46 protein-coding genes and 3 pseudogenes are annotated in these 57,671 nt (G+C 59.3%); 26 read left to right on the top strand and 23 right to left on the bottom strand.

The window, feature by feature from the left end; translation table 11 throughout:
* Window positions 1-55 precede the first annotated feature (55 nt).
* Both ACMX25_RS23740 and ACMX25_RS23735 read right to left on the bottom strand, forming a co-directional pair.
* Window positions 56-1,537, bottom strand: a complete 1,482-nt coding sequence (locus ACMX25_RS23740; protein WP_414952496.1) for an aldehyde dehydrogenase — start codon at window positions 1,535-1,537, stop codon at window positions 56-58.
* A 263-nt stretch (window positions 1,538-1,800) separates the two neighbouring features.
* Window positions 1,801-2,007: a hypothetical protein gene (locus ACMX25_RS23735; protein ID WP_414952495.1), complete on the bottom strand. Its 207-nt coding sequence runs from the start codon at window positions 2,005-2,007 to the stop codon at window positions 1,801-1,803.
* A 153-nt stretch (window positions 2,008-2,160) separates the two neighbouring features.
* Here ACMX25_RS23735 and ACMX25_RS23730 point away from each other — a divergent pair, with 153 nt between their 5' ends.
* A complete protein-coding gene (locus tag ACMX25_RS23730) occupies window positions 2,161-3,261 on the top strand; it encodes an NAD(P)-dependent alcohol dehydrogenase (protein ID WP_414952494.1) in 1,101 nt (366 codons plus the stop codon).
* A 160-nt stretch (window positions 3,262-3,421) separates the two neighbouring features.
* On the opposite strand, the pseudogene ACMX25_RS23725 reads toward ACMX25_RS23730, so the two are convergent.
* From ACMX25_RS23725 to ACMX25_RS23705, 5 genes and pseudogenes are all read right to left on the bottom strand, one after another.
* A pseudogene (locus ACMX25_RS23725) lies at window positions 3,422-4,153 on the bottom strand (thiamine pyrophosphate-binding protein); the annotation flags it as partial.
* Window positions 4,154-4,637: 484 nt separating this feature from the next.
* Entirely contained in the window at window positions 4,638-4,841 is a 204-nt protein-coding gene (locus tag ACMX25_RS23720) for a hypothetical protein (protein WP_414952493.1), read from the bottom strand.
* Window positions 4,842-4,908: 67 nt separating this feature from the next.
* On the bottom strand, window positions 4,909-5,238 hold the full coding sequence (locus ACMX25_RS23715; RefSeq protein WP_414952492.1) for an HdeA/HdeB family chaperone: 330 nt from the start codon (window positions 5,236-5,238) through the stop codon (window positions 4,909-4,911).
* 203 nt (window positions 5,239-5,441) lie between these two features.
* A complete protein-coding gene (locus ACMX25_RS23710; RefSeq protein WP_414952560.1) occupies window positions 5,442-5,993 on the bottom strand; it encodes a glycine zipper family protein in 552 nt (183 codons plus the stop codon).
* Between the two features lie 137 nt (window positions 5,994-6,130).
* The gene (locus ACMX25_RS23705) at window positions 6,131-7,528 is read right to left on the bottom strand and encodes an ANL family adenylate-forming protein (protein WP_414952491.1); all 1,398 of its coding nucleotides are present in this window, start codon (window positions 7,526-7,528) and stop codon (window positions 6,131-6,133) included.
* 453 nt (window positions 7,529-7,981) lie between these two features.
* Between ACMX25_RS23705 and ACMX25_RS23700 the strand changes: the two genes are divergently transcribed.
* Window positions 7,982-8,188: a hypothetical protein gene (locus tag ACMX25_RS23700; RefSeq protein ID WP_414952490.1), complete on the top strand. Its 207-nt coding sequence runs from the start codon at window positions 7,982-7,984 to the stop codon at window positions 8,186-8,188.
* A gap of 109 nt (window positions 8,189-8,297) precedes the next feature.
* On the opposite strand, the gene ACMX25_RS23695 is transcribed toward ACMX25_RS23700, so the two are convergent.
* Window positions 8,298-9,092: an FRG domain-containing protein gene (locus ACMX25_RS23695; RefSeq protein WP_414952489.1), complete on the bottom strand. Its 795-nt coding sequence runs from the start codon at window positions 9,090-9,092 to the stop codon at window positions 8,298-8,300.
* Window positions 9,093-9,361: 269 nt separating this feature from the next.
* Here ACMX25_RS23695 and ACMX25_RS23690 point away from each other — a divergent pair, with 269 nt between their 5' ends.
* The 3 genes from ACMX25_RS23690 (at window position 9,362) to ACMX25_RS23680 (ending at window position 13,234) form a co-directional block, all read left to right on the top strand.
* Window positions 9,362-11,416 (top strand): M3 family metallopeptidase, encoded by a 2,055-nt coding sequence (locus ACMX25_RS23690; protein ID WP_414952488.1) that lies wholly within the window; start codon window positions 9,362-9,364, stop codon window positions 11,414-11,416.
* Window positions 11,417-11,565: 149 nt separating this feature from the next.
* The gene (locus ACMX25_RS23685; protein ID WP_414952487.1) at window positions 11,566-12,198 is read left to right on the top strand and encodes an ankyrin repeat domain-containing protein; all 633 of its coding nucleotides are present in this window, start codon (window positions 11,566-11,568) and stop codon (window positions 12,196-12,198) included.
* 121 nt (window positions 12,199-12,319) lie between these two features.
* Window positions 12,320-13,234 (top strand): PhzF family phenazine biosynthesis protein, encoded by a 915-nt coding sequence (locus ACMX25_RS23680; RefSeq protein ID WP_414952486.1) that lies wholly within the window; start codon window positions 12,320-12,322, stop codon window positions 13,232-13,234.
* 153 nt (window positions 13,235-13,387) lie between these two features.
* Here ACMX25_RS23680 and ACMX25_RS23675 read toward each other — a convergent pair whose 3' ends face one another.
* A complete protein-coding gene (locus ACMX25_RS23675; protein WP_414952485.1) occupies window positions 13,388-13,606 on the bottom strand; it encodes a hypothetical protein in 219 nt (72 codons plus the stop codon).
* Window positions 13,607-13,732: 126 nt separating this feature from the next.
* Window positions 13,733-15,255, bottom strand: a pseudogene (locus tag ACMX25_RS23670) (MFS transporter).
* 284 nt (window positions 15,256-15,539) lie between these two features.
* Between ACMX25_RS23670 and ACMX25_RS23665 the strand changes: the two are divergent.
* Window positions 15,540-16,460, top strand: coding sequence for a LysR family transcriptional regulator (locus ACMX25_RS23665; protein ID WP_414952484.1), 921 nt, complete (start codon window positions 15,540-15,542; stop codon window positions 16,458-16,460).
* Between the two features lie 16 nt (window positions 16,461-16,476).
* Here the strand turns inward: ACMX25_RS23665 and ACMX25_RS23660 are convergent, their stop codons facing one another.
* Together ACMX25_RS23660 and ACMX25_RS23655 are read right to left on the bottom strand one after the other, a co-directional pair.
* Window positions 16,477-17,100, bottom strand: a complete 624-nt coding sequence (locus tag ACMX25_RS23660; protein ID WP_414952483.1) for a trimeric intracellular cation channel family protein — start codon at window positions 17,098-17,100, stop codon at window positions 16,477-16,479.
* 53 nt (window positions 17,101-17,153) lie between these two features.
* Window positions 17,154-18,047: a LysR substrate-binding domain-containing protein gene (locus ACMX25_RS23655; RefSeq protein ID WP_414952482.1), complete on the bottom strand. Its 894-nt coding sequence runs from the start codon at window positions 18,045-18,047 to the stop codon at window positions 17,154-17,156.
* 155 nt (window positions 18,048-18,202) lie between these two features.
* Here ACMX25_RS23655 and ACMX25_RS23650 point away from each other — a divergent pair, with 155 nt between their 5' ends.
* Together ACMX25_RS23650 and ACMX25_RS23645 are read left to right on the top strand one after the other, a co-directional pair.
* The gene (locus ACMX25_RS23650; RefSeq protein ID WP_414952481.1) at window positions 18,203-18,817 is read left to right on the top strand and encodes a glutathione S-transferase; all 615 of its coding nucleotides are present in this window, start codon (window positions 18,203-18,205) and stop codon (window positions 18,815-18,817) included.
* 158 nt (window positions 18,818-18,975) lie between these two features.
* Window positions 18,976-20,535 carry a methyl-accepting chemotaxis protein gene (locus tag ACMX25_RS23645; RefSeq protein WP_414952480.1) on the top strand — a complete coding sequence of 520 codons (1,560 nt, stop codon included), beginning with the start codon at window positions 18,976-18,978 and terminating at the stop codon, window positions 20,533-20,535.
* Between the two features lie 46 nt (window positions 20,536-20,581).
* On the opposite strand, the gene ACMX25_RS23640 is transcribed toward ACMX25_RS23645, so the two are convergent.
* Genes ACMX25_RS23640 through ACMX25_RS23630 form a run of 3 tightly spaced genes read right to left on the bottom strand, consistent with a single transcriptional unit; the run spans window position 20,582 to window position 27,555 of the window.
* Entirely contained in the window at window positions 20,582-21,499 is a 918-nt protein-coding gene (locus tag ACMX25_RS23640) for a transglutaminase family protein (RefSeq protein ID WP_414952479.1), read from the bottom strand.
* Window positions 21,496-24,069 (bottom strand): circularly permuted type 2 ATP-grasp protein, encoded by a 2,574-nt coding sequence (locus ACMX25_RS23635; protein WP_414952478.1) that lies wholly within the window; start codon window positions 24,067-24,069, stop codon window positions 21,496-21,498. Before ACMX25_RS23635 ends, ACMX25_RS23640 begins: the two co-directional genes overlap by 4 nt.
* Window positions 24,070-24,099: 30 nt before the next feature.
* Complete coding sequence (locus ACMX25_RS23630) at window positions 24,100-27,555, bottom strand: transglutaminase family protein (RefSeq protein WP_414952477.1); 3,456 nt, start codon at window positions 27,553-27,555, stop codon at window positions 24,100-24,102.
* Window positions 27,556-27,816: 261 nt separating this feature from the next.
* Between ACMX25_RS23630 and ACMX25_RS23625 the strand changes: the two genes are divergently transcribed.
* Window positions 27,817-28,962, top strand: coding sequence for a zinc-binding metallopeptidase family protein (locus ACMX25_RS23625; protein WP_414952476.1), 1,146 nt, complete (start codon window positions 27,817-27,819; stop codon window positions 28,960-28,962).
* Window positions 28,963-29,063: 101 nt separating this feature from the next.
* Window positions 29,064-29,867 carry a transglutaminase-like domain-containing protein gene (locus ACMX25_RS23620; protein ID WP_414952475.1) on the top strand — a complete coding sequence of 268 codons (804 nt, stop codon included), beginning with the start codon at window positions 29,064-29,066 and terminating at the stop codon, window positions 29,865-29,867.
* Window positions 29,868-29,952: 85 nt separating this feature from the next.
* Here ACMX25_RS23620 and ACMX25_RS23615 read toward each other — a convergent pair whose 3' ends face one another.
* Window positions 29,953-30,387, bottom strand: coding sequence for a VOC family protein (locus tag ACMX25_RS23615; RefSeq protein ID WP_414952474.1), 435 nt, complete (start codon window positions 30,385-30,387; stop codon window positions 29,953-29,955).
* A 191-nt stretch (window positions 30,388-30,578) separates the two neighbouring features.
* Between ACMX25_RS23615 and ACMX25_RS23610 the strand changes: the two genes are divergently transcribed.
* The 3 genes from ACMX25_RS23610 to ACMX25_RS23600 all read left to right on the top strand — a co-directional run bounded on the left by ACMX25_RS23610 (window position 30,579) and on the right by ACMX25_RS23600 (window position 33,189).
* Window positions 30,579-31,445, top strand: coding sequence for a LysR family transcriptional regulator (locus ACMX25_RS23610; RefSeq protein WP_414952473.1), 867 nt, complete (start codon window positions 30,579-30,581; stop codon window positions 31,443-31,445).
* A 66-nt stretch (window positions 31,446-31,511) separates the two neighbouring features.
* Window positions 31,512-32,141, top strand: a complete 630-nt coding sequence (locus ACMX25_RS23605; protein WP_414952472.1) for a TetR/AcrR family transcriptional regulator — start codon at window positions 31,512-31,514, stop codon at window positions 32,139-32,141.
* A gap of 31 nt (window positions 32,142-32,172) precedes the next feature.
* A complete protein-coding gene (locus ACMX25_RS23600; RefSeq protein WP_414952471.1) occupies window positions 32,173-33,189 on the top strand; it encodes a DMT family transporter in 1,017 nt (338 codons plus the stop codon).
* A 43-nt stretch (window positions 33,190-33,232) separates the two neighbouring features.
* On the opposite strand, the gene ACMX25_RS23595 is transcribed toward ACMX25_RS23600, so the two are convergent.
* The 3 genes from ACMX25_RS23595 to ACMX25_RS23585 form a co-directional block, all read right to left on the bottom strand.
* Window positions 33,233-33,463: a hypothetical protein gene (locus tag ACMX25_RS23595; RefSeq protein ID WP_414952470.1), complete on the bottom strand. Its 231-nt coding sequence runs from the start codon at window positions 33,461-33,463 to the stop codon at window positions 33,233-33,235.
* Window positions 33,464-33,677: 214 nt separating this feature from the next.
* Entirely contained in the window at window positions 33,678-33,911 is a 234-nt protein-coding gene (locus tag ACMX25_RS23590; RefSeq protein ID WP_414952469.1) for a hypothetical protein, read from the bottom strand.
* Window positions 33,912-34,250: 339 nt separating this feature from the next.
* Window positions 34,251-35,018 (bottom strand): response regulator transcription factor, encoded by a 768-nt coding sequence (locus tag ACMX25_RS23585; protein WP_414952468.1) that lies wholly within the window; start codon window positions 35,016-35,018, stop codon window positions 34,251-34,253.
* Between the two features lie 320 nt (window positions 35,019-35,338).
* Between ACMX25_RS23585 and ACMX25_RS23580 the strand changes: the two genes are divergently transcribed.
* On the top strand, window positions 35,339-37,111 hold the full coding sequence (locus ACMX25_RS23580; protein ID WP_414952467.1) for an NAD(P)/FAD-dependent oxidoreductase: 1,773 nt from the start codon (window positions 35,339-35,341) through the stop codon (window positions 37,109-37,111).
* Between the two features lie 283 nt (window positions 37,112-37,394).
* Here ACMX25_RS23580 and ACMX25_RS23575 read toward each other — a convergent pair whose 3' ends face one another.
* Window positions 37,395-38,456, bottom strand: a complete 1,062-nt coding sequence (locus ACMX25_RS23575) for an NAD(P)-dependent alcohol dehydrogenase (RefSeq protein WP_414952466.1) — start codon at window positions 38,454-38,456, stop codon at window positions 37,395-37,397.
* Between the two features lie 909 nt (window positions 38,457-39,365).
* On the opposite strand from ACMX25_RS23575, the gene ACMX25_RS23570 reads away from it, so the two are divergent.
* The 5 genes from ACMX25_RS23570 (at window position 39,366) to ACMX25_RS23550 (ending at window position 44,989) form a co-directional block, all read left to right on the top strand.
* Window positions 39,366-39,497 carry a hypothetical protein gene (locus ACMX25_RS23570; RefSeq protein ID WP_414952465.1) on the top strand — a complete coding sequence of 44 codons (132 nt, stop codon included), beginning with the start codon at window positions 39,366-39,368 and terminating at the stop codon, window positions 39,495-39,497.
* A 308-nt stretch (window positions 39,498-39,805) separates the two neighbouring features.
* A complete protein-coding gene (locus ACMX25_RS23565) occupies window positions 39,806-40,930 on the top strand; it encodes a PLP-dependent cysteine synthase family protein (protein WP_414952464.1) in 1,125 nt (374 codons plus the stop codon).
* Window positions 40,931-41,134: 204 nt separating this feature from the next.
* Window positions 41,135-41,956: an isocitrate lyase/PEP mutase family protein gene (locus ACMX25_RS23560; protein WP_414952463.1), complete on the top strand. Its 822-nt coding sequence runs from the start codon at window positions 41,135-41,137 to the stop codon at window positions 41,954-41,956.
* Window positions 41,957-42,418: 462 nt separating this feature from the next.
* Window positions 42,419-44,269: an ABC transporter ATP-binding protein gene (locus ACMX25_RS23555; protein WP_414952462.1), complete on the top strand. Its 1,851-nt coding sequence runs from the start codon at window positions 42,419-42,421 to the stop codon at window positions 44,267-44,269.
* Between the two features lie 345 nt (window positions 44,270-44,614).
* The gene (locus ACMX25_RS23550; protein ID WP_414952461.1) at window positions 44,615-44,989 is read left to right on the top strand and encodes a hypothetical protein; all 375 of its coding nucleotides are present in this window, start codon (window positions 44,615-44,617) and stop codon (window positions 44,987-44,989) included.
* Window positions 44,990-45,169: 180 nt separating this feature from the next.
* Here ACMX25_RS23550 and ACMX25_RS23545 read toward each other — a convergent pair whose 3' ends face one another.
* Window positions 45,170-46,336: a porin gene (locus tag ACMX25_RS23545; protein ID WP_414952460.1), complete on the bottom strand. Its 1,167-nt coding sequence runs from the start codon at window positions 46,334-46,336 to the stop codon at window positions 45,170-45,172.
* Between the two features lie 480 nt (window positions 46,337-46,816).
* On the opposite strand from ACMX25_RS23545, the gene ACMX25_RS23540 reads away from it, so the two are divergent.
* The 5 genes from ACMX25_RS23540 (at window position 46,817) to ACMX25_RS23520 (ending at window position 54,542) form a co-directional block, all read left to right on the top strand.
* On the top strand, window positions 46,817-47,740 hold the full coding sequence (locus ACMX25_RS23540) for a LysR family transcriptional regulator (RefSeq protein WP_414952459.1): 924 nt from the start codon (window positions 46,817-46,819) through the stop codon (window positions 47,738-47,740).
* Between the two features lie 48 nt (window positions 47,741-47,788).
* On the top strand, window positions 47,789-48,463 hold the full coding sequence (locus tag ACMX25_RS23535) for a response regulator transcription factor (protein ID WP_414952458.1): 675 nt from the start codon (window positions 47,789-47,791) through the stop codon (window positions 48,461-48,463).
* Between the two features lie 251 nt (window positions 48,464-48,714).
* Entirely contained in the window at window positions 48,715-51,945 is a 3,231-nt protein-coding gene (locus tag ACMX25_RS23530) for an efflux RND transporter permease subunit (protein ID WP_414952457.1), read from the top strand.
* The gene (locus tag ACMX25_RS23525) at window positions 51,935-53,134 is read left to right on the top strand and encodes an efflux RND transporter periplasmic adaptor subunit (RefSeq protein ID WP_414952456.1); all 1,200 of its coding nucleotides are present in this window, start codon (window positions 51,935-51,937) and stop codon (window positions 53,132-53,134) included. Before ACMX25_RS23530 ends, ACMX25_RS23525 begins: the two co-directional genes overlap by 11 nt.
* Window positions 53,127-54,542, top strand: a complete 1,416-nt coding sequence (locus ACMX25_RS23520) for an efflux transporter outer membrane subunit (RefSeq protein WP_414952455.1) — start codon at window positions 53,127-53,129, stop codon at window positions 54,540-54,542. Before ACMX25_RS23525 ends, ACMX25_RS23520 begins: the two co-directional genes overlap by 8 nt.
* 107 nt (window positions 54,543-54,649) lie before the next feature.
* Here ACMX25_RS23520 and ACMX25_RS23515 read toward each other — a convergent pair whose 3' ends face one another.
* Window positions 54,650-55,828 carry a porin gene (locus ACMX25_RS23515; RefSeq protein WP_414952454.1) on the bottom strand — a complete coding sequence of 393 codons (1,179 nt, stop codon included), beginning with the start codon at window positions 55,826-55,828 and terminating at the stop codon, window positions 54,650-54,652.
* Window positions 55,829-56,193: 365 nt separating this feature from the next.
* On the opposite strand from ACMX25_RS23515, the gene ACMX25_RS23510 reads away from it, so the two are divergent.
* On the top strand, window positions 56,194-56,469 hold the full coding sequence (locus ACMX25_RS23510) for a DUF4148 domain-containing protein (RefSeq protein WP_414952453.1): 276 nt from the start codon (window positions 56,194-56,196) through the stop codon (window positions 56,467-56,469).
* Window positions 56,470-57,036: 567 nt separating this feature from the next.
* On the opposite strand, the gene ACMX25_RS23505 is transcribed toward ACMX25_RS23510, so the two are convergent.
* On the bottom strand, window positions 57,037-57,483 hold the full coding sequence (locus ACMX25_RS23505; RefSeq protein WP_243830349.1) for a hypothetical protein: 447 nt from the start codon (window positions 57,481-57,483) through the stop codon (window positions 57,037-57,039).
* Here ACMX25_RS23505 and ACMX25_RS23500 point away from each other — a divergent pair.
* Window positions 57,482-57,671 (top strand): annotated as a pseudogene (locus ACMX25_RS23500) (ISL3 family transposase); the annotation flags it as partial. The gene ACMX25_RS23505 and the pseudogene ACMX25_RS23500 overlap by 2 nt on opposite strands.

Below are 57,671 nucleotides of genomic sequence, written 5' to 3'. Positions count from 1 at the left end.
TTGGCGCGAGGTTTCACGTCTCTTCATATCATCCCGCGCCGCGTTCTGCGCAGCCTTAATACTTGCGGATGAACGGATCCGGCATGTCGAGATCGGTTGAAATCCACACGCTCTTGGTCTCGAGATATTCCTTGACCGCTTCGATGCCGCCTTCGCGGCCGATGCCACTATGCTTGTAGCCGCCAAACGGCGTCGTGAAACTCGTCGAGCGGTAGTTGTTCACCCAGACGGTGCCGGCCTTCAGGCGCTCAGACATGAACATGGCGCGATGCAAGCTGCGGGTCCACACGCCCGACGCGAGGCCGAAGCGGATGTCATTGGCGATGCGGATCGCGTCCTCTTCATCCTTGAACTTGATCACCGAGAGCACCGGGCCGAACACTTCTTCCTGCGCAATGCGCATGTCGTTGGTCACATCGACAAAAATGGTCGGCTCCACGAACTGGCCCGCGCCGAATCCTTCTCCGGAGCGCGAGTTGCCACCGAACACGCAGCGCGCGCCCTCTGCCTTCGCAATACCGATGTACTCCATGACCTTGTCGAATTGCGGTCGGGTCGCGACCGGTCCCACCTGGACGTCAGGCAGAGAGGGGTCGCCGAGTTTCGCCTTGCTGCTGATCGCGATCAGGCGTTCGACAAACTCGTCGTGAATGCTTTCCTGCAGCAACAGGCGCGAACCCGCCATGCAGGTCTGGCCGCCGGCAGAGAAGATGCCGGTGATCACGCCGTTGGCCGCGCGGGTCAGGTCGGCATCGTCGAAGATGATGTTGGGCGACTTGCCGCCCAGCTCCAGCGACACGCGCTTGAAGTGCTGTGCACCAAGCACGTTGACGGCCTTCCCGCCGGCGTCGCCGCCCGTGAATGCGATCCGCGCGACCTTCGGATGGATTACAAGTGGTTCGCCCACTTCCTTGCCGAAACCGGTCAGCACGTTGAAGACGCCCGGCGGGAAGCCGGCTTCAACGAACAGCTTCGCGAGTTCGAACAGCGATGCCGATGTGTACTCGGACGGCTTCGCGATCACCGTATTGCCGGCGCATAACGCAGGCGCGAGTTTCCACGCGGTCAACAACAGCGACGAGTTCCAGGGCGTAATGGTCGCGACTACACCTAGCGGCTCGTAGCGGGTGTAGTTGAATACCTTGGGCTTGTCCATCGGGATCACGGCGCCCTGGATCTTGTCCGCCAGGCCGCCGTAATAATAGAAATACTTCGCCATGTAGCGGACTTGTCCCCCAACTTCACTGCGCAGCTTGCCGTTGTCGCGGCTTTCAACTTCGGTCAGCACGTCAGCATGTTTCTCGATCAGCGCGCCGAGCTTGTGCAGCAGCAAGCCGCGGTCCGTGGCGGAAATGCGGCCCCAGGGTCCTTCGAGTGCGGCCGAAGCGGCCTCGACCGCGCGGCTTACATCGGCTTCGTCTGCCCGCGGGATCTCGGCCCAAGGCTCGCCCGAGAACGGGTCAAGCGAGTCGAACCATGTGCCCGATACCGGGTCGACCCACTCGTTGTTGATGAACAGCTGATACCGTTGAACCATGCTTCGACTCCTGTGAACGTCATTTGATATGCCGCGGCCCAAGCGGACCATGACAAAAATTATGGCGATTCACAGGCGTTCACTACAAGCGATGAAAAGTACGGAGGTAATGCCAAATTGGAATCTTATGTTTGTTCGGAACGCTCGCGCGACGTTTCGTTCGATTCCCCGAGGTCGCTGGAAAGCCGTCCGTAGGGCGGGGATCACTGACCGCTGCCAACGGATCGCTTTCATTCGGCTCAGTTGATCATATGGAATCCTTCTTAATTGGTGAGCGGGATATGCGTTGTTCGCTGCAAAGAATCGACCATGCTGGCCATCTCCCGGCTCGCTGTTTCAGCGCTTTGAGACAAGAACGCCACCATCATCAACTGGTGATTACCGGTTACCGAAAGCGTTCCAATTTGGAACAGATGATGCGGCGGCACCTGGATGATGTGACCGATTTTGCGACAGGTGAAAGCGTCCATCAGTGAGACGATCTGCGGTCAATGGGTGACCTGACCTTGCGCTTCATACCGTGGCAGCAAGAAGCACAAAAATGCCCCAGCAACTGGCGCATAAGTTGCTTGGTTGTATCGCCTGTTTGCGTACGACTCCCTTATAAATAAATGGAAAACGCCATGCCCTCCATGATGAAAGCAGCTGTGTTCGTCCAACCCGGCCGTATCGAAGTCACTGAAAAGCGGATTCCCGATGTTGGCCCTAACGACGCGTTGATGCGCATCACGACTACGACCATCTGCGGCACCGACGTCCACATCCTCAAAGGCGAATATCCCGTTGCCAAGGGGCTCACGATTGGTCACGAACCAGTGGGCATTATCGAAAAGCTCGGCAGCGCAGTGGTCGGCTACCAGGAGGGCCAGCGCGTGATCGCCGGCGCGATCTGCCCCAACTTCAACTCGTACGCGGCGATGGACGGCTACCCCTCACAAGACGGCAGCTACCTCGTCGCCAGCGGGCTGTGCGGATGCCACGGCTACAAGGCGACGGCAGGCTGGCGTTTCGGCAACCTTATCGATGGTACGCAGGCCGAGTATGTGTTGGTGCCCGACGCCCAGGCCAACCTCGCTCCAATTCCGGACGGCCTGACGGACGAGCAGGTGTTGATGTGCCCGGACATCATGTCGACCGGCTTCAAGGGGGCGGAGAACGCCAACATCAGGATAGGCGACACCGTCGCCGTGTTCGCGCAGGGCCCGATTGGCTTGTGCGCCACCGCAGGCGCGCGGTTGCTCGGCGCCAGCACGATCATCGTGGTGGACGGCAACGAGCAGCGGCTCGCGGTCTCCAAGAAAATGGGCGCCGACGTCACGCTGAATTTCAAGAGCTGCGATGTCGTCGATGAAATCATGAAACTGACCAACGGTCGCGGCGTCGACTCGTCGATCGAAGCGCTAGGCACGCAGGGAACATTCGAATCGGCCCTGCGCATTCTGAAGCCGGGCGGCACGCTCTCCAGCCTTGGCGTGTACTCGTCTGATCTGAAAATCCCGTTGTCGGCATTTGCAGCGGGTCTCGGCGATCATAAGATCAACACGGCGCTATGTCCGGGCGGCAAGGAGCGCATGCGCCGCTTGTTGAACGTCGTTGCGTCTGGCCGTGTCGACTTGGGAGAGTTAGTGACCCACCACTACAAACTCGACGACATCGCCGCCGCTTACGACCTCTTTGCAAATCAGCGTGACGGTGTGCTCAAGGTGGCAATCAAACCGCATTGATCGGGAAGCCGGGCAAATTTTCAGATGCAGTCGCGTGGACGCATCACCCCGGCAACGTCTCTTCCCACGGAAACTCCGCCTCAACAGTTGAATTGGCCGGCGGTTCCCAGTTCAACTCGATCCCGTTCCCATTGATATGTGCCTCAGCCTCGATCCGGTAACCGACATGGAGCAGTGGCCGCTTTCTCTGCCGTAACAGAGCAAAGAGGCCGCGATTTTTTCCCCGCCCAGACGCGCGTCTTTCGCCACCATCCGGAGTTGATCGGAGTAGCCGCGAAAATGCAGCGTCCCTCGCCCATGATAGGGTCCCGTCCAGTTCTGAACGTCTTTCGGCACATCCACGACAACCGGTCCCGGCCGGTGCGGGCCAGTTCGAACGCGGTTCGCAGTGTCTGCTCGAGCTTGGTTGGGTCGGTGACGAGAAACACGTGCTTAGCGCACGCCGACATGATGTTGAAGACGGGCGCTTCCCGGAATGCATCGCTGCCAATCGCAGCACGCGGCACCTGTCCGCAAATGAGGACGACAGGTATTGAATCGCCGTAACAGTCGCGATCGGCGTCAATGCGTTGGTCGCACCGGGACCTGACGTGACCATGAAGACGCGGACTTTTCCGCTGGCCCGCGCATAACCGGCGGCCATGAAACCCGCGGCCTGTTCATTGGCGGGGACGACAAACTTGATTTGGCGCTCGGCATGTGCCGCGTTCTTTTCGTTATGACGGAACACCGCGTCATAGGTCTGCAATATCGCGCCGCCGCTGTATCCAAACAGCGTGTCGACGCCCTGCTCGGCGAGTACGCGCAGGATAATGTCGGCGCCCGACAGCGTCTCACTCGCATTCGTTGTGCCGAGGCCGGGTGGTGAAGTGATGACTGGATTTCGGGTCATGGTTGGCTCATTGTTGGGCCATGTCCATCCAGCACACTCATGGGGGCGCTTTCGCTTCTGGAAAAACTGTGAGAAAGGACAGAACTATTCTGCCAACGATTGGACCTGAGCGGTCCCGTCCCGATGGTGGTGCATGGTCCAAAATTAGCCACATCTGGGCCATAGACCGCATTCGTGCGCAAACGGCCTTGTTCGATTGTGAAGGCTAAATACATTTACGGACACCCGCGTCGAACCATTCAGGCAATTAGGCTGAAGATTATGTGACCGGCGGCGCAACAGACTAAGCCTGATGGCGCCCGATCAGGCGTGTTTGACAGGCGTTGAACCTGATGGTCCAAAAGACACTTCAGGCGTGGGAATGTGGAAAAGCGAAGCCGCCCAGCATGTGGGCGGTGCCAAGCGTAGATACGGTGATTGGCCGCAAGCGCGCGTTAATGCTCCCGCGCGTCCGGGTACCAAGCAGCTACCCGTCACGACCCACTTACGAATCCAGATCGGCGACAAAACCGACACAAGGCGTGTCCGATGCCGGTCTATGATGGAATCTGCGCTTTCCCAGCGTGCTGTCCGTATGGAACGCATCGGGACATTCCGCCTTCAATTTTTCGATTGCCATATCAACATGTTCAATGCCGATTTTCGATGCATTAATCAATTCAACTTTATGAGGATAGCTTATCTTCATGGTCTATCGTCCTGATGGGAATGACACAACAAACATAAAGCGGTGAAAAATTAAGTGCAGCCGTTGCTTAGCTGTGTTTGAACAGCGCGATTCGGCCGCTCTTGTACAGGTCTTTCACTTTGCTCGCCAACGATGCCTTCGGCGTCTGCGTGCACTCGCCGACGATCGCGGCTACCGGGGTGGCGACATCGACAACCGATGTGACGGTTTCGCTTACGCCCAGCTTGTCGACGCCTGAGACCCAGTAGACAAGCGCCGGCTTGTAGGCGTCATCTACAGCGAGGAAATCTCCGCAGCTCATTTGTGCGGGCGTGATGGGCTTTGCGGTTTGGGCAAGAGCAAAGGGGGATACACAAAGACTGGCCAAAACTGCAGTCGCAATAACAAGGCGCTTCATAACATTCTCCAGATGGTGTCGCGGCTCTTGCCACCTTCGTGGCAGTAGAGTCCCGCTTGTTGATAAATCAATATCCCGGGTTCAAGGATGATTGCCCGGAGCTGATACCACGTTGACTGGATACATCGTATAGGCGGTAAGTTAGGGGGAAATTATGTCGCCGCCATCGATCGCATACAGTGGACTTCGCATTGGTGTCGCTATTACCAGTACCCGAAAGGTTGCGGATAGCCATAGACGGGCTGCGCGGGCACAAGGACAGGCGGCGGTGCATACATGGGTGCAGTCGCATAGGCGGCCGGGTGCGTGATCTGATTTCCCTTGGACGCCATGCATTGCGAATAGGCGGCGTCGTAGCGGGCTTGCAGACTGGCCGATGTGGCTTGAGCACCGTTAGCACCCACAGCGCCGCCAAGCAGCAGACCAGCGCCCGCGCCAATGGCGGCACCTATACCGGCATCGCCTGCTGCCGCGCCGAAAAGTGCGCCTGCTGCCGCGCCGCCTACTGTGCCTATTGCTCCGGTGCGTACACCGTCGTTGGCCGCCGCTGCCGATGACTGAGGGGCATTGTCAGAGCGGAATGCATAATCCCTGCACGCGTAATCTTGTTGCTGGAACGTGCTCAGCGACTCCCCTTTCGGCGGCAATGCGACCACGGTCGGGCCGGAGGGCGGAATGACAGCGCATCCGGTCAAAGCCAGGGCAACCAGGCACAAGGGAGTTGCCGCGCACACAAGTTGTAAACGTTTCATGATGGTGGTATCCGGTGAGTACATGGATGCAATAGTGACGTCGAAGAATTAGCGCTGAATTACTTCACTGGGAGTGAGGATCCTTTAGCGCCGGAAACCGCGTGGTCCATCGCTGACCGGTTCCCGCTCATCGCGGCAATTCACAGAGAAGCGTCCGCTACGTTTTCGTGTCGACGCGATTCCCTATCGGATTCCATAGGGCTCGTTCCATGGCGAGGGCCATCCTGGAGCACGGCTTCGACTGCCGCCCGGTTCACCTTGCCCTGTTCGGTTTGCGGCACGCGATGTACTACGACAATGCGCACCCGGTTCGAAATGGACCTGCCAAACACGGTTTGCAGAATGCTTGCGCACCGCGTGACGTCCACTCGCCTTCCTGCCCGTGGCTCAACTAACGCGTTCCATGTGGGTCCCGCTGACCCGTTTCCTGGCGCATACGCGGCGGCATAGCGCACATCAGGCAACCAGCAGAGAATTTCTTCGATCTTGGTCGGGCTGACACAAATACCATCGACCACAGCGACATCGGACGCACGACCAAGGACATGCAAATTGCCTTGCTCGTCGATGCAGCCGATGTCGCCCATCAGGCACCAGCCGTTGCAAAACTTGAGCGGCTCCGCTTCCGGTTGCCCGTAATAGCCTTGCGCCACGGAACGCGATTTAACCTCGATGCTGCCGATTTCTCCAACATCCGCATGCAGTCCATTCGCGCGGCGAATACGCACCTCGACGCCATTGATAATGCGTCCCGCGCTGAACGGCAGATTGCCGGTCTGCTCATACATGTGCGAAGCAAGAACACTCACCAGACCCGCCTCGCTTGCGCCGTACATATGCTTGAGCACTGGGCCGAAACGCTTCATTGCGCGATGTCGCAGAACCGCAGGCGCCGAGCCCCCGACGTGCGCAATCGAGCGCAACGACGACAGGTCGCGCCAGCACGCGTCCGGATGATCCATCGTTTCGAAGAGTTGTGGCTCGACGAGCAGCAAGTCGGTGATGCGTTCCAACTCGATCATCTCGAGCGTCGCTGCAGGGTCGTAGTGGTGGTCGAGCACGACCGTACCTCCGCCTATCAAGGTCGAGTCCACGAGCACTTGTGAAATGTAGGCGAGCGCTCCATTGATGAGTTGCCGCTTGTCTTCCGCCCGCTCCGCCGTGACCATTGCCGAGTACGTGGCGAATGACCGCCGGCTGCATTTAGGCACGCCGGTCGTGCCGCCTGACGATACGAGTACCGCGAGCTCGTCGGGCATGGCGAGGCTGTGCATTGGAAAATCCGACTGTGCTGTTGCGAGCCAATCGAGCCGCAAGGTATCGGCGCCGAAATCCACTGGCACGATGCGCGCAGTCACGCCTTCAGGGACGAAGTGAACAGTTTGGTCGAACACGACCAGGATCGTAGGCTGGATTCTGGCAATAAGCGCCCTCTGCTGTTCGCTATTTGCGAGCGCGGGCATGAACAGTGTCGTGGCACCAAGAAGATTCGCGGCGTAGCGGATAGCGAGTGCATCGGGACAATTCGTCGCGAGCAATGCGACAACGAGCCCCGGCCAATACCGAGCCCCCTGAGTGCTCGTGCATAGCGAAAGATAGAGCGACGCAACGCGCCGCCAGTCACGTCGGTACGGAGATAACGCAACACGGGTTTATCAGAGCGCATATGCAGCTCGTCGAGTAATGCATCGAGATAAAGCCGCCTTTTTGTTTCGCTGGTACTTGTCATGACTGGTCCATTTTTCGGTTCATCGCCCTGATTCGGTGGCGGCCTCGCTGCGCGTTCGGCTGTCAGCCTGCGTGCTTTTGCGACCCAATCCGCCCTTCTGTTGAACGAATCATGCGAGCGAAAAATGAGCGCAGAATTAGATGACCAACATGGTCCCGAGATGTTGTTATCGAGAGCCGCTCATTCGTGCCTAATATTTCGACACTACTGTTCTTTTCATCGAATCATCGACGTGCATGAAATGAAAATGAGGGAGAGAAAAATGACTGCTCTGATTGACGAACGTCTTATCAGCCTGAACGAGATCGCGACGAATTGTTTCCACATCGAGCCCTTCGCACTTGACGCGAAATGGCCCGACGTCCGCATTGCTTTGAAGCCGGCCGATATTGTCCGTGCGCTTGAAAGTGCTTACGACCTTGGACTCATCGCCGGGTATCAATTGACGCTCGCGGGAATGTCCCGCTGAAGTCGACCGGCTCGCTTGTGAACCTCTCCGTTGCGTAATTTATTTACTGTGTCAAAAATGCCAGGATACAAGGTGAAACAGACATTTCCGCTCCCCGATGGAGTCGAAATCAATCACGCGCCTTCACCACTTGCGCCGGCCACACGATCTCCAGTTCCAGCGCAATGGACCGTGCCAGTCCTTCAAGATCCGGGAAAAGCGATGCGTTCGTGATGTTCATCCTGTACAACGAACGCATGGCTTCGTCGCGTAATTTCGACGGCAACACGATCTTGCGCAGCAATTCGTCGCTGCAGGTGTATTGATCGAGGATCACGTCGAGTGTCTGATGCAGCAGGCCGGGCAATACGAACGTGCCGGCTTGCGCGATCAGCCGTTGATCCATCTCGGCGGGTTCGCCAAACCACATCACCGGGTTTTCATCGCTGAGATAAAACTTTTCGAAATTTCCGGGCAAGCGCGGGTCGATCATCTCTCGTACAAGATGCGGCGCTGAAACAGGCACGGCACGATCCGTCCATAACGCCGGAGTGTTGACTGCGAAAACAGCCGCGTCAGTCACGGCGCGCTCAAGCGCAAAGAACGCGGCAACGAACGGCGACTTGGTGAAATCGAGCAGTCTGGTCGGCGCGCCGTGGTGCTGCATCAGCCCGAGGCAACGCAAGTCATCGGACAGCGCGCGGACATCGGAGAGATAGTTATGCGCCTTACGCCTGAAGATGCGAATGGCGCGTTGCTCCTGAATCCGCCACGCTGAGCGATCAGGCACGAATGCGGACAGGTAGCGCGATAACGAACTTTGCAACGGCCATCGCGCATCCTGCTGACCGCGAAACGCCCAGCCCTCGAGCTCGATGGTGAGACTCATGAACTCCTGCCAGCTCGACACAATAATGGTTTGCATTGTCAATTATCCAAAGTAGCACTCGCTGCTTTCTGCCTTATTTTCCCGCCTGATCGTCCTGCGCGGACACGAGCCCGCGCGCGGCGGAAGCGGTCGAGGCGGTGTCCCATACGACGAGATACGCCGCAGGATGCATGATCCAACTTTTAAGCCGTGCGCGCTGCCCGGATTTTCAAACACCCGGCGCTGATACCTTGAGGTGCGATGTCTTATCATGACCACTTCGGATGTTCACTTCGTGACCATCAATACTTGAAAGGCGGACCGACATGACCGACAACGGCAACCCGCTGCTACAAGACTGGCAAATGCCTTACGCATTGCCGCCCTTTCAGCAGATCCAGCCTGAGCACTTCGCACCCGCATTCGCCGTGCTCTTCGAGCAGCATCTCGCGGAAATAGATGCGCTTGCTGACAATCAGGCTACGCCCACATTCGACAACACCGTCGCCGCGTTCGATGCAGCCGGCGCGACGCTTGATCGTGTGCGCCTCGCTTTCGAAAACCTGTGCGCCTCCGAATCGCCGTCCGCGTTGCAGGCCGTGCAACGCGAGATGGCCCCGTTGCTGGCCGCGCACGACAGCAAGGTCGCCATGCACGCCGGCTTCTTCGCGAGACTGGACGCAGTCCATCAGCAAGCCGCCGTGCTGGATCTTGGTGAAGAGCCGCAGCGGTTGTTGCAACGCACGCACACCGATTTTGTCCGCACGGGCGCCACGCTGCAAGGGTCCGGCCGCGAGCGTTTCGCCGCCATCGCCACGCGCCTCGCGAATCTGCAAACACAGTTCGCGCAAAACATACTCGCGGACGAATCCAGTTATCAGTTGCCGCTGACATCGGAAGCGGACCTGGCTGGATTGCCCGATTTCCTGCGCCAATCGGCACGCAGCGCAGCGAAGGAACGCGGTGCGGAGGGTCACGTAATCACGCTCTCGCGTTCGCTGGTGCAGCCCTTTCTTACATGGTCCACCCGTCGTGATCTGCGCGAGACGGCGTGGCGCGCGTGGACCAGTCGCGGAGAAAACCCTGCACGCGATAACCGGCCGATCGCTCGCGAGATACTCTTGCTGCGGCAAGAGCAAGCACGTCTGCTGGGCTACGCCAATTTCGCCGACTACGCGCTTGCCGATCGCATGGCGGGTAACGCGTCTGCGGTCCACGCGCTGCTTAGTCAAGTATGGGAACCCGCGAAGATCAGCGTTGAACAGGAGCGTCAGGCTTTGGCCGCGCAGGCTGCTTCGCTGGGCGAGCCCACCGACATCGAACCGTGGGACTGGTATTACCTTGCCGAGAAGGTGCGCGTCACCCGCTATGCACTCGACGACGCGCAAGTGAAACCGTACTTCAGTCTGGACGCGATGCTAGCCGCCATGTTCGATTGCGCGGACCGCTTGTTCGGGCTGCAGTTTGTCGAGCAAACCCAAGAACAAATGAGCTCGCCGCTTTATCACCCGGACGTGCGCCTGTGGGAAGTGCGCCGCGCGGGCGAACTGGTGGGAATCTTCCTTGGCGACAACTATGCCCGGCCCAATAAACAGGGCGGTGCGTGGATGCATGTTTATCGCAAGCAGAGGCGTAATGGCGGCACGGTTACACCTATCGTGGTGAACAACAACAACTTCGCCCGCACCGACAATGGTCCAACGTTGCTGAGTTTCGACGATGTCCGCACGCTGTTTCATGAGTTCGGCCACGGCTTGCATGGCTTGCTGTCGGATGTGAACTATGGTCGCCTGTCGGGTACCAATGTGCCGCAAGACTATGTGGAACTGCCTTCCCAGTTGATGGAAAACTGGGCCACGGTGCCGGAAGTGCTCGCGAAGCATGCGCTTCATGTGACCACTGGCGAGCCTATCCCGGCTGCGCTGATCGAACGTATCCGGGCTTCGCAGAATTTCAACCAGGGGTTTCAGACAGTGGCCTACGCATCGTCGGCTTTGATCGATATGGCGTTGCATCTGCGGAACGATCCTGAAGGCATCGATATAGCCGAGTTCGAGCTCGCCGAGCGGGAACGTCTCGGCGTACCGCATGAGGTGGGCATGCGCCACCGGTTGCCTCACTTTGGCCATATCTTCAGCGGCGAATACTACGCCGCCGGGTATTACGTTTATATGTGGGCGGAGGTTCTGGAAGCCGATGCGTTCGACGCATTCGAAGAAGCCGGCAATGCATTCGATCCGGCGTTAGCGGACAAGCTGCATCGATACGTGTATAGCGCGGGAGACAGCCGCGAACAGGGTTCGGCGTTCCGCGCTTTTCGTGGCCACGACCCACGCGCCGAGCCCATGTTGCGCAAACGGGGATTGCTGCGGAATGAATGAAGGGGGTTTTTACGAGGCGTAGACTTCGCTTGCGGATTGCCACGCTCCGGCACGAGTTCGCGGGGCTAAAGTTACTTCGCCGGCATGGCGGTGCGCCGTGCAGACAGTAGTCAAAGTTAGTGAAAGACAGTCAACGACAGGATTCGGCAATGGCCAAGCCTTCCAGGACATCACTTTTCGCTGCGGCTACGATGTGGGATGCCGCCACCGTCGCAGCGATCCTTGGCCTCGCGCCGGAGCTTGTTGAGGCAAGCGATCCCCAAGGACGTACGGCCCTCCATCGCGCTTGCGCAATCAAGCCCGACAGCGTCCCTGAACTCGCCGAGTCTGACGGCATCGAAACCGTCACAACGCTTCTCGACGCCGGCGCAAAGCTTGAACGGGAAGTACCCATGAACGAGGATGAAGGTGATTTCCGGGCAACGCCGCTTTGGTACGCCGTCGCCCGTGGCGAAAACCTGCCGTTGGTCAAATTCCTCTTGCAGCGAGGGGCGAACGCAAGCTATTCGCTTTGGGCGGCAGTATGGCGCGACGATGGTCTTGTCTGTCGCGCCCTGCTTAAATCAAAACCGGAACTCAATCTCAGGGCGCATGGTGAGACGCCGATCTTCTACGCCGCCCGGCTCAAGCGGCTGAAGACGCTGGATCTCCTGATTAAAGCCGGCGCAGATCCGTCGATAGTGGATTCCGCAGGCCGCGATGCCGTGGACATTGCGCGAGCGAGACGCTTGCCCAAGGAAATCGTGGATCGGCTGGAGCATCTGAAGAGCGGTCAAAAGTGAATGCATCTGTCCACGCCACTGGCCGGTCCATCGTCGTCTACGTGTACAGGGCGCACGGACAGTCCCTCGCGCAATAATAGTGATTCACCATTGGTCAGCGCCATCAAAGAGGGAGGCATTCATGAACCGTCGCTACGTCACGGCAGATGTATTCACGGACCAGAAATTCGCGGGTAATCCGGTCGCTGTCGTACTGGACGCCGAGGGTTTATCGAAGGAGCAGATGCAGGCGATCACGGTCGAATTCGGGTATAGCGAAACCACATTTGTCTTGCCGCCCCGCGATCCCGCCAACACGGCATGGGTAAGAATTTTTACGCCGAACCGCGAGATTCCTTTCGCCGGACATCCGAACATTGGTACGGCGTTTGTATTGGCTGCAAGGGCGGCGTCGAGTCAGGCACCCCTGCCGGATCAACTCGTGTTTGAGGAAGCCGCGGGCTTGGTTCCGGTCACTCAACTGAAAGAAAACGGAAAGCTGATTGGCGCCGAACTCGTTACGCCGGAGCCGCTAAGCCTGCTGTCGCAAGTGCCGCCGGATCGCGTAGCGCAATGTCTTTCCCTCGATTCCGCCGATATCCTCACGAACGCTCACCCACCCCAAGTCGCCTCGGTCGGCCTTCCGTTTGTCGTGGTCGAACTTGCGTCCCGGGATGCACTCCGTCGATGTGCACCTAACCCGATCGCTTACAAAGGCTTTCTGCCCATCGACGGCGCGACATCGATCTACGCCTATACGCGCGATGCCGGCCCGGACGAGACAGGCACCGGCTGCGATTTGCAAGCCCGCATGTTCACGCCCCGCATGACGGAAGACCCGGCGACCGGCAGCGCAACTGCGGCCATGGCGGCACTCGTGGCCAAGGTCAGGGGTCAGTCGAATCTCGTGTTACGAGTGGGTCAGGGTGTGGATATGGGGCGGCCGAGCGTCTTGATCGCCACTGTGGAGGCTGACGACGGCAAGACAAGGATCCGCATTGGCGGCAAATGCGTCAGCGTGATGGAAGGATCGTTCTGGCTTGCTTCTGCTGACTGACTAGACGCATAAGAGCCGGCGCGCGGCATGCATCGCCCCTCGACAAGGCGTTTGCGCCGCGCGCGTTTTTTCAACAACAGTAGGCATCCTGAGTATCATTTCAGGCGGCTTACTTGGCGAATCCAACGCTTCCTCGACCGGCGCAAGGTCTGCTCAATGCCGATGATGCATCCACCAATGCCGGACATGACCGCCTGTGCTCTCGCGCTTTTCTCCGGGCCGCTTCGACTCGTTAATTAACAGGATAATTGCCACCAACGCCAGGCCGCCGAGGCCGATCAGGACGTTGATCAAATCGATGGCAGAACCGTGCAGGGTTAGTCGAGACGCGGTTCCAATAATGTCCATTACCGTATTCACAAACTGGTCCATGATGCCCTCCCACGTCCTCTGCACCCACATCTACATGATAGGTAAACAGAGACTTAAGAGTTAGTGGCCGGGCTTAAAATTCTTGGTGCTATCTTCGCCTGTCAGCAAAGAAACACCGACCTTTCATCAAACCACTGGACTGGTTTCCCGCGCCTGTCTCCTCGGGCCGAACATCACGAAACTGGCCATGGCCAGTACCCATGCGCCGATCCAGCCATACAGCATGACCAGTCCGAACCCATGCACAAGCGCCGCATGAACAACCGTTCCTGACGAATCCAGCGATGCTTGCGACACAGCATCGCCTGCGGCTATTCGTTCGGCCAGCGATCTCAACTGCCGTCCATCGAGCGACCCGGAAAACGTGCTCCTCAAGTCCGACAAGATGCCTTCAATCAGGATGTACCCCATCAACGCGATATTGACGGCCAGCGAGATGAGCCTTGCACTCATGTCGATGCCCGACGCCATGCCTGCGCGCGTGCTCGGCACCGCGCTGGTCGTCGTGTTGGTCACGGGCGTATTAGTGAGCCCCAATCCAATGCCGGCCAGCAGGCAGCCGGGCAGCATGGTCAGCCAACTGGCATGCACGGCGCCGCTACCGGCCCGCATCAGGATAAAGCCGGTACCGATCGTAAACAGGCCAAGTGGAATGACGACACCCGGGTGATATCGAAGCGAAAGACGTTCGGCCAATGGCGGTATGACAAGCCTGGGAAGCGTATAAGCCAGCAATGCTGAACCGGCAGTCACGCTGTTATATCCGAGGGCGCTCTGGAAATAAATCGGCAGATAAATCATGAATGGCCAGAAACTGAAATTCATGCCCATCGATCCAAATAGCGCGCCCGAAAAATTGCGTATCCGGAACACGGAAAAATCGAACATCGGATGAGCGTTGTTCTTTTCCGCGATTATGAAAAGGATAAGGCTAACGGCAGATGCGGCAATGATCCCGATGCCCTTGATACTCGTAAAACCAAGGTCGGACCCTTGCGTGATGAAATACGCCAGACCGAAAACCGATAGCGAAAGCGTGATCATTCCCAACAGGTCCAGCTTTTTCGCCTGCGGGTCGCTGGATTCCTGAACCCCCTTGAACACAAGAATCACCGTCACTATCGCGATCAGAACGTGAATGAGAAACACCCATTTCCAATCGATACCGCGACAATGATTCCGCCCACAATCGGCCCAAAACCGAGGCCGATGCCAAATATGATGCCCCACGCGCCAAAGGCCCGGGTACGGGCCTGTCCCGCCCGGAACTGATGCGATAACACGGCCACTTGGCAAATCAGCATTGCCCCGCCGGCCATGCCTTGAAGAAAGCGGCTCACGATCAATACGGAAACACTCTGCGCGAGCCCGCAAATCAGCGAGGTGATCGCAAACAGCACAATGGCGATCATGAAAATGCGCTTCCTGCCAAACCGGTCTGCAAGCGTCCCGGTCGCCATCAGGACTGTCGTGCACGCGATGGTGTACGCATTCATGATCCATTGCATTTCCTTGAAACTGCCCCGCAATACTGTTTCAAGGGTGGGCAATATCACCGGCACGCTGGATATTTCGAGGCCGAACATAAGCGAAGCCAGGCAAATACCAGCCAGTGCGATGGAATTTTTGTTGGGATGAGTGAGTGTCATGAATATCAAGGGGTAGCCAGAAGCACCGGCTACCCGCGCCTCCCGCATATCGACGTGAAACGTGGGTGTGCCGACTTGCAATACACACGGGATAAACCACTGAGATCGATTCGATAACTCGGCATGTTGATTCCGACAGGAAGATTGAATGGACCCGCGCTAAAAGCAATGCAGGCAACGCATGGCGCTAGCAGGTGAAAAGGTAATATAGAGGGAATTGAAGTCGTCATTGATTCATTGCTTTCCTCTTAATGAATCCTTCGTGGAACCAATAAAGGTCAAGTATGAGTGACAAGCTCCACGGCGTGAGCACGTTCGTGCAGGTGGTTGAATCCGGCAGTTTTGCGCTGGCTGCCGAACGGTTGAACCTGACGCGCTCAGCCGTCGGCAAGGTGATCTCACGGCTCGAATCGCGTCTCGGTGTGCGCCTGCTTCATCGCACCACGCGCAGCCAGAGCCTGACCGAAGATGGGCAGACGTACTACGATCGGTGCGTGCGGGCGCTGGCCGAACTCGATGCAGCCGAGGCCGACCTGGAAAGCGGGAGGCGCGAACCGCGCGGCCGTTTGCGCGTCAGCGTGCCCATCGCTTTCGGTCATCTCTGCGTGGCGCCGGTGCTGCTGCGCCTCGCGTCGAGGCATCCACAATTGCAGATCGACATTTCGTTCACTGACCGCGCGGTGGATCTGGTGGAAGAAGGGTTCGATCTCGCCATTCGCATCGGCGAGTTACGCGACAGCGTGAGCCTCGCCGCGCGCCGCCTGGGCGTGCAGTACTCGAGCATCGGCGCGGCGCCGTCGTATGTTGCGAGGCATGGGTTGCCTGCAAGCCTTGAAGAAATGGACGGGCATGCCGGCATTGCTTACTCGCGCGCGGGCGCCACGTCGCCGTGGCAGCTACGGGATATTGACGGCCAGGTGCGGCAGGTCAACATTCGGCGGCAAGTAAGTCTGGACGATGTGCAGGCGATCGCTGCGGCGGCTATCGAAGGCTTTGGGTTGGCTTGGTTGCCAAGCTGGCTGCTGTCGCGTTACGAGAAGACAGGTGAACTGGTGACGGTGATGAATAACTGTGGAACGCAGCCGCAGGATATTCACGCCGTGTGGCCGCAAACACGCTACCTGTCGTCGAAGACACGCCGCGCTATTGACGCACTGGTCGCCGAGATTCCCGCAATGATCGCGGGTAAAGATCAAGACAGCTAAGACGTGTCTTGCACCTTCACCAAGGTGCGACTTTCGGCAACTGCCACCCATACGTGACAGACGCCACGCGCAAGATGCAACACGCGGCGCCGCTCAGGAGCGCGGCGGTTATCGGCGAAAGTCCGAAGCGGCGGCCGACGACCAGGACGACCCCTCCCGCGAACGCGGCGCTCGCGTAGATATCGGCGACTAGAACCATGGGCACGCGCGCCAGCAAGATGTCGCGTATGACGCCACCGCCCACGCCGGTGATCGTACCCATCAGCGTCGATATGAAAGGCCCGATGTCGTAGCTCAGCGCCTTCTGCGCGCCCGCGACGGCGAACAACGACAGCCCGGCGGCGTCCAGCACCATGAGCAAGTTCGGCGAGAGCGTGCGGGCCTTGCCATGAAAGATGAACGTCAGCAAGCCCGTCAGGAACGCAAGCGCCGGATAGCGCCAGTCGCGAACTGCATTAGGCGGCGTCGCGCCGATCAGCAGGTCACGAATCACGCCGCCGCCCAGCGCCACGACAAACGACAGCACCATCACGCCGAGCAGGTCGAGTCCACTCTGCATGGCGCTGATTGCGCCTTCGGCGGCGAACACGGCTGTGCCCGCAAGATCGGCTGCCAGGACTATCGTTTCGATTTTCTTCATCGTTCAGGTCTGCGATGGAGGTTGTCGGAGTATCGGGAACGCGCGGTTCGACATCAAGCGGCAAGCTTTAGATAGCGCTTCACTTCGGCATCAATCCATTCCATGAAATGCGACTGCTTCACGCTCAACGCTTCACGCTGCTGCCAGACGAGCCAATACGGATAGGGGTACGGCACGTGTATGCCGGTGATCTGAACGAGCTCGCCGCGAGCAAGCGCATCTGCAACAAGCGTGCGACGTTCAAGCGCAATGCCCTGCCCCAGCATCACCGCCCCCAATACGATGTTCGAATCGTTCGCGAACAGTCCGCTCACGTTGCTGGGTTCACGCACATTGGCTGCCCGGCACCAGTCGGTCCAGGGTGCATCGGTGCTTCGTATCAATGGACACGCCACAGCCTCTTCAGCCGAGCGAGGAAGCTGGCCGCCGTTGAAATGCGGCGCAGCCACGACCAGCAGTTCATCGCTGAACAACTCTTTCTGGGCGAGACCGGGCCAGTGGCCTTGTCCCATTCGAATGCTGACATCGGCGAGACCGTGCCGCATGTCCTGTATCTCAAGACTCGTCTGCAAGCGCACTCGGTAATACGGATGGCGCTCGCGGAAACTCGTCAAGCGCGGCAGCAGCCAGTGCAACGCAAACGACGGCAGCGTGGCGATGACCAGTTCGCTCTCTTGAGGCCGGGCCTGCGCCAAAAGCGTTGCGTTGGCAATGTCGCGCAGCGCCGAGCGTATCTCAAGCGCATAGAGACGCCCCTCTTCCGTCAGCCGCAATCCTCTCGCTTCACGTACGAAGAGCGCAACGCCCATGGTGTCTTCGAGAATCCTGATCTGCTGACTGACTGCCGAGTGTGTCACGTGAAGTTCACGCGCAGCGAGCGTGACGCCGCCGAGCCTGGCAGCCGCTTCGAAACATCGGAGCGCGGTCAAAGGCGGGATATTGTTCATGTAAGTTTTGCTTACCGAAGACGTTTGTTTATGTCGCTTTTCATGCATTGGTTAACTGGATAATCTGATGCAAACGGTTGTCTTAACGCTTGTACCGGCGCTATTAGCAGCATGCGTGAAGACACCCACGTGATAGATATTCTAACGGGAAGCCAATGAAACTGATCGGAATGCTGGACTCGCCATACGTGCGTCGAGTGGCTATTTGCCTCAAGCTGCTTGAGCTCGATTTCGAACATCGCCCGGTTTCCGTGTTCCGTGATTTCGAGGAATTTCGCAACCTCAACCCGGTCGTCAAGGCGCCCACCCTGATCCTCGATGATGGTCAAAACCTGATGGATTCCACGCTGATCCTCGACTATGTATCAAGCATTGCCAACCCATCGATCATGCCGGCGCCGGACCGCGCGGAGGATCGTTTGCGGGCAGCCAGACTCACGGGCCTTGCGTTAGCGGCGTGTGAGAAAACGGTTCAGATTGTCTATGAACGCAACCTGCGTCCCCCTGAAAAACAGCATGAGCCGTGGATCGATCGTGTCACGACTCAGTTGTTCGCGGCATACGCGGAGCTCGAAGCGGAGATGGCTTTGGCAACCCTCCCTATCGACGCAAGGCGGCTTGGACAGGCCGGCGTGACGGTCGCTGTCGCCTGGAGATTTACGCAGATGATGGTGCCGAAGATAGTTGTCGAGGCGGACTATCCCAGGCTACGGGCGTTCTCGGTTTTCGCCGAGCAAACGCCAGCGTTCGAGGGCACGCCGCCTGAATAGGCGATAACAATGCGTTTATCCCCGCGAATGAATACCCTTACTCACTTTTAAGTGTAAAAACCCTAAAGTAAAAGTGGTTAACCGCCGTTATGTCCTTGTAACGCGAGAAGCGACACCGTTCTCGCGTCACGTTCCAGATCGGAGAAAGGACACAATCAATGCGAAATAATCAGCCCGTCTCGCAGCAGGAGTACGACTTTCCGGCTTCGGACATGCTCGTTTCGGCCACGGATCTTTCAGGCAACATCAAGTACTGCAATCCTGCGTTTATCGAAGTCTCCGGCTATTCGAGAGAAGAACTCATCGGCCAGCCGCACAATCTGATCCGCCATCCTGATATGCCGCGCGAAGCGTTCGGCGACATGTGGGCGACGATCCAGCAAGGCCGCCCTTGGACCGCCCTCGTCAAGAACCGCCGCAAGAATGGCGACTTCTACTGGGTTCGCGCGAACGTGACTCCGGTTATCGAGCATGGCAAGGCGGTCGGTTTTCTCAGCGTGCGCGTGAAGCCGGGCCGCGACGAAGTGGCGGAGTCATCTGCCTTGTATGCGCGGATGCGCACCGGTGCAATGGGTTCACTGCGTCTCAAACAAGGCGCGCTTGTACGCACCGGGCTGGCCGGCAAGCTCGCGGAACTGGCGCGCATGCCGGTCGCGTCGCGCATTGCGATCGGCTACGCCGCGGGACCCATGGCGGTGCTCGCGACTGGATCGATCGCGTACCGGGGACTTCCACCACTGCCCTTGTGGATCGCCTTCGGCGTAAGCGCATTGGTGAGCGCGATCGGCTGGGCGACCGTTTCACATCACGTCGGCGCACCCGTGCGCACCATGTCCCGATTCGCGACGCGCATGGCGGCCGGCGATCTGACGGCAGCGATGGAAACCGGCGCCCGCGACGACCTCGGCGACGTCCAGCGCGCACTGAACCAGCTCAAGGCGAACCTGTCGGCCATGGTCCTCGATGTACGCGGGCAGATCGGCGGGATGATGGATGCCACGCGCGAAATTTCGAGCGGCAACATGGATCTGTCGCGCCGGACCGAGTTGCAGGCGGCATCGCTGCAGCAAACCGCCTCGACCATGGATCAACTGACCACCACGGTAAAAGGCAACGCGGACGCGAGTGTACGCGCGCTGGATCTGGTGAAGGACGCCCAGGACGCAGCCAGCGACGGCGGCAAGATTGCTATCCAGGTCGAGCAGACCATGGCCGGCATCAACACGGCTTCGCAGCGCATTGCAGACATCATCGGCGTGATCGACGGCATCGCGTTCCAGACGAATATCCTCGCGCTGAACGCGGCGGTGGAAGCAGCACGTGCAGGCGAAGCGGGCCGCTCGTTCGCAGTGGTCGCCACCGAAGTGCGCAACCTGGCGCAACGCTGCGCGGCGTCGGCGAAGGAGATCAAGGCGGTGGTGGAAACGAGCGTGGCGCAGATCGCGGAAGGGACCGACCTGGTGTCGCGTACGACCAGCCAGATGCGCGCAATCGATGCCGCCGTGCTGCGGGTCGCGACGATCATCGGCGAGGTGGCGAATGCGAGCAGTGAGCAGGCCGAGGGCATTCGTCAAGTGAACCAGGCGGTCGCGCATCTGGACGGCTCGACACAGCAGAATGCCGCACTGGTCGAGCAGGCTGCGGCCACTGCGCAGCGGCTGGCCGAACGAGCGGACGTGCTCGACGACGCCGTGCGCTTATTTACGGTTGGGCATTGATGAGAGGAGCGCTCGCAGTACGTTTAATGCGAGCGCGCAAGGTCGCTTAATCAGCGTCCGAATCGGACTCGGCGTCCAGCGCCAGCACGGTCACGCCCACATCTATCCGATGTGACCCGCCGCCGAGAATCATCCCGCGCAACAGCGACACGTCGCTATAGTCCCGGCCCGTGGCAAGCGTCACGTGTTCCAGATCGGCGAGCACGTCGTTGGTCGGATCAAGATCGATCCAGCCGCTGCCGGGGCAAAACACCGACACCCACGCATGCGACGCATCCGCGCCGATCAGCTTCTCCTGCCCCGGCGCGGGATCGTTACGCAGATACCCGCTGACATACCGCGCCGGCAATCCGAGAGAACGCATGCATCCGATCATCACCTGCGCAAAATCCTGACAGACGCCATGGCGCATTTCAAACGCCCGATGAGCAGGCGTGTCATAAGACGTAGCCAAAGGCTTGTACTTGAAGTCCGCATGAATCCGGTGCATCAGGTCGATCGCCCCTTCTGCCAGCGGCTTGCCCGCAGGAAAACTTTTTAGTGCGTAATCCCGAAGATCCTGACCGAGACTGACGTTCGGCGACGCAAAGCAAAACTCGGTCTCGGGGCGAAACGGCGAATGAGCGCTGAAACGCATACCGTCTGCGACTTCGTCCCATGCGGGCGTGGTCGCCGGATCGAGCGACGCCCATCGCGGCGTCAGTTCAACGGTCGTTTCACTGACCATCTGCAACGACCGGTGCGGCGACTCGAGCGAAAAATACAGCACGTCGTTACCGAAGGTATCCACGCGATGATTGATGTACGGCGGCTTCGGCTCAATGCTTTCGGTGTGCGATATCACCCGCTGCCATGCGCAGTTCTGCGGCCGGATAGTCGCGAGATGCTGAGCCGTCTCCACGTACGTTGAATAGCGGTAGGTCGTCCGGTGCGACACCCACAGCACGGTTTTCGGAATCTTCACGACGACACCTGCAATGCCTGCGTATTCGCGTGGCTGAAGTAACGCGCGCTGATTTCATGCGCAGCGGCGCTCACGTGATCGCCGAGCGCCTCGCAAGCCTGGATGAGTTCGCCGTAGTTGCCGTCTTCGTCGGTGGTACAGAGCTGCTCGAGCCCTCGCAGCGACTTCAGCAACAGCGTTGCGTCGCTGAATGCGCCGTGGTTTGTGTTGCCGGCCGCCACCGAGATCTCGTTGAGCTTCGTGCATAGGCGCGAGTACACGCCATACAAACCGCGCGGGTTGCTCGGCTCGACCACCAGCAAGTCGATCAGTGCGGGGACCTCGAAACGTCCGGGGTAAAGCGATCGATACGTCAGCGTGCTGTCGAACAATTGCAGCAGCAGGTCGAACCCGGCGGGCGTTGTCATCTGACCGTGTTCGGCGGCCACGCGCAGGAAGGTGGTCATGGTCCATACGCGTTCGATATGCCGTCCCGCGAACACCAGCTTCCACGCTTCGTCGCGCGTCATGCGGTCGCCCTGCGCGCCGCTGATGGCAAGCAATTGCGTCGATAGTGTTTCAAGCGTTCGTGTGAGCTTCACGCGGTCATAGCGCTCCACGCCCGGCCCCGGTTTGAACTGCTGGATGGCATCGCGGAAATCGTTGCGCGCGGCCAGGATCGTGCGCCAGTGGTCGGTTGAAAGACGTCCGCGAATCTCGCTGCTCGCGCGCACCTGGCTTGCGAGGTTCTGGCCGATACTCGCCGCGGCGCCGTTCTCTCCAATGTTCGCGACCAGCAAACGTTCGAGCCCACGCGCCGTGTGCCCTTGCAGCGGCGTGCCGGGGGGTAGCAGGCCGCATTGCCACGCCAGGTCCACCAAGGTCTCCAGCATACCCTCGGAGTCGTTGCTGTCGATCGACGAAAGGATCACGCGCAGCAAGCGCACGTTGTTCTCGGCGCGCTCTCCGTATCGGCCGGCCCAGAAGAGGTTTTCTGCCGCGCGGCTCGATACCGTCCGATGCTTGCGCGCAAGGTCCGCTGGTTTCATCGGCGTGGGGAGCAGCGAGAAGGTCGAACCCGGCTTGCTCGACAGCACCCAGGTGTCGACGCTGCTGCTGCCGAATTGCATCGATACCGACGGCTGCCGCTCCGCCCCAAGCCGCGTGAATCCGCCCGGCATCACGGACCAGCCGCCATCGATATTCGCAATCGCATAAACGCGCAACACCGATGGCCGTCCCGTCAGCGTGTTGTCTTCATAACGCGGCGCGTGCGAACTCGGGAACAGATTCTGGATGGTGAACGCGTCCGGCATGGCGTCGATCCGCGTGCGCCAGCCGGCCAGCGGTTGCAGGCCGTCACCGAACCCGCGCGGGCCGCCGCCGTTGAGCGGCAAACCCGGCCAGGTGGGAATGACGAAGGCCTTGTCCAGACGTGCCAGCACCGCTTCACGCGCAGCCTCTTCACCGCACCACCACGTGGGTACGCTGGCGAGTTCCAGCGGCTCGTTGAGCAGCGCCCGCGAGATGGCCGGCAGGAAACCGTGCAGCGCCGGCGATTCGACAAAACCCGAGCCCGGCACGTTGGATACCATCACGTTGCCGGCCCGCATGACCTGCAACAGACCCGGCACGCCGATAGTCGAATCAGCGCGCAATTCGACCGGGTCGCAGAATGCATCGTCGAGACGGCGCATCAAGACATGAACCCGTTCCAGTCCGGCGAATGTCTTGAGGAACAACATGTCGTCGCGTACGGTCAGGTCCTTGCCCTCGACCAGCGTGACGCCAAGATAACGCGCGAGGAACGCATGCTCGAAGAAGGTTTCGCTGAACGGCCCGGGGGTCAGCAGCGCGATGTGCGGCGACCCTTCACCCGACATCATCGCCCGGCCGCCCTGGACGAGTGCCGCGATCAGTTGCGAATAGAACGGGGCGAGCCTTTGGACCTTCATCGAACGGAACGCCTCGGCGAATACGTCGGAGACGATCAGCCGGTTTTCCAGCGCATAGCCGAGTCCGGAAGGCGCTTCCGTCCGGTGCGCCATCACGGTCCATGCGCCGTTAGGGGCACGCGTCAGGTCCACCGCAACAAGCTGCAGATACTGCGCGCCGGGCGGCACGAACCCCTTCACCGAGCGTAGATATCCTGGATGTCCATACACAAGCGCGGGCGGCAGCAGGCCATCGTGAAGCAGCGTCTGGGGCCCGTAAATATCGGCGACGATGGCGTTGAGCAACTTCGCGCGCTGGGTCACCGCGCGCTCGATCACCGACCACTCGCCCTCTTCGATAAGAAACGGCAGCAGGTCCAGCGCCCACGGCCGGGGCTCGCCGCCGTCGGCGTAGACGTTGTAGCTGATGTCGTTATCGCGGACTTGCTGCGCAATGGACGCGGTGGCACGGTCGAGGCCGGCTATGCCGTCGTCGCCGAGCAGCTCGAAGAATTGCCGCCACGGCGCGCGCAACTGGCCCGCCGCGTCGCGCAGTTCGTCCCAATGGCCCTCCCGGACCGGTACCGCGCGAAGGTGTGACGACACACTCGCGCGGTTCGCGATTGCTTCAAACGGAAGCGTTGATTGGAAGGCCAAATTGAGCAGCTACCGTTGAAGTTGATGAGGTTACCGTCGGCGCAGATCGAGTGTGAAAGGAAACTCCAGGCTGCGTTTCGGTTCTTCCACGACCATGCGCCCAGGCGTATGGCCGATTCTGAAAAAGCGCGCGCGCCGCCGGCTTTCCGCCTCATATGCGTTGACCGGATAGGTCACGTAATTGCGGCCACCCGGATGGGCTACATGATACCGGCATCCGCCTATGGACCGGTTGCTCCAGGTGTCAACAATGTCAAAGGTAAGCGGTGCATCCACGCCAATTGACGGATGCAGCGCCGTCGGCTGCGACCATGCCCGAAAACGTACGCCGGCGACATGCTCGCTGACCCGCCCGGTAGGTTGCAACGGCAACGGCACGCCGTTGACCGTCACCACATGGCGGTTATCGTTGAGACCGAGCACCCGCACTTCCATGCGCTCCACCGACGAATCCACGTAGCGCACCGTCCCGCCCGGCGACCCCTGCTCGCCCATCACGTGCCACGGCTCCAGCGCGCTGCGCACCGTCAGTTCGATACCGTTCGTCTGGACCGCGCCCACCAGCGGGAAACGGAACTCGAAATGCGGCGCGAACCATTCAGTTTCGAACGCATAACCGGCTTCATTCAGGTCCGCGATCACATCGTGGAAATCCATTTCGATAAACGTGCCGAGCAGGAAACGGTCATGCAGTTCCGTGCCCCAGCGCGTGAGGCGGGTGGTGTAGGGTTTGTCCCAGAAGCGCGCGACCAGCGCTCGCAGGAGCAATTGCTGGACGAGGCTCATGCGCGCGTGCGGCGGCATTTCGAAGCCGCGAAGTTCGAGCAGGCCGAGGCGGCCGGTGGGGCCATCGGGGGAATACAGCTTGTCGATGCAAAATTCCGCGCGATGCGTGTTGCCGGTTACATCGATCAGCAGGTTGCGCAACGTCCGGTCGATCAGCCACGGCGGCAGTAACGCGCTGTCGCGTCCGCCCAGACGTTCGAGCTGGTGTTCGATCTCCTTGAACGCAATCTCCAACTCATACAACTGGTCGTTGCGCGCCTCGTCAACACGCGGCGCCTGACTCGTCGGTCCAAGGAACAATCCCGAGAACAGATACGACATCGACGGATGGTTGATGAAGTACGCAATCAGGCTGGCGAGCAAGTCGGGGCGACGCAGGAACGGGCTGTCGGCAGGTGTCGCGCCGCCCAGCACGAAGTGATTGCCGCCGCCCGTGCCGGTGTGCCGGCCGTCGGTCATGAACTTCTCGGTGCTGAGATAACTTTCGTGCGCCGATTGATACAGAAACTCGGTGTGATCGACGAGTTGATCCCAGCTCGACGCCGGATGAATGTTCACCTCGATCACGCCCGGGTCCGGCGTCACTTGCAGCATCTTGAGACGGGCATCGCGTGGCGGCGGATACCCTTCGATCACCACCTTCATACGCAGATCGGCGGCTGTTGCTTCGATAGCCGCGAGCAGGTCGAGGTAGTCATCGAGTTCAGTCAGCGGCGGCATGAACACATGCAGCAGGCTCTTGCCGCTGCCAAACGATTTCGCTTCGACGTCAGGTCCTGCCGCACGCGCCGGATCACGTGCTTCGACGCATAACGCGGTACGGCGGATCCACGACGCGGACTCGCCGCGCGATGGCTCGCGGGTTGAGGTTATGGGCCCGCTTGTGGGCGCGCGTCCGGTGCCTGAAACCGCACTGGTACCCGTGCCCGTACCCGCTCCTGCTTCTACGCTCTCCCCCGCCACCGGCTCACCGCGATACTGCATGCGCAGTTCCATCGCCTGGCGCAACGGCGCTGGCGGCCCGAACGGATCGTGCGGATGCTGATACGGATAGTCCCCCGCGCTCACCCAAGGCAGCGATTCAAGCGGCAGCCGATACCCCATCGGCGAGTCGCCGGGAATCAGGTACATCCGGCCATCGCGGAAAAACCAGGGGCCGCTAACCCACGTTGGCGCTTGCATGGGGACATCGCGTTCGCGTGCAATAGGCAGCACGTAGCCCGTTACCTCGGACAAACCCGCATCGAACACACGACGCAAGCGCATGCGTTCCATCTCGTCGTCGAGTTCGGATTCGAACGGGTCGACGTTCACCGGCAAGCGGCGTTCACGCCACAGGTAATAGAACGTGTCTTCGAAACCGGGCTGGATATACGAAGGATCAAGCGAGACCTTGTTCGCCAGATGTTCGATAAACCGCCGTGCATCTTCGGCCGTGTACCGGCCCGGATCGCGTTCGTCTGCGAAGAGCTTGGGGTCTTCCCAGATCGGCTCGCCATCCGCGCGCCAGAACAGCGACATGGCCCAGCGCGGCAACTGCTCGCCCGGATACCACTTGCCCTGCCCGAGATGCAGGAAGCCGCCCACGCCATAACGCGCACGCAACTTGTCCATCAGCGAGAGGGCATAACCGCGCTTCGTCGGGCCCAGTGCGTCGGTGTTCCATTCCGCGGCATCGCGGTCGGTCACGGCGACGAACGTGGGCTCGCCGCCCATCGTCAGGCGCACGTCCATGTCGATGAGTTCCTGGTCGACTTGCGCGCCCATCTTCTGCACGGCGGCCCACACTTCTTCCGTGTACGGCTTCGTCACGCGCGGCGTTTCGAGCACGCGCTGCACCTGCATGATGTGCTCGAACTCGACTTCGCTTTCATCGACCGCGCCGGAGATAGGCGCGGCGCTCCCCGGCTCAGGCGTACAGGCAACGGGGATATGGCCTTCGCCGGCCAGCAGCCCGGAGGTCGGATCGAGTCCGATCCATCCCGCGCCGGGCAGGAAGACCTCGCACCACGCGTGCAGGTCGGTGAAGTCGACTTCGGTGCCGCTCGGGCCATCGAGGGACTTCTGGTCGGGGGCGAGCTGGATCAGGTAACCCGACACGAAACGCGCCGCCAGCCCGAGTTGACGCAAGGTTTCGACGAGCAGCCAGCCTGTGTCGCGACACGATCCCAGCGCCTTGTCGAGCGTCTCCTCCGGCGTCTGAACGCCGGGTTCCATGCGAATCACGTAGCCAATGTCCTGCTGCAACCGCTGGTTCAACCCGACCAGGAAATCGGCGGTGGCTTGAGGCGTTTTGTCGATGCTCTCGACCAGCTTGGCCAGCAGCGGCGTTGCTTCGCGCTTGATCAGATACGGCGCAAGTTCTGCCGCGAGTTCGGGTTCGTATGCAAAGGGGAATTTCTCGGCATAGGGCTCGAGGAAGAAGTCGAAGGGGTTGTACACCGCCATCTCGGCGACCAGGTCGACCGTGATCTTGAACTCCCGCGTTTTCTCGGGGAAGACAAGCCGTGCCTGATAGTTGGCGAACGCGTCCTGCTGCCAGTTGATGAAGTGTTCGGCTGGCTCGACCCGCATCGAATAGGAAACGATCGGGGTACGGCAATGCGGCGCGGGCCGCAGGCGCACGACCTGCGGTGAAAGGCCGACTAGGCGGTCATAACGGTAGTGCGTGACATGGTTCAACGCGACACGGATTGACACACCTGACTCCTGGACGAATTTTGGCAATCTTCAAAAGCAAGGTCCATGCCGTTTGGCTGCGCGCGCCATCGGGCAAGGCTGCTGGGAACTTCCATGCACGCATTACTGCGTTTTAAGCCATTTCAAGTGTCCGTCGATGCACCAAACTAGCGCGCAAAACGCCCTTTCCGTCTGGGCCGGACCGTTCCTGCGGCGGCACGTGGCTTGCTTGATACGGTCCATCCAGCCACCACGCCCTGTGTTTCAGCCTATCTCTTCAATATGAAAACTTTCCATTGCGGCCGTTGCCAGCATCACGTTTTTTTCGAGAACGTGAAATGCGAATCCTGCGCGGCGTTGCTGGGCTTCGTGCCTGAATTGTCCGAAGTTTGCGCGTTCGAGCCGGCCGGCGATACGACTGGTATTCCGCTATGGCGTGCGCTGAATCCATCGGCTAATGGCGCGTTGTTTCGGCAGTGCAATAACTACGCGCTGGAGAATGTCTGCAACTGGATGATCCCGGCCGACTCGCCGGATGTGCTGTGCCCGGCGTGCAGCCTGACGCAGACCATCCCCAATCTCACGCAGCCAAACAACCGGGTCTACTGGTACAAACTGGAGACGGCCAAGCGGCGCTTGCTGTTTGCGCTCTCGGCACTCGGGCTGAACACCGACTCACGGCGGACCAATCCCGAAACCGGTTTGCAGTTCGAATTTCTCGAAGACGGCAACATGGGGGCGAAGGTTCTGACCGGTCACGACAACGGCCTCATTACGATGAACATAGCCGAAGCCGACGACGCGTTGCGTGAACGCATGCGCGCCGATATGCACGAGCCGTACCGGACCCTGCTCGGGCATTTCCGGCATGAGATAGGCCACTACTATTTTGATCGGCTCGTGGCGAATACGCAGTGGGAAGAGCCGTTCCGCGAGATGTTCGGCGACGAACGGGCCGACTACGCCCAATCACTGCAAGCGCATTACGACAATGGACCGCCCGCCGACTGGGACCAGTCCTATGTGAGCGCCTACGCCACCACGCATCCGTGGGAAGACTGGGCTGAGACGTGGGCTCATTACCTGCATATCGTCGATACAGTGGACACCGCCGCGGCCTGTGGATTCAAGCTCGATCCGAAGTCCGACAACGAACCGTCGCTCACTGAAATCGAGCCGGTCGAGAACACCAGCTTCAATACGCTGATGGAGCAATGGTTTCCATTGATGTATGCATTGAACAGCTTGAACCGAAGTCTCGGCCTCGCCGATGCGTACCCGTTCACGCTCTCGCCGAAGGTCGTCGCCAAGCTGCGTTTCGTCCATAAGGTGATTGCGAATGCAGGCGCTCAGCAACAGGCAAAGCCTGAGGTGCAGCAGGAAATCAAGCAAGACCCGCAGGACCAGCCGGCGGCCGCAGCCGGTTAATCATGGTTTGATCAGGAGTTCGATGTATTTTAACTTTATGGTTTTGACTCCGGCCGTTCACGCCTCAACCCAAGCGCTCCAATCTAAAAAAGGTCAGTCCGATGAAGCTCCGCGTTGGTTACGAACTGGTCTACGAATGCGTGCAGCCGACACCGATGCTGCTCATGCTGAACATGCACGCGTCGCGCGCGCAGAGCATCCTTGTGCCGGACATCCTGAGGGTCAACCCGCCAGTGCCCTACTCGCAGTATCACGACTCATTTGGCAATCTGTGCAGCCGGCTGGTGGCGCCGCCAGGGTGGCTCACGCTGTCGACCGAGGGATTGATCGATGTGCCGCCGTATCCGGAGTTGGTTGAGCCGAACGGTTATCAGCATGCCGTTGAAGAACTGCCCGACGAGTGCATGCAGTTCCTTCTCGGCAGCCGCTACTGCGAGACCGATCTGCTCTCCGATGCCGCCTGGCAGATGTTCGGCCACACCCCGCTTGGACGTGCGCGGGTGCAGGCTATTTGCGACTATGTTCATCGGCACATACGCTTCGATTACAACTGCGCGCGTCCGACCAAGACGGCGTTCGAAGCGTATCGGGAAGGAGTAGGCGTGTGCCGGGACTTTGCGCATCTGGCGGTCGCGTTATGCCGCGCGATGAATATTCCGGCCCGCTACTGCACGGGGTATATCAGCGATATAGGTCTGCCGCCGCCCTACGCACCCATGGATTTTTGCGCGTGGATCGAGGTGTACCTGGGCAACACGTGGCAGACATTCGATCCGCGTAACAACGCGCCGCGCACCGGACGCGTGTTGATGGCCCGAGGCCGTGATGCCGCAGATGTCGCCTTGAGCAACACGTTCGGATCGACGACACTCGTCAGGTTCAACGTGGTCTGCGAGCCTCAGTAATCTGCGCGGCGTTTCGCACAGTACATTGTGTGCGACCCTGCATTTCAGTGCATGGGTCCGCTAAGTGCCGACATGGCCGCCGCTATCACTTCGCAAACAGCGAAGCCATGTTCGCAAACGCCTTGATTTCGAGCGCGTTGCCCGACGGGTCCAGGAAGAACATGGTCGCCTGCTCCCCGACTTCGCCCTTGAAGCGCACATGCGGCTCGATGATGAATTCCACGCCTGCCGCCGTGAGTTTGTCCGATGTCGCTTGCCACTGATCCATCGGCAGCACTACGCCGAAGTGCCGGACCGGGACTGCATCGCCGTCTACCTTGCTCGTCTTCCGATGACCAATTTCGTCCGGCGCAAGATGGGCGACGATCTGATGCCCGTAGAAATTAAAGTCCACCCAGTCGGCGGAGCTACGGCCTTCCGGGCAGCCGAGCAGGTCGCCATAAAACCCGCGAGCGGCCGCAATGTCATGGACCGGAAAGGCGAGATGAAAAGGGGAAATCGCAGCAGGGGTGTCGCTCATGGGAGGCTCGGATATCGGTTGAACGGAATGTGGTTGACTACGCGCACAGGGTTTGTCCCGGACGTCGCGCCAGGGAAACACAGTTTAGGATCAACCAGAATAGTTGAATAGCGATAGTTTTTTTAGCTCAGCATCAATAAAATTGATTAATCAAAACCTGCGAAAGCACCACTCAAGCGGTCGATAAAATCATGATGCGAGAGCTAAAAACCTTCCTGGCGGTAGTGCGTTTCGGGACGTTCGCGAGCGCCGGAGCGCATATCGGGCTGACGCAATCGGCTGTCAGCGCACAGATCCAGCGGCTGGAGGAAGACCTGGGTTTTCCGTTGTTCGACCGGACCGGGCGCTCGGCCACGCTCAATGCCGCGGGCAAGCAGACGGTCGAGTCCGCCGAGGAATTGTTGTCGGTCTACGCCCGCCTGGCGGCGCGCGGCGGCACGGCGGAACAGTCCGGTTTGCTGCGGGTTGGGGCCATTGCTTCGGCGCAGGCGTCGTTTCTGGTTAGCGCCATCGACCTGTTCCGGCAGACGTCTCCCGGCTGGCGAATCCGCATGATTCCCGGCGTGTCGCTCAACTTGCTTGCGCAGGTGGACTCCGGCGAGATCGACGTCGCGGTAATCATCAAACCGCCTTTCGCGTTGCCGTCCGAACTGCACTGGCGCACCCTGCTCACTGAAAGTTTCGTCCTGCTGGTCCCGCGCGAACTGGCGGATCAGCCGTGGCGCGCGCTGCTCAAGTCCGAGCCTTTCATTCGATACGACCGAAGCTCGTTTGGAGGCCGTCTCGTCGACCGCTTTCTCAGAAGAATTCGCGTCACGGTGCAGGACGTGGTCGAGTTGGACGAACTGCAGGGAATCGTCGGGCTCGTGGCGCATGGGGTGGGCGTTGCGCTGATCCCGCAATCGTCCGCGCTGCATATGCCCAAAACCGTGCGCGCGTTGTCGCTGGGCGACGAGACCTTCACGCGTGAAATCGGCCTCGTCCAGCGGCAGACGAGAAACGAGCAGACCGTCACCGTGCAATTCGCCGGGTCGGTCTGTGCAGTCCTGCCGCGATGAGAGTCCGAGCCTGAGCCACAAAAACGCTGCCTTGATTTATTGAACGAGAGGTCATAATATCCACGCATGACAAAAAATTCCTCTCTGCCGCAACCTGCCGATCGCTCGCAAGAACGTGGACGCCCGCGTGAGTTCGACCTCGACGAAGTCGTCGAATCTGCTGGCCGCGTGTTCTGGGAAGGCGGTTATCACGCGACCTCGGTGGGCACCTTATGCGATGCAACGGGCCTGCTGCGAGGCAGCTTGTACGGCGCATTCGGCGACAAGCACGGCTTGTTGATCGCTGCGTTCGAACGTTATGCCGACGGTGCGGTTGCCCGCCTCAAAGAGCGGCTGGCCGCCGATCTGCCGCCGCGTGAATGCCTGCGCGAAGCGCTGCTTCATTACACCCGGCTCAGCGCCGACCTGGCCGGACGCCATGGCTGTTTCATCACCAATGCAGCACTTGAACTGCTTCCGGCAGACGACGTATTGCGGCCTTATATTGAAACCACGCTCCAGCGCATTGGTGCTCAACTCACCGCCGCCGTGGTGCGCGGCCAGCAAGCGGGAGACTTCAGCGCCGATCTCGACGAAAACGCTGCCGGTACTTATCTGTTGTGCATCGTGCAAGGCATGCGGGTGCTGGGCAAGGTCGAAACAAGTGAAAAGAAGCTGGCCGGCATTGTCGATATGACCTTGCGCGCGCTGCTCTAAAAATTTTTCCCTAATTTTTGAACGATAGGTCATGAATAAACTAATCGAGCATCAGGCGGCTATCGCGGTTAGCCCGGCCGCCGTGCAAAGCGAATCCGTTGTTGCTGTGCGCCCCGGATACATGACAGGTGTGTTGCTCTGCGTGTGCGCGACAGTCCTGATGGGCATCATGTTTCCCGTCATGACAAGCGCACTTCGCTACGTCGATCCATTCACGTTCACGTCGCTGCGTTACATGATCGCCGGCAGCGCGTTTCTCGTTCTGTTGCGCGTAAAAGAAGGCCCGAGCGCATTCCGGTTCAAGGGCGAACCTATTGCGCTCGCGTGGTTGCTGGGTTCAATCGGCTTTTGTGGATTCGGTTCTTTTGTTTTTCTCGGACAGCAACTCGCCGGAAGCGACGGCGCACTCACTGCATCTATCATGATGGCAACCCAGCCGATGATGGGCTTGATCGTGAATTCGATCGCGCGCAAGATCCTGCCGCCGCTGTATTCGTTCCTGTTTATCCTGATGTCGTTTGCCGGGGTGGCGCTGGTCGTGACAAAAGGCGAAATTGCGGTGCTCCTGAGCGAGCCTCAGCACTACTCGGCGAACGCGTTGATCGTGGTGGGTGCGCTGTGCTGGGTGATCTATACGTTCAGTGCGTCGGCCTTCAAAACATGGTCCGCGCTCAAATACACGACCATGACCACGCTGCTGGGCCTGACTACGATTATCGGGCTGAACGGGCTGTTATACGTGCTTCACGTCGTGCCGGTGCCGACCACGGCAATGCTGATCGATATTGTCCCGCACCTGCTTTATATGGGACCCGTCGCGGGTTTTATCGCCATCCTGTTCTGGAACATGGGCAACAGGATTCTTACCCCGCTCAATGGCGTGTTGTTCATGGATGTACTGCCCGTGACAACATTCGTGGTGTCGGCGATGAGCGGATTAATCCCGACTCACCTGCAGATTGCGGGCGCTTGCATGACGGGCGCGGCGCTGATTCTCAACAACCTTTACTTACGCGGCCGCACGCGTCGCTTGGCTGCGGGTTCGTAAAGCCGGGCCGGTATCGACACTCGGATTACGCCAGCGCACGTCGTCAGGTAATCTCGAACGGCGCTCGCGGTGTTGCATCTCCATCCACATTCGCTATTGCCCAGACGACCGCAAAGTTCGTCGCGGCATTATGCGAAGCGAAGCGGCCCAGCGTGCCATGCGAGCGTTGATTTCCATGCTCGTCCCGGATGATCACGAATGAATCGAAGGCGCCTTTGACGGGGGCGACCATGGGTCGGATGGTTGATCCTCGGTATTGCATTTCCATATTCATCCCTCTCTCATTAGGTTGATGCGATGGAAGCTGGAGTAACAATCAGGAATTTTTTTAGTTATCGATGTATCTATGCGCAACGCCTGCGAATCACCAAGCCAAGGCATAAAACCAAAGCCCGGCAATTGACGCTTGTGTGCGACGGCCCTTTCAATCCTTCAAGCGTTCAACTCAACTTACGGCACAGCTCATTGCCCAATTCTCTGCGTCACGATCAAATTGGCGTGTTCACGCATTCGAGTATTCGCTGCACGGTCGCGTGCTGGGTTGGCGTCAACTCCGAACCACGCGCCAGATCAACGACACGCTTGCGCCAATACGCCTGGCCCAGTACCGAAATACCGCCATCGTCGTTCCAGCGCGGAACGAGCCGCTCCAGATGCGCGATCTCTTGCTCGACCAATAATGGATGTCGGGGGGCTGCTTGGAAGGTCTGGTCAAAGCTCACGGCTCGCGCTCCAGTAGCAAAGTAGCCGACATTACCGTGACTTCGCCGCTGGCGAATCCTCAATTCTGAGGATTTACGCCAGGCAATAACGTCTATTGATTGTGTTGAGGAAAAAACGATAAACGAGAACGGACAATCGCACCGGGCCAGTGCAATAAGAGTCCGTTACTGGGCTAAGGGGAGTATTGCAAACGAACGTGATTCTGTTGAAGCGCTTATTTGACCTTCATTCAACGGTCTTCGCACTTCCATTCAGGCAGCGCGTGGCTTGGCGCAGCGCTAAGCGAAGATTATTTCAAAATACAGGACATTGATAAAAAATACTGTCGCCCGCGCGCCCTACTGCTGCCGGTTTGTCTGAACGGCGCGAATCAGTTTGGAGCGGCTTCCAACACCGAGCTTATGGAAAGAGCGGTCAATATGCGTACGGACCGTCGTATAAGAAATGCCCAGACGGAATGCAATTTCCTTGTCGAGCAACCCTTCCACCACGAGGCCGACTACATCGCGCTCGCGCGCCGTCAGGTTCTTCAGCACGTCCTCTGAAATCAGCTTGGCTTGCGGTCCAGACGCCTCTGTCATGCCGGCTGCGGTGCGTGCTCGCGCAAGTGCAGCGGTAAAAGCGGGGCGTATGAATTCAGCCATGGCAAGGTCGTGATCGGAGAAATCTTCCCGATGTTTACCGCGCCAGATACGCAAGTCGCCAATATTCTCATCGCCGGTCCACGCATACACATTCATGCCCCAGTGCAAACCGTCACGACGCAGAAAGTCGTTGAACAGCTCAGTCCGCATTAATTCGCCTTGCGGAATCACATTCGTCACACGAACGGCAGCCCGGAAATTCTGCAGCCGGGGGGTCACAGTATCGCGATACTGGTAGTACTTCTCGTACTCGGACAGATTGTCTTCCGACATGTTGAACGAGACCCGGTTGACGAATTCCTTCTTCGTCTCGTCCCAGACATATGACCCGAGATGATCCGCGCGCAGCAAGCTGAGCATGCGAACACCCACTTCCTGCCGCATTAACTGCTCAGGAAGCGAATCGGCAAGCACGGCGAAGATATCGGAAACCAGGCCGGTTTCTCGGCTCGTCAAATACATATCACGGACATGCTGGTAGGTCCCGGTTCAATGGCTCGCAGACGTTTTCTCCACGCGCAAGCCTCCATATTTTTTTTGATCTAGCCCCGCAGACTACACGCACGATATTTCCGATTCAAGTCTCTTCTATCCGTGCCGTTAAATAGTTCGCCGTCATTTCAACTGACGGGCCAATTGTTTGAAGGCATGACGAGGCGGCAGAGAACCAGATCAGGCCGCCGGCATGGGATTCCGGCTTATATCAACGCGAAAGTACTTCCACCAAACGTCTATTAAATATCGACTAAACGTCTATCAACGTCTATTAAACGGGGAAACGCATGGCCATCATTCCGAATCTACGCCGCCGCAAGCCGATTATTGCAGCCGGCGAAACTACTCCAGCCGCTCAACCCACTTTCGGTTATATCGATACCCTGTTCGACTATGGCGCTTTGCTGGCAGCCGCGCCAGATTCGCTGGGCAAACTGCTGGGGGCCGGCAATCCGACGATCGCGATTATTGGCGCGGGTATCAGCGGCCTCGTGTCGGCGTATGAACTTCTGCGTGCCGGTGCATCGAACGTCGTGTTGTATGAAGCGTCCGGGCGCACTGGCGGGCGCGCTTACAGTATTCCCTTTACGAACCAGGCGCCGGCATTCCTGGCCGAGCTCGGCGCCATGCGTTTCCCTCCCAGCGAATACAGCCTGTTCCATTACCTCGATCGATTCGGCATCCAGGCAAACTCGAATTTCCCCGATCCTGGCGAAGTGCTGACCAATCTCGGCTATCAAGGACAGACCTACACGTGGCCGGCCCAAGGCAATCCGCCCGATATGTTCGCGACCGTCCATGCCGGCTGGAGCGCGTTCATCAGCGACGGCTTCACGCCCTCCTCCGGACCGGCCTTGCTCGCACCAGTCGCCATCACCGAACTGTTGCGCAACGGCCAGTTAGGGGCGGCACGAAACGCGTGGCAGGCATATATCGACATGTTCGGTAACCAGAGCTTCTATAGCGCGCTGCAAACCCTTTTTAGCGGCGCGAATCCTCCCGGCGGCAAGCCATGGCGCAATCCGGACGACTACGAGCTCTTTGGCGCGCTTGGCGTTGGATCGGGCGGACTCGGGCCGATGTACCCGGTCGCCTTTTTGGAAATCGTCCGCCTGATGGTCGATGAACTCGAAACCGATCAGTTGTTCATTCCGGCTGGCATTGAATCGCTGGCAGACGCATTTGGCGCGCAAGCATTCGGAGGTCACTCGATTGCGCAGCGTGTCGTGAACACGCCGGTGTCACGCGTGACCCGTAATAGCGAGGGCGTGATGCTCACGCTGGCGGACGGCTCGGTCCAGTTCGCTGACCGCGTGATCGTGACGGCCAGCACGCGCGCGATGCAGATCGACATGGCATTGACCGCGCCCGCGTCGGCGCTCTCGGCGCAGCAGTGCTCAGCGGTGAATGATGTGCACCTGACCAGCTCGTCGAAAGTGTTTGTGATGACGCAGCGAAAATTCTGGCTCGATGAAAACCTGCCCGCGAATATCCAGACCGATACGCTGGTACGGGGCGTGTATTGCCTCGATTACGCGCCGGCCGACCCCAATGCGCCGGGCGTCGTGCTGCTCAGTTATGCGTGGGAAGACGACGCGATCAAGCAGCTTGCGCTCGGAAACAATCAGCAGCGCGTGCAGCGTCTTGTGGCTGATCTGGCACAGACCAATGCCGCGTTTGCGCAGCATGTCGTGCCGATCAATAACGACTATGAGACCTTTGTAAAGACCGTGGACTGGGATCTGGAGCAAGGGTATTACGGCGCGTTCAAGCTGAATTTTGCCGGTGGCGATGCCCAGAGCCAGCAGTTGTTCTTCCAGTTCCAGGACTGCTTGCAACCCGCGACGGACCCGTTCATCTATCTCGCTGGAGACAGTTGCTCGTTTACCGGCGGATGGGTGGAAGGCGCGCTGCAAACGGGGATAAATGCGGTGTGCGCGGTGATCCGCAGCTTGGGCGGCAGCGTGGTGCCGAACAATCCGCTGGACAACATGTCGCCTCCGTATGACTACAGCGGTGCGTCGACTAGCGAGAATCGCAAGGCCGACGGCGGGCATTAAGACCCGCAGACGGGGACTTAACTAAGCGACGAGCCAAAAAAAGACCCGCACAAGGCGGGTCTTAGTCTCTCAGTTTCGTATGGCGAAACGCGCGGGCATTCTATGGCACGTTCGCTTGACCATCGGAGTTCGGTGTAGACGTGAAGCCCCCGGCTCTTGACGACAACTTAACTGATTAACGTGCACTGCGCGTCCTCATTTCTGAGGACAAGAAATGAGGACTAGCGCCAAAACCGGCGGTTTGAGAACCGCTGGTTTCAGTTTTAACTCAGCTAGACCGTGCTCAAGCCTCTTCTTTCAACGACGCCATGTCGATCACAAAGCGGTATTTCACATCGCTTTTAACCATGCGCTCATAGGCCTTGTCGATCTCGTCCATGCGGATCATCTCGATGTCCGACGTGATGCCGTGTTTGCCGCAAAAATCGAGCATTTCCTGTGTTTCTGCAATGCCGCCAATCAGCGAACCAGCCAGCTGACGACGCTTGAAAATCAGGTTGCCGACAGACGGCGACGGATGCGCATGCTCCGGCACGCCGACCAGCGTCATCGTTCCATCACGCTTCAGCAGTGCGGTGAACTGATCTAGGTCATGCGAGGCAGCAACGGTGTTGAGGATGAAATCGAACGAGTTGACGTGTTTAGCCATCTGCTCAGGATCCTTCGAGATCACGACCTCATGCGCGCCCAGACGCTTCGCGTCCTCGATCTTGCTAGCCGATGTGGTGAACAACACCACGTGCGCGCCGAATGCAGCCGCGAGCTTCACGCCCATATGACCGAGCCCGCCCAGGCCGACGATACCAACCTTCTGCCCAGCCTGGACATTCCAGTGACGCAGCGGCGAGTAGGTGGTGATCCCCGCGCACAACAACGGCGCCACGGCGGCGAGTTCAAGGTTCTCGGGGACACGCAGCGTGAAGGCTTCGTCCACGACGATCGACTTCGAATAACCGCCGTAGGTCACGCCACCCGTGTGCTTGTCGGGCGCATTGTAGGTGCCGACAAAACCGCTGCCTTCGCAATATTGCTCGAGGCCTTCCTGGCACGACGGGCATGTCCGGCACGAATCGACCATGCAGCCGACACCCGCCAGCGCACCGACCTTGAACTTCGTGACTTCAGAGCCAACCTCGGTCACCCGGCCGACAATTTCGTGTCCCGGCACGTTCGGGTACACCGTACCCGCCCATTCGCCGCGCGCGGTGTGCAGGTCCGAATGACACACGCCGCAATACAGGATCTCGATGCGGACATCGTGCGGACCGGTATCCCGGCGATCGAAGGCGAAGGGAGCAAACGGCTCTTTGGCGGAATGCGCGGCATAGCCATAGGTCTTGTACATGGTGTGGTCCTTGAGATAGTTCGTTGATTCGAGGTGCGTGCTTTGATACAGGGGGCGCTGTCCGTGCGATTCTGCTGCCCCGCGTCACAACAACTGAACGACAGGCAACAAGCTTGATAAAAGGCGTTCTGGACTTGACGACATCTGAAACTGCGCCAAGGCTCGATCGGACTTGTATCGGGACTTGTATCGATACTGCCCGGCTGTGCGATGCACAATGACTGACGCGAATGACGTGGCCGCTACAGGGTTTCGTTTCCAAACCTGGATCTGCGGTCGACGCCCGGGAGATTCGAGCGCCCCTTCGCAGGACAGTATGCGAATTGTGGACCATCCACTCAATGGAAATATTGCGATTTCACAATTCCAATTGGTGGAATGTGGAGTTGCAGCAATTTTGCGTTTGATATCAGGGCGTTATTCGAAGAAACGAGACGCGCCTTGCGAGACTGTTTCGATCGGCCCCGTCCCTCGATCATCGTACTCTTTGCGCTAGCCGGTTGACGCGAGGTTTTTTACGATCGCACGGTAGCACCAAATTCGATATCGAAACTTGAAGATCTAAACAGACCAATTTTTCTAATCCGGCAAGAGTGAGCTGATGGCAATAACACTTCGTCATCCTACTCGTTTCGGAGTATTTCTTCACGAATCAGTTCGCCAGTGTGGCGATCGTGTGTTCCTGGAGAAATTGCTGAACACGCATTGCCGTTTCGAACTCGGTCTCCGAATGAAAGTTCGTTGCAAGCCAGCCATCCACGCACACTGATCCTCATACGAATCATCGTGCCGATGGTGAACGCACGACCAACGCAACGCCCCCAAGCGGTCTTGTCAAGATTTTTGCCGGCGTGCCGTAATTGTGAATAACAAGGCAAAAACGTCCTGTGCAACGACGAGGAGAAGGAAATGACAGACTTGTACTGGCCGATGGTTGCGGTATATCTGGCGATGCTGATGGGCGCGGTGCTGCTGCTGAGCGCACTGTCAATGGGTGGGACGAGACTGCCGCTCCCGAACACTTTATCGACGAACGAGTAGGGTTCACATTGCTGAAATGTCTCACGATCACCGTTAACGACGGGCGACTCAAATAGGTCTTCTGTCCAGCGTTTCCGCTCAATCGACATGCTGCCGCCTCTCTCGGCCGACCAAGAGCACACGAAAAACCAGTCAGTCGCAATTGTGAAAACCGGGCTGCCGCTCTCGTGTACGATGGCTTCATATCGAGCCGGGGCAAACCGGGCGTTACACGCAACGCATTGCCCCGAGCACGATGCAATAGCCCGCGCGCTTGAGCCGGAGTCGCGCGGCGCTCCGCTGTTAGCCGCCACTGGGTGGGAATTTCCATGCCGCGTTCCGACTGGACCCGTGAAGCAATTCGCAAGATTGAAGCAGACTTCAACCGCTCCGCCGATACCCACCTGATTCCGCTCGACCTGCCGGGTTATCCGGACATCCGTTTCTATTTCAAGGACGAATCCAGTCATCCGACCGGCAGCCTGAAACATCGTCTGGCGCGCTCCCTGTTTCTTTATGCGCTTTGCAATGGCTGGCTGCGCGAGCACAGCACGATTGTTGAAGCGTCGAGCGGTTCAACCGCGATTTCCGAAGCGTATTTCGCACGGTTGCTCGGCTTGCCGTTTGTCGCGGTGATTCCTGCGGGCACTTCCCGGATGAAAATCGAGGCGATCGAGTTCTACGGCGGGCGCTGCCATCTGGTGGCGAATCCCGCCGACATTTATGCGGAATCGCATCGGCTCGCGGCGGAAACCGGCGGTCATTTCATGGACCAGTTCACGTACGCCGAACGTGCGACCGACTGGCGGGCCAATAACAATATCGCCGAGTCGATCTTCAAGCAGATGGACGACGAGGAATACCCGGTGCCAGCGTGGCTCGTGTCCAGCGGCGGCACCGGCGGCACGACGGCCACGCTGGGCCGCTACGTCGCGTACCGGCGGCATCTCACGCGCATTCTTTGCGTCGACCCCGAAAATTCGGTATTTTTCGATTACTTCAAAAGCACGTTGGCGGGCACGCCCGACAGCAGCCTGACACTCGATGTCGGATCGAAGATCGAAGGGATCGGCCGTCCGCGCGTTGAGCGCTCCTTCATTCCGACATGTATCGATGCCATGCTCAAGGTGCCCGACGCGTTGTCCTTTGCTGCAATGCGCTATCTGGCCGGGCGCTTCGGGCGTCGCGTTGGCGGCTCGACCGGGACCAATTTCGTCGGTGTGCTGTATCTGGCCGAACGCATGAAGCAGGCGGGCAAACAGGGTTCCATCGTCAGCCTGCTGTGCGACAGCGGTGAACGTTATAGCAACACCTATTACGACGATGCCTGGTACCAGGCGCAGGGAATTTCCGTCGCGCCGCCCGATGCACTGATTGCTCGCGCGGTAGCCGGCGAAGCGGTGCTGACCCAGCCAGACATTGCCGGGATGGAAGCTGCGGGAATGGGAATTTAACGCACGGTCCGCTTGAGATCTTGCGTGCGCATGACGAACATGGAAAAGACCCGTATGAGCTTGCGTATCAACGTTTTGCTTTCGTAGTCGCGTCCGTATCGCCTATGCGCGAGCGATGACCCACGACGTTTCCAGCACTCAAGACTTGAGCGGACGCGTGCTCTTTCAACCCCAATTTATCCGCCCACACACGATGAGGTTCCGATGACCCGTACTGTCGCCGAAAAACGCGCTGCCTTTCGCGCGCTTCACCAGCAAGGTTGTTTCGTGTTGCCCAACCCGTGGGATGCCGGCAGCGCGCGGATGCTGCAGCACCTCGGTTTTGCCGCGCTGGCATCGACCAGTTCAGGCTTCGCGTGGTCGACAGGCCGGTCCGACTACGCGATGAATTGTTCCGACGTCCTGCAACATCTGAGTGCCCTCTGCGAGGCCGTGGACCTGCCGGTCAACGCGGATTTCGAGTCCGGTTTCGCTTCCGACCCGGCCAGCCTCGCGGCCAATGTGAGCCTCGCGATCCAGACGGGCGTGGCTGGCTTGTCGATTGAAGACCGCGACGTGGAGGCCCCGTTCGGACTCTACGAGACCGCGCTTGCGGTCGAGCGCGTACGCGCGGCCCGTGCGGCGATCGACCGGTCCGGCGACGATGTCATCCTGGTCGCACGCACCGAAATCCTGCTCAGTGATCCGGGTGCGCTCAGTCAGTCCATCGACAAACTCGTGGCCTTTGCGGCCGAAGGTGCCGACTGTTTATACGCGCCGGGGGTGGTCGACAAGGACGATATAGCAGTCATGGTGCGTGCCGTGGCGCCCAAGCCGCTTAACGTACTCATGATGCGGCCCGGCCTGAGCGTCGCCGAACTGACTGACCTTGGCGTGCGTCGAATCAGTGTTGGCGGAGGGTTGGCGCGGGTTGCGTGGCAGGCCGTGCTGACGGCCGCCGAACAAATGAAAGCGGGGTCATTCGATGGCCTCGCGGGCGCTGCATCGGGCAAGCAATTAAACGATGTTTTCGGCGGATTCGCCTGAGCCTGAAGGCTCGGCACGCGTCCTGTGTTTGCGTGAATGTCCCTGCAGCGCAGGGACATTCTGCATCGGGCCCGATCGTGCGGCGGCTGTAGTGCGCTCGCTCGCGCTGTATCGGCCCGACAACATGTGCGTGGCCGAAAAGGGTTGGCAAGCGCCATAAGCGCCTGATAATATTCAGACGTGGATAGCCGCCCGGCACCACTTCAGGTCCTGCTTCAGGTCCCACACCACTCAAGTTTCATTTCTCAAAGGGAGGCGAAAAGATGCTCACATTCAAACGCGCCGTCCCTTGCTCGATGCGCCGGCCAGTTTAGGTCGCCATCAGCGCAGGCACAGCAGCCCGCGCAACTTCCAGACAGTCCGTTATCGGTTCGCCCGCTCGTGCAGGCGCGCTTTGACTGTCGCTCTCATGTCTCTCGACCGGAAAAGCTTCGTCGCGCTTGGCGCCTCGGGCTGTAGCAAATGGCTTACACAAAAAAACTCGACTTCGGCGGACGGGCGTTCAAAGACGTTCTCGGTTTCACTGTGGTTCACTGGGGCAAACAGCCTTGGCGCATCGTCGCCATTGTCGTGCTCGCCTTGATGTCGGCACTCGCCGACGTCCTTACGCCGCTCTTCGCAGGCCGGCTCGTGGATGCACTCGCCGCCGGCGCCGTCGGCAAGGAGCTGGCATGGCACGCAGCTACAACGGCGTTCGGCATCCTGGCTTGTCTCGGGCTGGCCGGCACGCTGCTGCGTCAGCTCGTGTTCATGAACATCATCGTGTTGACACTCAAGATGATGAGCGAAATTGCCGCCAACGCGTTTCATCGCGTGCAACGGTTTTCCGCTGACTGGCACGGCAACAGCTTCGCCGGTTCGACCGTGCGGAAGATCACGCGCGGCATGTGGGCGCTCGACCTGCTCAATGACACATTGCTCATCGCCCTGCTCCCGTCACTCGTTATGCTGGTCGGCGCGACCGTGCTGCTCGGCATGCACTGGGCCGTCATGGGTGTTGTGGTCGGCGTCGGGTCGCTGCTCTACATTGGGGTGACAGTGGCGCTGTCGCTCGGCTTTGTGGCGCCCGCTGCGCGCCTCGGTAATGCATGGGATACCCGCATGGGCGGCGCGCTGGCCGACGCAGTTAGCTGCAACACCGTGGTCAAGGCCTTCGGTGCGGAAACGCGTGAGGAAGCGCGGCTTGCGCGTGTGATCGGCAAGTGGCGCCACCGGACGCGGCGCACGTGGGCGCGCGGCACGATCAACGGCGGTGTGCAAGGCGGCATGCTGGTGGTCATGCAGGCGGCAATCCTGGGTGCTGCGCTGTTGCTGTGGGAAGCCGACAAGGCCAGCGTAGGCGACATTACGTTCACGCTGACCATGTTCTTCATGTTGCAGGGTTATCTGCGCGAAGTCGGCATGCACGTGCGTAATCTGCAGCGCTCGGTCAACGACATGGAAGAGCTGGTGTCGCTTGAAGGTCAGCCCCTGGGCGTGGAAGACAAACCGGACGCCGGCCCTATCGCTATTCGTGAAGGCGAGATCCGCTTCGAGCATGTGACCTTCAGTTACGACGGCCACACGAAGCCGCTTTATCGCGACTTCTCGGTGCGGATTGCGCCGGGAGAGCGCGTCGGGTTGATCGGGCACTCCGGGTCAGGCAAGACGACGCTGATCAAGCTGATCCAGCGGCTGTATGACGTCTCGGGCGGCAGGGTCATGATCGACGGGCAGAACATTGCCGATGTCACTCAGGCGTCCTTGCGTGGTCAGATAGCGATCGTTCAGCAAGAGCCGGTGCTGTTTCATCGGTCACTTTCGGAGAACATTGCGTACGCCCGGCCGGGTGCAACTCGCGCGGAAATCGAGCGGGCTGCAAGGCAGGCCAGCGCCCACGATTTCATCGCGGCGCTGCCGCAGGGTTATGAAACGCTCGTGGGTGAGCGCGGCATCAAGCTGTCGGGTGGTGAACGCCAGCGCGTGGCCATCGCTCGCGCGTTCCTCGCCGATGCGCCCGTCCTGATCCTCGACGAAGCAACGTCGAGCCTCGACAGTGAAAGCGAGGTGCTGATCCAGCAGGCCATGGAGCGGTTGATGGTCGGCCGCACGACGCTCGTGGTTGCTCACCGGCTTTCAACCGTACGTGCGCTGGACCGGCTGCTGGTGCTCGACAAGGGCAGGATTGCGGAGGAAGGCAGCCATGAAAAGCTGATCCAGCTTCACAACGGTTTGTATCGGCGGCTGTTCGAACGTCAGGCGCTCGGGTTGACGACGGACCGTGCAGACCCGGCGAGCGCGATCAAAGCCGAGCTGACCATAAGAGAGGCCTAGATGGTACTCCTGGTCAAGGCGGCACGCCTCGCTTTGCCGTGCCGCGCGTTGATGGATGGGGGAACGAAGTCACTTTGCCCGCCGATGTAACGCCGCTGGTGAGCGCCCGTGTACTGGGCGCTCACCTTGCGGCGTTAAGCAGCAACATATTGTTTCGAAGTTCGCTCAGCTTCTGGATTTCCAATTAGTTCGCATTACTCTATATATCAACAGACCGCTGCCCCCGGAACATCCACGCTACGATCCAACATAAATAAAATTTCATGCTTCGATAGCATTGTTTCAGACTTCACGACTCCCGGAATTCCATAATGAATGGACCGATTACACATTGGGAGTTTCGCGATGTATCAAACATTACAAGTCGAGGCGGTCCAGGATTCCGGGCGTCAGGCCATACGCTTCGATATCGGCTCGAACGCGGCAATCCTCGATGTCCAGGACATCGACTTGCTGATCGAACGGCTCGGCCACATTCGTTCGGGGCTGCTGCCGGCCTTGCCGCAAGAACCGTCGCGCACGCATAACTATGTGATAGAAATTGATCCGTGCTGGTATCTCGACAAGAACCCGCTGTTCGATGGGGTCGTTTTGCTATTGCGTCATACGGGCTTGGGTTGGGCTGGGTTCGCGATTCCTCAATCCAGTCTCGAGCGGCTGCAGGACGCTATCGTCAAGCCTGTGCCACAGAGGTTTGAGGTGAGCCAGATACCGAGTTGACCATGCGTGCCGGCGGGAGGTTTGCTGTGCGCACACAATAGAAAAACCTCAAGGCTGGCCGATTTTATTGTCGGCTGGCCTTGAGGCTTTTCTATCCACGTCGCATATCCATCCATGAAAGACAATCGACGCCGCATGAAACCACGCGGCGTCGCCCATGCCCAACTCAAACCTTGAAACTTAGAACCGGTGACGCATACCAACCGTCACTGCTACTTGCTTGTTCGTCGAAGACGGGCTCAGGCCGTTGATCGCCGCGTCGCCCAGCACCGTGCCATCGCCACCCGATGCGTGCTGAAACACACCTTCCGCATACACGTCCGTGCGTTTGCTCAGGTCATAGTCAGCAAGCAGCGAGAACTGGTGATACTTCGGCTTGGCATCGCCGGCCGCCGTGTTGAACGAGCCGTTCGTGAACGTGTAAGCGCCTTCGAGACTCATGGCCGGTGTCAACGCGTAGCGCGTGTTCACTTCATAGTTGTCCAGACGCAGGCTGTTGCCCGACAACGCCGTATAACCGTCGTTCATGTTGATTGCATCGAGCCCGTCAAGCTTCGTATGGGTGTATACGAAGCCAACCGTGGCCGGACCGAATGCGTAGTTGACACCGCCGCCGAACGTACGTTGCCGCGCAGCGACAAACGTTGATGTGTTGTTCGCGCCGGACACCGCGCCGTTCGCGTTATCGCCCTGGCCAGGATTGTTGATCTGCAAATACGACGCAGCAATGCTCAACGGGCCATTGGAGTAAGACGCGCCTGCGCTATATGCGCGATTGTCCGAGAACGCGCCCGCCTTGTTCGAAAAGCCGTACAAGCCGCCGAACTTGAAACCGGCGTAATCAACGCTCGAAAATTTCACCGCGTTGCTGATGCTGAAGCTGTTGTCGAGATTGTCGTTATCGAATGGATGCGCGGCAAGGTTGTTGCCCAGGCCCTGGCCGGCTTCCGACAGCGGCGCCAGGTAATCAACCGTGGAATCGTATTGCTTGCCAAGCGTCACCGACCCGTACTGATTGGATTCCAAACCCACATACGCCTGACGGCCGAAGATTTCATTCGACTGCGTGAACGCACCGTTGTTCACATTAAAACCATCTTCCAACTTGAAGATGGCGTGCATGCCGCCACCCAGATCCTCGCTGCCTTTCAAGCCCCACAGCGTGTTGCTGACGTTGCCGCTACCCACACCCCACGATTGACCCGACGAGGCCGCTCCCGGCGTGTGCGAATTGTTCGCATACACCAGGCCGGCATCAATCACGCCGTACAGCGTGACGCTGCTTTGTGCATGAGCGGCTACGGCGAAAAGGCCGGAAACAGTTGCAGCCAACAGAACTTTCTTCATCTTGAACTCCACATAGATAACGGGTTCCGGGCCAGGAGGCCGTTTGCAGCGCTGCGTGACCTGGGCATTGCAACAAGCCGGGCGCCTAAGCGGAGCGAACCACGCTGCGAGCGAGAGGACATGCAACCTTGAGTGCGGCCCTGACCTCGGAGCACCGAAGTCTACGGAGCGAGTGGCGCCAGCCAGCGTGGTCGAACTGAATGACTGATTTTCAGTTTTCGCAAGCACGCAGTGGACAAGGCTTTGGCAATGCGCGCGAACGCAGACGTGCGCTAGGTTCGCGCGACACTCTTGTTCTGTGGCATCTCCATCATCGATTGGTTGGCGTGTATCGAATGCGCCACGCCGTTGATTGATGGTGTCCCGTGGTTACATTAAGAACAGCCGACAAAGATAAAAAAGACTTAATAAAGCGCGCGTGTCCTTGTTACGTCGCCAAGCAGATCATGCGTGCAGTCAAATCGATACAGGCTGCCCGTCATGAATCAGCTACAAGCAATGCGCGTGTTCACCCGCGTGGTCGATCTCGCCAGCTTCAGCCTGGCCGCCAAGCAACTCGGCATGTCCGCGGCCGCCGTCACTCGCAGCATCAGCATGCTGGAAGCGCACCTCAACATGCGCCTCCTCAACCGCTCCACGCGCCGGCTTTCGCTGACCGAAGCAGGACAGGCCTATGTGGAGGGTTGCCGCACGATCATTCAGCAACTCGATACGATTGAAGAAGGACTCGTACGCTCAACGCGTGATCTCAGCGGAACGCTACGCGTAGCGGCGTCGACCACGTACGCCGCATGTGGCTTGAGCAATTTGCTCGCGGCGTATCGCGCAGCGTATCCGCGCATTGGCTTCGACGTGACGACTTATGACTCGCCGATAGAGTTGATAGAAGGCGGTTTCGATGTTGGCTTTTCCGCGGATCGCAACCTGCCCAACTCGTCACTGGTGTGCCGTCATTTGACAGCGTTCAAGGAGGTCGCAGTCGCCTCACCCGGCTACCTCTCTCAACACGGCACGCCCGTGAATCCTGCGGCGCTTGCGCATCATCATCTGCTGTCGATCTCGGACGGCTCCGCACGCAATTGGGAATTCTCGGATCAGAACGGCGTGTATCGCGTGGCGACGGGTAACGCGCTGCATGCAACCAGCAGCGCAACAGTTCGCTCCGCGGCACTGGCGGACATGGGCATCGCATTACTGCCAGTACCGCTCGTGAAGGACGATCTGGGGAAGGGTCTCTTGCTCCCCATCCTCGGCCAGTTTCAGATTGCAGGTGGTGTGCGCCAAGTGTCCATTCTCTATACGGGGCGCAACTATCTCGCGGCGAAGGTCCGGCATTTCATCGACTTCTCGGTGAGTCAGTATCGTGCGCCCGATAACACGGTGGGGCTGCGTGCCGCCGCTTAGCGTCCACTCCGTGGATTCCGTGCCTCCCCCATTCTGGAACGCGTTGTAATGCCGAAAGTCCTTGCCATAGAAGACGACGAACTGATGGCGCAGGAAGTCTTGCGCGCACTGTCCGCGCCGGGCTATACGGTCCAGGTTGCCCGCACCGGCCGCGACGGTATCGCCAAGGCCATTGGCGGTGGTTACGACATCGTCACGCTTGATCGCATGTTGCCGGACCTGGATGGCCTCACCATTGTGACGACCATGCGAGGTGTCGGCATAGACACGCCTGTGTTGATCGTCAGTTCAATGAGTCACGTGGATGACCGCGTGCGCGGACTACGTGCCGGTGGTGACGACTATCTGACCAAGCCGTTCTCTCACGATGAAATGCGCGCCCGCGTGGAAGCCTTGCTTCGACGCAAGGCCGGACCCGCATCCGACGAAACAGTCTTGCGCGTGCATGGTCTCGAACTTAATCTCGTGCGTCGCCGCGCCACGCTTCACGGTCGCGTGCTCGACCTGCAGCCGACCGAGTTTCGCGTACTCGAATTCATGATGCGTCACGTTGGGCAAGTGCTGACACGCACCATGATCTTCGAAGGCGTATGGGGCTGCCGTTTCGATCCCGGCACCAACCTGATCGATGTCCACGTGGGGCGTCTGAGAAAGAAAGTGGATGACTCCAGTGGCCGCCCAACGATTCGCACTATTCGCGGATCCGGCTACTTGCTGGACTAATTTCTTCAACATCGAACACGGTCACGAGGTAGTTGACGCCTTGGGACCGTGCTCGAGTTTTGTCGTTCCCTCCCCTCTTGCCGAAACTAAAACTAGTTTCATTTTTCCCGCGCGTGGGTGTTAACCCGATCCTTCCAGAATGACTGACACCGGCGCTTTCATCGGGCAATCAGTCCGATGTCCCTACGCCATCAAGTCACTCAGTCACTCAGTCAGCGCGAACCCTGCGCCCCTGAACGGAGCCGTTCTCAATGTTGAAAATCGTCCGATTAGCTTTGACTCGGCCCTATACGTTCATCGTGCTGGCGATGCTGATCGTGTTGATCGGTCCGCTCGCGGCACTCCGTACGCCGACGGACATCTTCCCCGATATCCGCATTCCCGTCATCAGTGTGATCTGGAACTACGCAGGACTTCAGCCGGACGACATGTCAGGCCGGATTGTCACGTACTACGAACGTACGCTTGGGACCACTGTCAACGATGTCGAGCATATTGAATCGCAGTCGTTCAGCGGTTATGGCATCGTCAAAATCTTCTTCCAGCCGACTGTCGACATCAGGACGGCGACTGCTCAGGTCACCTCCGTCTCGCAGACGGTGCTCAAGCAAATGCCGCCAGGCATTACGCCTCCTCAGATCCTGAACTACAACGCGTCGACGGTTCCGGTCCTGCAGATCGCGCTCACCAGCAACACGCTCGATGAGCAGAAGCTGGCCGACTACGCGACCAACTTCATTCGGCCTGCGCTGCTGAGCGTACCCGGCGTGGCGATTCCGACGCCGTATGGCGGCAAGACGCGCGAGGTGCAGATCGATCTCGATCCGAACGCATTGCAGGCGGACCGGTTGTCCGCCACGGACGTGGCGAACGCGTTGGCGCAGCAGAACCAGATCGTGCCGGCGGGGACCGAGAAGATCGGCAACTTTCAATACAACATCAAGCTGAACAACAGCCCGCTTGCACTTGACGAACTCAATAACCTGCCCGTCAAGACGATCAACGGCGCAACCATTTATATCCGCGATATAGCCCACGTTCGCGACGGCAATCCTCCGCAAAGCAATATCGTGCGTCTCGACGGTCACCGCGCCGTGCTGATGAGCATTCTTAAAAACGGTTCGGCCTCCACACTAGACATTATCGCGGGCGTCAAGGCGAAGCTGCCGCTGATCCGCGAGACCTTGCCGCCTGGACTCAAGCTCGAGACCATGGGCGATCAGTCCGTGTTCGTGAAGGGCGCCGTTAGCGGCGTGGCGCGCGAAGGCATCATTGCCGCTGCCCTGACGTCGGTCATGATCCTGTTGTTCCTGGGAAGCTGGCGCTCCACGCTGATCATTGCGTCGTCCATCCCGCTTGCCGTGCTGGCCGCTATTGCAGCGCTGTCCGCGATGGGCGAGACGCTCAATGTAATGACCCTCGGAGGACTCGCGCTCGCGGTGGGTATTCTCGTCGACGATGCGACGGTCACCATTGAAAATATCAACTGGCATCTGGAACAGGGCAAGCCCGTCAGGGACGCCATCCTCGACGGCGCCGCGCAGATCGTGACGCCCGCGCTGGTCTCGCTGCTGTGCATTTGCATTGTGTTCGTACCCATGCTGCTGCTCGACGGTATTGCACGTTTCCTGTTCGTGCCCCTGGCCGAGGCCGTGATCTTCGCGATGATCGCCTCGTTCGTGCTCTCACGTACCTTCGTGCCAATGATGGCGCAGTACCTGCTGCGGCCGCACGTGTCAGGTGGTCATGCGTCCGGTGAGCTTGCCGCGAGCATGGACCCGCACGGCACGACGCATCATGCGCCTTCGAAAAATCCACTGGTCCGGTTCCAGCGCGGTTTTGAACACCTGTTCGGGCGCTTGCGTGGCATCTACCGCATCCTGCTGGGAATGGCGCTAAGCAGCCGCAAGCTTTTCGTCATCGGCTTCCTCGCGGTGGTCGCAGCGTCTTTTTTATTGTCACCTTATCTGGGGCGCAACTTTTTTCCGGACATCGACTCGGGTGAAATCGCGTTGCATGTGCGGGGTCCGGTCGGCTTGCGGATCGAGCAGACCGCAGACCTCTTCGATCACGTGGAAAGCACGGTTCGCCGGACTATTCCGCCGAACCAGTTGCGGGCGGTCATTGACAATATCGGCTTGCCCAACAGCGGCATCAACATAACCTATAACAACAGCGGCACGATGGGACCATCGGACGGCGATATCCTCATCTCGCTTAACGAGGACCACGCGCCAACCGCCGAATACGTCAAGACATTGCGCAAGCTGCTGCCGCGTGCCTATCCGGGTGTGACCTTCTCGTTCCTGCCGGCCGACATCATTTCGCAGATTCTCAACTTCGGTTCACCGGCGCCAATCGATATCCAGGTCGCGGGTCCGAATCGAGCCGGCAACTACGCGTATGCCCAGCAACTTCTGCGCAAGGTACAACTGATTCCGGGCATTGCCGACACGCGTATTCAACAGGCGACAACCTATCCGCAATTCACTGTCTCGGTTGACCGGACACGGGCCAACGAACTGGGTATCACTGAGGGCGACGTGACCAACTCGGTCGTGGCCAATCTCTCGGGCACGAGCCAGGTGGCGCCGACTTACTGGCTCAACCCGCTCAACGGCGTGTCGTACGCGGTGGTGGCGCAAACGCCGGAATATCGCATGTCCTCGCTCAACGATCTTGGCAACCTGATGGTCACCGGCAAGACTGGCGAAGCGCAGATTCTCGGTGGCATCGCGACGATCAAACGTGGCGTGGGTGATGCGGTCGTCTCGCACTACAACATCGAGCCCCTGTTCGATATCTATGCGACCACGCAAGGCCGGGATCTTGGCGCGGTTGCGGCGCGGATCAACGCGATCGTGCACCAGACCACGAAGGACATACCGAAGGGTTCGCAAGTGACCGTGCGAGGCCAGGTTCAAACCATGAACAGTGCGTTCATGGGACTGGGCCTCGGGCTGGTCGCGGCTATCGTGCTGATCTACTTGCTGATCGTGGTGAACTTCCATTCCTGGAGCGATGCGTTTGTGATCGTGACCGCGTTGCCAGCGGCACTCGCGGGCATTGTATGGATGCTGTTCATTACGCACACGCCACTGTCCGTTCCTGCACTCACGGGCGCGATCCTTTGCATGGGGGTGGCCACGGCGAATTCGATTCTGGTCGTCACTTTCGCCCGCGAACGGCTGGCCATTACCGGCAACGCACTGGTCGCCGCGATGGAAGCAGGTTTCACGCGGTTTCGCCCGGTGCTGATGACCGCGCTCGCGATGATCATCGGCATGTTGCCGATGGCGCTGGGGCTTGGCGATGGCGGCGAACAAAACGCCCCGCTCGGGCGTGCGGTGATCGGCGGCCTGATGTGCGCCACGATCGCCACGCTGCTTTTCGTCCCCGTCGTGTTCAGCCTCGTGCATCGCAATGACAAGATTCAAGAGGATCACCAACTTTTCGGATCAGGAGAATCGCATGTCCACTGAAATTGAAATCAATTCGCCCAAGCGCTTGCGGCATCTGAAGCTGGTCAGCGTGATCGTCGCGTTGATTGCCGCGGGGGTGGTGACCGACGGTATCGTCAGCCGCTCGCACGCTGAGCGCGAGCTGACGACCTGGACTGACGCGCAGGCCGTTCCAACGGTGGCGACCGTCACACCCCAGTTGCCCGCAGCCGAGCAGTCGCTGGAACTACCAGGGCAACTCGCGGCCTTCGTCAATGCACCGATCTATGCCCGCGTGTCGGGCTATCTGCAAACGTGGTACGCCGACATCGGCACGCATGTTAAAGCGGGGCAGTTGCTTGGCCTGATCAATACACCCGATCTCGATCAGCAATTGCAACAGGCACGCGCCGATCTTGCCAATACGGTGGCGAACGAAAACCTCGCGGCGACCACTGCGCGACGCTGGACGCAGATGCTGAAGCAGGACTCGGTCTCGCAACAGGACGCCGATGAAAAGACCAGCGACCTGATCGCGAAGAAGGCGACCGTCGATGCCAGCCGCGCCAACGTCGCGCGCCTCGAAGCGCTCGAATCATTCAAACGCATTACAGCGCCTTTCGACGGCATTGTGACTGCGCGCAAAACCGATATTGGCGCGTTGATCGATGCGGGCGGCGGCACCGGCCCCGAGTTGTTCGCCGTCTCCGACGCGCGCCGCCTCCGTCTCTATGTGAACGTGCCGCAAAGCGACGCCGCAGCGATCAAGCCGGGACTCACCGCGAAGCTGACCGTGCCGGAACGACAGGGCATGACCTTCGACGCAAAACTCGTCGATACCGACGACGCCATCACGCCCGCATCCGGCACGTTGCTAGTGCAGTTATCGGTGGACAATGCGTCAGGCCTCTTGCTGCCCGGTGAATACACTCAGGTTCACTTTGCACTGCCGAACACGGGCAGCGCATTGCTGGTGCCGGCGAGCGTGCTGATCTTCCGGACCAACAATATGCAGGTTGCCGTCATTGATCCAAACAATCACGTGCATTTGAAGAACGTGAGGATTGCGACGGACCTCGGCACTCATGTCCTGATTGCATCGGGATTGTCGGCGAGCGACCGGATCATCAACAACCCGCCGGACTCGCTTGCTGAAGGCGAACTCGTGCGCAGTGCAACGACAGCGGTAGCCGCCGCAGCGACCGGACAGCCGGAGCATGCGCATGGTTAAGCGTCGTCTCCTGGTCGCGGTGGCCTGCGTTGCCGCGCTGAACGCGTGTTCGTTTGCGCCCACCTACAAGGTGCCTGCCACGGCGATTCCCACCGCTTTCAAGGAATCGGGCCCGTGGCAGCTCGCAAAGCCCGCCGATCGTATCCCGCGTGACGGCTGGTGGACCATGTATCACGATCCGGTATTGAGCGCGCTCGAAGCAAAGATCGCTGCAGCCAATCCGAATGTGGCAGCAGCGGTTGCCCGGCATGATGAGGCGAGCGCGGACCTTCAGGAAGCGCGCTCCGGACTGTTCCCAACCATTGGCGCTGAATCCGATGTCTCGCGGCAACGGCAATCGGATAACCGGCCGTTGCGCGGCACGGATCAGCCCACGACCTACAACTCGGCGACGGCCGATGTCGGCATAGGGTACGACCTTGATTTGTGGGGCAAGGTGCGCAATCAGGTGAGCGCGGGCCGCTCGCTGGAAGAAGCCAGCGCCGACGATCTCGCGTCGCTGCGCCTCAGCCTGCAGGCGAGCCTCGCGTCGACCTATTTCGAACTGCGCGGCCTCGATCAGCGCGCCAAGCTGCTCAACGACACCATCGACACCTACAAGCGTGCGCTGAAGCTGACCATAAGCCGTCACAACGGCGGCCTGGCGTCCGGCATGGATGTGTCGCGGGCGCAGACGCAACTTGCATCGGCCCGCGCCGCCGCCGACGATACCCAGGCGAGCCGCGCGCTGCTCGAACATGCCATTGCAACGCTCACCGGAACGCCGGCATCGTCGTTCTCGCTGGCGCCGGACGTCGGCTTCAACTATCTGCCCCACGTTCCACTCGGACTGCCATCAACACTCTTGCAACGCCGGCCCGATATTGCGGCGGCCGAGCGGCACGTGGCGGCAGCGAACGCAAATATCGGCGTAGCGAAGGCCGCGTTCTACCCTGACATTTCCCTTGGCCTGGACGGTGGATATCAAAGCGATACCTTCTCGCCCTGGCTGGCGGCGCCCAATGAAATCTGGTCGGTGGGACCGCAGTTGCTCTTCACTATTTTCGATGGCGGCAAGCGCAGTGCAGCCGTGGCGAATTCGCGGGCGCAACTCGCCGAGAATGGTGCGAAGTACCGGCAGACTGTGCTCGTCGCGTTCCAGCAGGTCGAGGACGGCTTGGCGCTGCTGCATCATCTCGGCGACGAATCGGTCAATGAAGATCAGGCATTGAGCGCCGCGCAGCAGACGCTCGCGCTGGCGACGTCGCAGTATCGGGACGGTGTGGTGAGCTATCTGGATGTCGTGACGGCGCAGACGACTGAACTGACCGCGCAGATTTCGTCGCTGGACCTGCGTACGCGGCAGCTGACCGCTTCCGTCTCACTGATCCTGGCGCTGGGTGGGGGATGGACCGGAAAGGCCGCCTGAAGCGTATTGAAGCTTATTTCAGCCGCAGAAGTCAGAAAGCCGCCGGGGCGCAGTTCAGCATTGAACGGCCCCGGCGGCGTTTTTACATGGTTACCTGAACGGCGGAATCAGAAGCGCAGACGGACTCCCGCCGCGACCACCGCCTGCTTGCCGTTCGACGACGCAGCCAGGTTGTAGATCGACGCATTACCGAGTGCGTTCACGCCCGTTGCACCGGTCGCGTGTTGATAGACACCTTCAAGGTAGACGTCGGTACGGCGGCTCAGCGCGTAGTCTGCCTGCAGCATGAACGCGTTCCACTTCGGTGAGAGACTCGACGTCGCAGTGTCGAACTTGCCGTCGGTGAACGTGTACGAGCCGCCCAGGGTCAATGCCGGCGTCAATGCGTACCGGGCATTCAGTTCATAGTTGTTGAACGTGAGCTTGTTGCCGGAAAGCGCCGCGTAAGCGCCGCCTTGCGAGATCTCGCTTGGGTCATCGAGTGTCGTGCGCGTGAACACGGCGCCGATGGTCGCAGGTCCAATGACGTAACGCGCGCCCGCGCCCATGATGCGCTGGCGGCCGCCGACCAGCGTTGCATCGCCGTCGCCGCTTGAGAGCGCGCCGCCCGTGTTGGCCGGGGGTGCGACGCCGCCCGGATTGTTAGCCTGGAAGTACGCTGCGGCAAGACTCAACGGGCCGTTGTTATACGACGCGCCCGCCGTATAGGCGCTGTTGTTGCTGAAGCCGTTCGATGAATTACTGAACGCGTACGCACCGCCGAACACGAGGCCGCCGTAGTTCACGCTGCGAAATTTCACCGCATTGTTCATGCGGAAGTCGTTGTTGAGGTTGTCGTTATCGAACGGGTGATCGGCTATGTTGCCGCCGAAGCCCGAGCCGGTTGCCGACAATGGCGCCACGAAGTCCACCATGGAGTCGTACTGACGGCCGAGCGTCACGGTTCCGTAAGCGGAGCTTGAGATACCCACCCATGCCTGACGGCCGAACTCGTCGCCGCCGTTCGAGAGCTTGCCGTTGTCGATGTTAAAACCGTTCTCGAGATCGAACACCGCCGCGAGACCGCCGCCAAGATCCTCCGTGCCTTTCAGTCCCCATCGATTCGTGCTTACGTTGCCGCTTTGCAATCCCCACGCGGCATGGCCGCCCGTTGCGGCTTTCTGGTTGGAAATATAGTCGATACCCGTATCGAGCGTGCCGTACAGGGTAACGCTGCTTTGTGCGTTCGCGGCTTGAGAGACCGCAGCCGCGATCAGGCTCAAGGAGGCGATCAACGCTTTATTCATGTGTGCAATTCCAGGATGATGCGGCTGCTGTTCCGCTCCCCGGCATGACGGAGACACGATGGCGAAGTGCAGCCGCCCGACTCGCCATGCGGACCCGGGCAAATTTAGGCGGCAGGCATGACGTGGACGTGTCGGAATTGCGCTACTTCATGAAGAATTATTTATAAAGCAGACACGAAATATTTAACTTAGTTATCCAATGTTATTTGCGTGGCTTTTTCCACGAACTCTTCTACATAAACAACTCTTCACTTTTGAGCGTCTTTCCCGACAGGGCTGACTCGTTAATCTGCACTCACCGGACAACGATCACAGCGCTGCATCGAAACCCGGTCACTCGTTAAACGGACTTTTAGGAAAGCGCCATGAAGACCATGATGATCGCCCTCACCTTTGCCTGCACCGGCCTTGCCGCCACGGACTCGGCCTTTGCACAAAGCACGGCGCCGGTTCAGGTACCTGCTCAGATATCCACTCAAGCTGCTGCTCCCACTACCCTTGCCCAAAGCGGTCAATGGGTTCCCCCTGATGGAGAAACCATTGCACCGAAGACACGCGCGGAGGTTTATCAGGAACTTGTGAAGGCCGAGCAGGACGGCCAACTCGACTACCTGAATCGCACGCTGTACTGGCATCACTAGGCATGAAGCGTCAATCGCAACTGGCCGTGACGGATGCAGTGAGCGGGGTCGCCATGACCGCTCCTACGGCAACCGTTCCGGCTCCACGCACTCGCCGTAATGCTTGCTTTCAATCCTGGATTCGAATGACAGGCGTAAACGCCCAAGGTAATGCCATGAGCTGGTTAAGACGCATACTCTCTGCCTTACGATTGCCGCTATGCGCGCTGGCGCTGGGCCTTTCGCTCGCCGGTTGCGCGTCGATGCAAGGCGCATCAACTGATCCGAATGCTTGTGTGGGTCCGGTGGATTACTGCCAGCCTTTCTTCGGCTCCTGATCTCGCTCGAACCATGCACAACGTAAGCGCATGATGCCCACACGGGAGCATCGCGCTTACGATTTTTGCTTGGTCGGCGGAATTTATGGGTGGTTTCGTAGTTCAGGTATGGTTTTTTGAACGATGTTATGCGCAGGTGCAGGCTTATCCACCGAGCTTGCCTGTGGACAAGCCGAGGTGCCTTTCACTGGCACACAAGGCGGCTTGTCCACAGGTGCGAAGCACTCGGTGGGTAAGCCGTGGCAGCACGCTACCCTTTAGCTGCCGGTTTTTCCCGGGCTTCGAGAAACCTGTATAGCCTGCGACAGGTGGCATCCAGGGAGTCTTGATCAGTCTGGCTGATGCGTGGCCAGATCAGAGGGCCGCCGTCTGGTTCTATCAACTCGGCGATGGCCTCTTGCGCGGGCAGTTTCTTGAGCCTGGTGTCCTCGTAACGCCTGCGGATCAATTCACCTCCCAGCAGCCAGAGATTGTCGCGATGGCGTCGCAGTGTCTTGGGCGTGAGTTCGCGGCTCAGCAGGTCAAGCAGGAATGGGCGTAAGCATTCGACAATATCACGCCCTATAGGAAGATCGTCTTCGTCATACTGCCAGCGCTGCGGCCAACTTTCGAGGTCGGGGCAATACTGTGCCAGGGTCGTGGCCGCAATATTGGCCATGGTTGTTTCCTGAGAAACGTTTCTGGATTTGTTGCTCATGCTTTTGACTCGTCTGCTTAATGCCTGCCACCATTTCCCTGGCTTCGTCTACGGTACCGCGCGCTTGTGCATGCATAGCAATACTATCGAGATCGATGTGCGCCCGCGCAAAGGCTCCAGAGCGTGCTGCTCAGGATGCCATCAACCCGCCAGGGGCTACGACCAACTGCCCCAACGCCGCTTCGAGT

It is taken from the genome of Caballeronia eucalypticola (assembly GCF_047608185.1).
In the GTDB taxonomy this organism is placed as follows: Bacteria; Pseudomonadota; Gammaproteobacteria; order Burkholderiales; family Burkholderiaceae; genus Caballeronia.
Note: the sequence above shows the minus strand (reverse complement) of the source record. Positions and strands in the feature narration are given on the sequence as shown.

What these genes read in the sequence shown, in the direction of transcription:
- ACMX25_RS23740 (WP_414952496.1), bottom strand. Translation starts at nt 1,537, where the DNA reads ATGGTTCAACGGTATCAGCTGTTCATCAACAACGAGTGGGTCGACCCG.
- ACMX25_RS23735 (WP_414952495.1), bottom strand. Translation starts at nt 2,007, where the DNA reads ATGGACGCTTTCACCTGTCGCAAAATCGGTCACATCATCCAGGTGCCG.
- ACMX25_RS23730 (WP_414952494.1), top strand. Translation starts at nt 2,161, where the DNA reads ATGCCCTCCATGATGAAAGCAGCTGTGTTCGTCCAACCCGGCCGTATC.
- ACMX25_RS23720 (WP_414952493.1), bottom strand. Translation starts at nt 4,841, where the DNA reads ATGAAGATAAGCTATCCTCATAAAGTTGAATTGATTAATGCATCGAAA.
- ACMX25_RS23715 (WP_414952492.1), bottom strand. Translation starts at nt 5,238, where the DNA reads ATGAAGCGCCTTGTTATTGCGACTGCAGTTTTGGCCAGTCTTTGTGTA.
- ACMX25_RS23700 (WP_414952490.1), top strand. Translation starts at nt 7,982, where the DNA reads ATGACTGCTCTGATTGACGAACGTCTTATCAGCCTGAACGAGATCGCG.
- ACMX25_RS23695 (WP_414952489.1), bottom strand. Translation starts at nt 9,092, where the DNA reads ATGCAAACCATTATTGTGTCGAGCTGGCAGGAGTTCATGAGTCTCACC.
- ACMX25_RS23690 (WP_414952488.1), top strand. Translation starts at nt 9,362, where the DNA reads ATGACCGACAACGGCAACCCGCTGCTACAAGACTGGCAAATGCCTTAC.
- ACMX25_RS23685 (WP_414952487.1), top strand. Translation starts at nt 11,566, where the DNA reads ATGGCCAAGCCTTCCAGGACATCACTTTTCGCTGCGGCTACGATGTGG.
- ACMX25_RS23680 (WP_414952486.1), top strand. Translation starts at nt 12,320, where the DNA reads ATGAACCGTCGCTACGTCACGGCAGATGTATTCACGGACCAGAAATTC.
- ACMX25_RS23675 (WP_414952485.1), bottom strand. Translation starts at nt 13,606, where the DNA reads ATGGACCAGTTTGTGAATACGGTAATGGACATTATTGGAACCGCGTCT.
- ACMX25_RS23665 (WP_414952484.1), top strand. Translation starts at nt 15,540, where the DNA reads ATGAGTGACAAGCTCCACGGCGTGAGCACGTTCGTGCAGGTGGTTGAA.
- ACMX25_RS23660 (WP_414952483.1), bottom strand. Translation starts at nt 17,100, where the DNA reads ATGAAGAAAATCGAAACGATAGTCCTGGCAGCCGATCTTGCGGGCACA.
- ACMX25_RS23655 (WP_414952482.1), bottom strand. Translation starts at nt 18,047, where the DNA reads ATGAACAATATCCCGCCTTTGACCGCGCTCCGATGTTTCGAAGCGGCT.
- ACMX25_RS23650 (WP_414952481.1), top strand. Translation starts at nt 18,203, where the DNA reads ATGAAACTGATCGGAATGCTGGACTCGCCATACGTGCGTCGAGTGGCT.
- ACMX25_RS23645 (WP_414952480.1), top strand. Translation starts at nt 18,976, where the DNA reads ATGCGAAATAATCAGCCCGTCTCGCAGCAGGAGTACGACTTTCCGGCT.
- ACMX25_RS23625 (WP_414952476.1), top strand. Translation starts at nt 27,817, where the DNA reads ATGAAAACTTTCCATTGCGGCCGTTGCCAGCATCACGTTTTTTTCGAG.
- ACMX25_RS23620 (WP_414952475.1), top strand. Translation starts at nt 29,064, where the DNA reads ATGAAGCTCCGCGTTGGTTACGAACTGGTCTACGAATGCGTGCAGCCG.
- ACMX25_RS23615 (WP_414952474.1), bottom strand. Translation starts at nt 30,387, where the DNA reads ATGAGCGACACCCCTGCTGCGATTTCCCCTTTTCATCTCGCCTTTCCG.
- ACMX25_RS23610 (WP_414952473.1), top strand. Translation starts at nt 30,579, where the DNA reads ATGATGCGAGAGCTAAAAACCTTCCTGGCGGTAGTGCGTTTCGGGACG.
- ACMX25_RS23605 (WP_414952472.1), top strand. Translation starts at nt 31,512, where the DNA reads ATGACAAAAAATTCCTCTCTGCCGCAACCTGCCGATCGCTCGCAAGAA.
- ACMX25_RS23600 (WP_414952471.1), top strand. Translation starts at nt 32,173, where the DNA reads ATGAATAAACTAATCGAGCATCAGGCGGCTATCGCGGTTAGCCCGGCC.
- ACMX25_RS23595 (WP_414952470.1), bottom strand. Translation starts at nt 33,463, where the DNA reads ATGAATATGGAAATGCAATACCGAGGATCAACCATCCGACCCATGGTC.
- ACMX25_RS23585 (WP_414952468.1), bottom strand. Translation starts at nt 35,018, where the DNA reads ATGTATTTGACGAGCCGAGAAACCGGCCTGGTTTCCGATATCTTCGCC.
- ACMX25_RS23580 (WP_414952467.1), top strand. Translation starts at nt 35,339, where the DNA reads ATGGCCATCATTCCGAATCTACGCCGCCGCAAGCCGATTATTGCAGCC.
- ACMX25_RS23575 (WP_414952466.1), bottom strand. Translation starts at nt 38,456, where the DNA reads ATGTACAAGACCTATGGCTATGCCGCGCATTCCGCCAAAGAGCCGTTT.
- ACMX25_RS23570 (WP_414952465.1), top strand. Translation starts at nt 39,366, where the DNA reads ATGACAGACTTGTACTGGCCGATGGTTGCGGTATATCTGGCGATGCTG.
- ACMX25_RS23565 (WP_414952464.1), top strand. Translation starts at nt 39,806, where the DNA reads ATGCCGCGTTCCGACTGGACCCGTGAAGCAATTCGCAAGATTGAAGCA.
- ACMX25_RS23560 (WP_414952463.1), top strand. Translation starts at nt 41,135, where the DNA reads ATGACCCGTACTGTCGCCGAAAAACGCGCTGCCTTTCGCGCGCTTCAC.
- ACMX25_RS23555 (WP_414952462.1), top strand. Translation starts at nt 42,419, where the DNA reads ATGGCTTACACAAAAAAACTCGACTTCGGCGGACGGGCGTTCAAAGAC.
- ACMX25_RS23550 (WP_414952461.1), top strand. Translation starts at nt 44,615, where the DNA reads ATGTATCAAACATTACAAGTCGAGGCGGTCCAGGATTCCGGGCGTCAG.
- ACMX25_RS23545 (WP_414952460.1), bottom strand. Translation starts at nt 46,336, where the DNA reads ATGAAGAAAGTTCTGTTGGCTGCAACTGTTTCCGGCCTTTTCGCCGTA.
- ACMX25_RS23540 (WP_414952459.1), top strand. Translation starts at nt 46,817, where the DNA reads ATGAATCAGCTACAAGCAATGCGCGTGTTCACCCGCGTGGTCGATCTC.
- ACMX25_RS23535 (WP_414952458.1), top strand. Translation starts at nt 47,789, where the DNA reads ATGCCGAAAGTCCTTGCCATAGAAGACGACGAACTGATGGCGCAGGAA.
- ACMX25_RS23530 (WP_414952457.1), top strand. Translation starts at nt 48,715, where the DNA reads ATGTTGAAAATCGTCCGATTAGCTTTGACTCGGCCCTATACGTTCATC.
- ACMX25_RS23525 (WP_414952456.1), top strand. Translation starts at nt 51,935, where the DNA reads ATGTCCACTGAAATTGAAATCAATTCGCCCAAGCGCTTGCGGCATCTG.
- ACMX25_RS23520 (WP_414952455.1), top strand. Translation starts at nt 53,127, where the DNA reads ATGGTTAAGCGTCGTCTCCTGGTCGCGGTGGCCTGCGTTGCCGCGCTG.
- ACMX25_RS23515 (WP_414952454.1), bottom strand. Translation starts at nt 55,828, where the DNA reads ATGAATAAAGCGTTGATCGCCTCCTTGAGCCTGATCGCGGCTGCGGTC.
- ACMX25_RS23510 (WP_414952453.1), top strand. Translation starts at nt 56,194, where the DNA reads ATGAAGACCATGATGATCGCCCTCACCTTTGCCTGCACCGGCCTTGCC.
- ACMX25_RS23505 (WP_243830349.1), bottom strand. Translation starts at nt 57,483, where the DNA reads ATGAGCAACAAATCCAGAAACGTTTCTCAGGAAACAACCATGGCCAAT.